We start from the raw sequence: 40,689 nt of genomic DNA on the forward strand, positions 1-40,689 counted from the left end.
CGGCCTCGCAAGCCCTATCAGGGTGGAGAGCGTAGCGACCGTCCGCGTCGTGACTTCGATGGCGACCGGCCTCGCAAGCCCTACCAGGGTGGAGACCGGACCGACCGGACCGAGCGCAGCGACCGTCCTCGGCGTGACTTCGATGGCGACCGACCCCGCAAGCCCTACCAGGGTGGCGAGCGCAGCGACCGTCCGCGCCGTGACTCCGACAACGAACGCGGGCCGCGCGGGCCGCGTCCCGAACGCGCAGGCCGTGACCGCCAAGACGCCGACGACCGGTCCTCGCGGGGCGCCGGCATCCCGCTGACCAAGTCTCAGTACGTGGAGGCTCCCGAGATCCCCGAAGAGATCACGTACGGGGACCTCGACCGCGCCGTCCGTGCGCGACTGCGCACGCTGAGCAAGGACAACGCCGAGGACGTGGGGCGCCACCTCATCATGGCTGGCAACCTGATCGACATCGATCCGGAGCTCGCGTACCGGCACGCCCAGGTGGCCGCTCAGCGCGGTGGGCGCGTCGATGTGGTGCGAGAGGCCGCCGCTCTGACGGCCTACGCCACCGGGCGCTACGCGGAGGCGCTACGAGAGTTCCGCACCGTGCGTCGGCTCGGAGGCGACGTCGCGCACCTGCCGCTGATGGCCGACTGCGAGCGCGGTCTAGGCCGTCCTGAGCGAGCCCTCGCGATCGCCGATGAACCCGATGCGCGATCCCTGCGGGGCGACGTCGCCGTCGAGATGCAGATCGTGATCGCCGGTGCGCGGCTGGACATGGGGGATGCGGAGGCGGCGCACCTGCTGCTCTCGCGCATCGTCCCGCAAGGCGAGGATCTGCAGGCGCGCGTCGACGAGGCGCGCGTAGCGGTGCTCAGAGCGCTTGGGCGCGATGATGAGGCCGACGGCCTCGAGGCCGCTATCCCGGAGGCGGTCGAGGAGGACATCGAGGACGACATCCTCCTGTACGACACAGCCGAGCTCCCCGAGCCCGAGCCGGAGGAGGATGCGGACGACGAGATCGACGACGACGAGATCGACGACGAGGCATCGACGGATGAGGAGCGCGCATGACCGAGGCGGGGCTGCTGGGGACCGACGTTCCGCTGCGCGAGGCCTTCGACGTCGCACTCGTCGACCTCGACGGAGTGGCCTACAAGGGCTCGCACTCCATCCCGACCGCACCGCCCGCCCTCGAGGCAGCGCGGGCCGCGGGGATGCGGCTCCTGTTCGTCACGAACAACGCGTCGCGCGAGCCTGAGACTGTAGCGGGCCACCTCTCGGAACTGGGTATCCCCTGTGCTCCCGGCGAGGTGATGACCGCCGCGCAGGCCGGTGCGGAACTGCTCGCCGAGCAGGTGCGGACGGGACAGAAGGTCCTGGTGGTGGGCGGCGCGGGCCTTCACACGGCCGTGGCGGCGAAGGGCTTCGTGATTGTCGACAGCGCGACGGACCACCCGGTGGCGGTCATTCAGGGCTTCGCGCCGCATCTGGGGTGGAAGGACTTCGCCGAGGCGGTCTACGCGATCAACGCCGGCGCCCGGTTCTTCGCCACCAACCTCGATCTCACGCTCCCGACCGAGCGCGGCATGGCACCCGGCAACGGCTCGCTCGTGGGCGTGGTGCGCACCGCGACCGGCGTAGATCCGGTCTCCGCGGGCAAGCCCGAGCCTGCGATGTTCCATCTCGCTGCCCGCAAGGCGGGCGCCGAGCGTCCGCTCATGATCGGCGACCGCCTCGACACGGATCTGCGCGGCGCGCGCGCGGCTGCGATGCCCGGACTGCTGGTGCTTACCGGCGTGTCCAGCGCGCGCGATGCGGTGCTCGCGGTGCCCGCGGAGCGACCGTCGTTCATCGGCGGCGACCTCTCGACCCTCGAGGAGGCGCACCCTGCGCCCGAGCTCGTCGACCGCTGGTGGCACGTGGGCCAGGCGCGCGCCCGGGTCACGGAGCGCCGGCTGGTCGCGGACGGCGGCGATCCCATGGACCGGCTGCGCGCCGCGTGCGCGGCCGCCTGGGCCGCGGCGGACGCGGGCGAGCAGATCGATGTTGAGACGCTTCCGCACTTCGGAGTAGCCTCCTGACACATGGGTGACATCAACGACGCGCGTGAATCCCTGGGGCATGTCGAGTATCCAGCGGAGGTCCAAGAGGCCCTCAAGGCCGTGACCGAGCTGCCGGAGGACTTGGAGCAGCAGGCCGCGTTCTTCGACAAGGTGCAGGAGGCGCTGTCCAACCGCCTCCGCGACGAGCCTCGCTGACCATGCGGCTGGACCGCGCGCTCGTGGCGCGCGGGCTCGTACAGTCGCGCACCCGCGCCCAGCAGTTGATCGACGCGGGCGACGTCTCGGTCGACGGAGTCGTCGTGTCGAAGTCGGCGATGGACGTCCGGGACGATGCGGAGGTCACCGTCCATACGGCAGGAGAAGACTTCGTCTCACGTGCCGCGCACAAACTTGTGGGCGCGCTCGAGGCCTGCCCCCAGATCGACGTCGTGGGCCGCACCTGTCTCGATGTGGGTGCGTCGACGGGCGGCTTCACCCAGGTGTTGCTGGAGCGCGGGGCGGTGCGGGTCCACGCGATCGACGTGGGCCACGGCCAGCTGTCGCCGGTGGTCGCGAGCGACCCGAGGGTGGTGGCACGGGAGGGCCTCAACGCTCGCGAGCTGACCTCCGAGCACCTGGGCGGCGAGCGCCCGGACCTGGTGGTGGCCGATGTGTCCTTCATCTCGCTGACCTTGCTGGTCGAGCCGCTACTCGCGACGTGCGCGGAGGACGTGGACCTGCTCCTCATGGTGAAGCCTCAGTTCGAGGTGGGCCGTGAACGCCTGGGCAAGGGGGGCGTGGTCACCAACCGTGACGATCGTGCGCGCGCGGTCGCGAGGGTGGTCGACGCGCTGACGACGGCCGGGCTGTCCATCCACAGGATCGCGAGATCCGCGCTGCCCGGCCCGCACGGCAACGTCGAGTTCTTCGTGTGGGCGTCTCGGGCATGGCAGGCTAGGGGCGGCAGCCGTCCACGCCCGGACGCGCTCACGGAAGGCCTGGTGAGGGCCTCGATCGAGGATCAGACGGGAGGCACGCCATGACGCGCCGGATCCTGATCCTTACGAACCCGCACCGTCCCGAGACCCTCGATGCGGCCGAGCTCGCGAGAGCGGCGCTCACGGCAGAGGGCGTCGACGTATGCAGCGACTTCACGCAGGGCGTCGACAAGCCCATCGAGGCGGCGCTGGTACTCGGCGGCGACGGCACGATGCTCCACGCCGCACACCTCACGCACGGCACGGGGATCCCGCTGCTGGGCGTCAACCTGGGCAGGGTGGGCTTCCTCGCGGAACTCGAGCGCGACGACGTGGCGCACGCCGCGCGGCGACTCGCCGAGGGCGACTACGAGATAGAGGAGCGCGGCACCCTCGACGTCACCGTGACGGCGCCCGACGGCTCTGTCACGTCGGGATGGGCGCTCAACGAGGCCACCGTCGAGCGGGCCAACCTCCGCACCACGGTCGAGGTGGGCCTCGACATCGACGGGCGCCCGTTGTCCACCTTCGGCTGCGACGGCGTGGTCATCGCGACGTCCACCGGATCGACGGCCCACGCCTTCAGCGCCGGCGGCCCCGTCTTGTGGCCCGATGTCGATGCTCTGCTGGTGGTGCCACTGGCCGCGCACGCCCTCTTCGCGCGCCCGCTGGTGGTGGGGCGTTCATCGACGATCACGGTGGAGATCCTCGAGCGGTCCGCGAGCGACGCGCAGGTGGTGCTCGACGGCGCTCGCGCGATCGAGGTGGCGAAGGGCGGCCGGGTCGAGGCGCGCCGCGGCGGCGAGACCGTGCATCTGGCCCGCATGTCCGATGCCCCGTTCAGCGAGCGGCTCGTGAAGAAGTTCTCCCTTCCCGTCGACGGCTTCCGCGGCAACCGCGACCTCGACGGGTGGGCCGCGGGGATCTGACCGTGCTGCGCGAGCTTGCGATCGAGAACCTTGGCGTGATCGAGTCCGCCCGCCTGGAGCTCGGGCCCGGGCTCACCTGCGTGACGGGGGAGACCGGGGCAGGCAAGACGATGGTGCTGACCGGGCTGGGACTGATCGTGGGGTCCAAGTCCGTGCCCGCGACGGTCCGCAGCGGCGCCGATGCGGCGCTCGCCGAGGCCGTGGTGGATGTGGTCCCGGGCTCCTGGCCCGCCGAACGCCTGAGCGAGGCGGGCGCGGCGCTCGACGACGACGGGACGGTCATCGTCAGCCGCAGCGTGGGCGCCACCACACGCTCGCGCACCGTCGTGGGCGGGCGGACCGTGCCCCAGGGCGTGCTCGCCGAGGTCGCTACCCACTGGGTCACCGTGCACGGGCAGAGCGACCAGGCGCGGCTGCGCTCGGCCGCCGAACAGCGCGGGATCCTCGACGGCTACGCGGGTCACTCCGACTTGCTGGACGGCTACACCCAGGCCTGGTGGGCGTGGCGTCACGCCCAGGACGAGCTCGAGCGAATGGAATCGGGCGCGCATCTCGCGCGCCTCGAGGCCGCACGCATGCGTGACGACCTGGCCGCGATCGACCAGGTCGCTCCGCAGGCCGGGGAGGACCGGGCGCTCAGATCGCAGGCCGAGGTCCTCGAGAACTCCGAGGCGGTGCGGGCCGGAGTGGCGGGCGCACGCGAGGCCATCGACGGCGAGTCGGAACTCACCGTGGTGGTCGCCGTGGACGCCGCGCGCCGCGCGCTGGCGGACGCCTCACGTCACGACCCCGGCCTCGCCGAACTCGAGACGCGACTCGCGGATGTCGCCTACGGTGCGGCGGACGTCGCCCAGGAACTCGCGTCGTACCTGGATCGCATGGATGCAGACCCCGCTCGACTCCACGAGCTGCAGGCCCGGCGCGCCGATCTCAACGCCCTGATGCGCCGCATCGGCGCGGACCTCGATGGGGTGCTGGCCTACCGCGAGCGCGCGGCGGCGGCCGTCGCCGAGGACGACTCGTGGGACGAGAGCCTCGCCGCGCGCCGTGAGGCGGAACGTGCGGCTGCACTCGAGGTCGAGTCCCGTGCCGCCGCGCTCACCGCCAGCCGCCGCGAGGCCGCCGCCCGCCTCGCCACCGACGTCGCCGCCGAGCTCAGCGGGCTCGCCATGCCCGACGCATCCTTCGCCGTCGAGGTCGAGCGTGCGGAGCTGCGGCATTCGGGCGCCGATGACGTCAGCATGACTCTCGCGTCGCACCCCGGAGCGCCGCACCGGCCCGTGGCCCAGGCGGCGTCGGGCGGCGAGCTGTCACGGATCATGCTCGCGATCGAGGTGTCGCTCGCGCGGCACGCCGCCGCGCCCGGCCACACGTTCGTCTTCGACGAGGTCGACGCCGGTGTGGGCGGACGTGCCGCCATCGCCGTCGGCCGGCGCCTCGCCGAGCTGGCGCGCACCCACCAGGTGCTGGTGGTCACCCATCTCGCCCAGGTGGCGGCGTACGCCGACCGGCATGTGGTGGTCGCCAAGGCCTCGGACGGCGCCGTGACCCGCGCGCAGGTCCACGAGGTCGATGGCGAGGACCGGGTCGAGGAGCTCGCTCGCCTGCTGTCCGGGCGCGAGGACTCGAAGACCGCACTCGCCCACGCGCGTGAGCTGCTGGAGGCGTCGCGCGTGGCACCATAGCGGCCATGACCGCCGCCACGACCACCATCACGGGCCCGGCCCGGGTCGACTCCTCGCCCCTTGAGCTCTCCCGGCGGCTGCAGCCCGGCGACATCGCCATCATCGATGTGCTCGACCTGGACAGGCGCGCGGCGTCCGCGCTCGCCGCGCGACGCCCGGCGGCCGTGGTCAACGTACGGCGGTCGCTGTCCGGCCGCCTGCCCACCACCGGAGCTCTGGTGCTGCTCGAGGCTGCGATCCCCGTGATCGACGCTGCCGGGGAGGCCGTGCTGGGGGTGCGCGACGGCGCGCGGGTCGCGCTCGAGGGCGCGTTGGTGACCGTCGACGGCGACGTCGTCGCCGCGGGCGAACTGCTCACCGTGGAGGACGTCGAGCGCAGGGTGAGGGAGGCGGGTGAAGATCTCCATGTCCACGTCGCCTCGTTCACGGCCAACGCGCTCGACCTGCTCGACCGTGACGCCGGTCTGCTGCTCGACGGGGTGGGCCTGCCCCAGCTCCGTCTGCCCGTCGACGGCCGCCCGGTGGTGGTGGTCACCCCGCGGTTCTCGGGGACGGACCCGGGCCTCGCCCGCTTCGCCCGTGAGCGCCGCCCGGTGGTGATCGCCGTGGGCGAGGGCGCCGATGCGGCGCGCGCCGCGGGGCTGGTGCCGCGCATCGTCGTGGGCGACATCGACGCCGTGAGCGAGGATGCGCTGCGCGGTGCCGGCCAGGTGATCGTCCACGACCCCGAGGGGCGCGACGCCGGCCGCTCCCGGGCGCAGGCGATCGGCCTCTCCCACGACGCCTGCGACGCCGTGATCGGCAGCGAGGACGTGGCCGTGTTGGCCGCCCACGCCTCCGGCGCCTCCGTGGTGGTGGTGGCAGGTGCGCGGGACGGGCTGCTCGACTACGTCGAGGATCGGACTGTGGCCGGGGCCGGAGCGCTGCTCACCCGGCTCGTGGCGACCGGCGTGGTGGTCGACGCGCGCGTGCTCGGCACCGTCTATCGGCACCGGTACAGCGCGTGGATGGCATGGGGCGCGCTCGGCCTCGCCGTGGTGGCCGTCGCGCTGGCCGCCTGGGGCACCCCCGAGGGGCACGATGCGATCGCTGGCGCTTGGGACTGGCTCACGGCGACCCTGGGCGGCGATCGATGAGTGACACCCGGTCACGGCTGCTGGCCGCCGCCGCCGGGCTCGCTGTCCTGGCGATCGGGGTGGTGCTCGGCTCCGGGCCTCTGCGGGCCGCGCTGCTGGGCGATCTGGGCGAACAGATCGACACCCTCCAGACGGACCTCGACGGCGCGCGCGCTCAGACGGACGCGGAGCGCGCCCGCGCCGATGCCGCCGTCGCCTACATCGACGGTGCCGCGCCCGCGATCCTGGCGGGGCTGCTGCCCGGCTCCGCCGTGGTGATCGTGGTCGCGCCCGGCGCGTCGGACGATGCGGTGGCCGCGATCGGCGCACGGATCGGCCTGGCGGGGGGAGACCTCGCGGGCACCGTGCAGCTCGCCGACGGGTGGACCGACCCCGCCACGCGGCCCTTTCGATCCGCCCTCGCCGATCAGGTCGCGCCGTCGCTGGTGGGTGTCGACTCCACCGATCCAGAGGAGATTCTCGCCGAGGCCTTCGTTCAGGGATCAACCGGTGCGGCACCCACCGGGACGGATCTCGCCGAGATCGACGCGGCCGGTGCGGACCGCGGAGCCGTGCTCTGGGACCTGCTCGAGCAGGCCGATCTGGCGACGGGACAGCCCGCCGCCCGCGCCGATGCCGTGATCGTGGTCGCGGGCTCCGACGGTGACGCGACCGCGGGCCTGGTCAACGCTTTCAGCAGGTATGACGCTCCCGTGACGGTGGCCGGCGCCCCCGCGGCGGTGGCCCCCTTCGCGCCCGGAGACGCGGTGGCGACGGTGGCCGCGACCGGCTGGACCGTGGGTTCCGTCACGGTGGCGGCGACCGTCGCCGAGACGGTGGTCGGGGCCCGCCCGGACTACGCGGACGGACAGGTCCCGGGGATCCTCGGCGATTCGGGCGTCCCATCAGGCGCCGACGGCTGATAGGCTCGAAGCCCGTGGAGCGAACGCGATTCTCGTCCGGTACGGACCATGTCACCCGTCACATCTTCGTCACCGGAGGCGTTGTGTCCTCCCTCGGGAAGGGTCTGACGGCGTCGAGCCTCGGGCGGCTGCTGAGGTCTCGCGGCATCCGGGTGACCATGCAGAAGCTCGATCCCTATCTCAACGTGGATCCGGGCACCATGAACCCGTTCCAGCACGGCGAGGTGTTCGTCACCGACGACGGCGCCGAGACGGACCTGGACATCGGGCACTACGAGCGCTTCCTCGACGTCGAGCTGTCCGCCTCGTCAAACGTCACCACCGGCCAGGTGTACTCCCAGGTCATCGCCAAGGAGCGCCGCGGCGAGTACCTGGGCGACACGGTTCAGGTGATCCCGCACATCACGGACGAGATCAAGCGCCGCATGCGCGAGCAGGCCGGGCCGGGCGTGGACGTCATCATCACCGAGATCGGCGGCACGGTGGGCGACATCGAGTCGCAGCCGTTCCTCGAGGCGGCCCGCCAGGTCCGCCACGACGTGGGCCGCGACCACGTGTTCTTCCTCCACGTCTCTCTGGTGCCGTACATCGGACCCTCGGGCGAGCAGAAGACCAAGCCCACGCAGCACTCGGTGGCCGCCCTGCGCAGCATCGGCATCCAGCCGGACGCGCTCGTCTTGCGCTCCGACCGCGAGGTGCCCGCGTCCGTCAAGAACAAGGTCGCGCTGATGTGCGACGTCGACGCCGCGGCCGTGGTCAACGCTGTCGACGCGCCCAGCATCTACGACATCCCCAAGGTCCTGCACTCCGAGGGCCTCGACGCCTACGTGGTGCGTCGCCTCGACCTGGCGTTCCACGACGTCGAGTGGGGCGCCTGGAACGAGGTTCTCAAGCGCGTCCACAAGCCCGCCAAGGAGGTCGAGATCGCGCTGGTCGGCAAGTACGTCGACCTGCCCGACGCGTACCTGTCGGTGAGCGAGGCGCTGCGTGCCGGAGGGTTCCACCACAACGCGCGGGTGCGGCTGCGGTGGGTCGCCTCCGACCGTTGTCAGACGCCCGAGGGCGCGCAGGAGGCGCTCGGCGGCGTCGACGGCGTGCTCGTGCCCGGCGGCTTCGGCATCCGCGGCGTCGACGGCAAGATCGGCGCGCTGCGTTGGGCCCGCGAGAACAAGGTCCCCACGCTCGGTATCTGCCTGGGCCTTCAGACCATGGTGATGGAGTACGCCCGCAACGTGCTGGGCCTTGAGGGCGCCTCCAGCTCGGAGTTCGATCCCGACACCCCGCACCCCGTGGTGGCCACCATGGAGGAGCAGCTCGAGATCGTCGACGGCAAGGGCAACCTGGGAGGAACGATGCGCCTGGGCGAGTACCCCGCCGTCCTCAAGGAGGGCTCGGTGGTCGCCCAGACCTACGGCGTCACCACGGTGGGCGAGCGCCACCGCCACCGCTACGAGGTCAACAACGCCTACCGGGCGCGACTCGAGGAGGCCGGGCTGATCGTGTCCGGCGAGAGTCCCGACCGCTCCCTCGTGGAGTTCGTCGAGCTTCCGCGGGAGACGCATCCGTACTACGTGTCCACTCAGGCTCACCCGGAGTTCCGGTCACGCCCCACGAAGGCGCACCCGCTGTTCGCCGGGCTCATCGGCGCCGCCGTCGCGCGCCGCGCGGCCGCCGTCGAGGCGGCGGCAACGGTTCCGGCGGAGGCCGCCGACGAGGCGGTCGCGAACGTCTGAACGCGTGATCGCCGACGTCCCGGCCGAGCGCCCGGTGCTCGCCACGGAGCTGTCCTTCGCGGGGCGCGTCTGGGACCTCCGGACGGACACGGTGGACCTGGGTGAGTCCGGCGTCGTGACGCGGAACTACGTGCACCACACGGGCGCGGTGGCCGTGATGGCGCTCAACGACCGGGACGAGCTGTTCCTGGTGCGCCAGTACCGGCACCCCGTGCGCACGGAGACCTGGGAGCCCCCGGCGGGTCTGCTCGACCTCGCCGACGAGGACCCTCGGGACGCCGCCGCCCGTGAGCTGTTCGAGGAGGCCGATCTCACCGCCGCGCGTTGGGACGTGCTGATCGACATGTACGCCTCGCCGGGTGGCTCATCCGAGGGCATCCGCATCTACCTCGCGCGCGACATCGCCGAGGTCCCCGAGGCCAAGCGCTTCGCACGCTCCGAGGAGGAGCGAGATATGGAGGGGCGCTGGGTGCCTCTCGACGAGGTCCTCGCATCGATCTGGGCCGGCTCGATCTGCGGGCCCACCCTGCTGGCGGGCGCGATGGCGGTCGATGCCGCCAGGCGCTCACACGGCGCCACCCTCAGGCCGGCTGACGCGGCCTGGCGACGCCCGCCGTCACCCCTGGACTGATCGCCCCCGGCGCATCGTCCTCACCCGGCGTGGGAGGCCAGGATGTCCTGCACGTCGGCCACGAGGAACGGCGCCAGGGTCCGGCTGAACGTCGCCGTGATGTGGGTGCGATCGCGGTACGCGATGACGTGGCCGATCACGGCGGGGCACCACGACTCGTCGCAGTAGAGGTCCGTGTAGTCGACCAGGTAGGCGCCGTCGCCGGCAAGCTCGACGGCCTCGGGCAGGTGGTCGGACGTGCCCAACCCGTCGGACCGTGCCACGCCGCACTCGGACGCGGAGTCGAAGCCGTCGGCACGCGCGATGCAGTCCAAGGACGTGTCCGTCATCACCGGGTTGTCCGCCACGGCCACGATGGGGACGCCCTGCTCGAGAAGCGGCGCCCACGCCTGCGCATGGAGCGCGGCGGCGGGGTTGGGGTCGCCGGCGGGGATGGTGAGCGAACGGCGTTCGGACACGAGGATCAGGTCGTAGCCGCCGCCCTCCATGGCCTGCTGGAGGGCCTGACGGTGCTCGGCGCACTCGGCGTCGTCCGGTCGTGGGGCCTGCCACTCGCACCCGCGTGACAGGTAGGTGTCGAGCGTCCAGTTCGCGGTGTCGAGCTGGTCCATCAGGCCCGGCAGCAACGATGCGGCGTGGGAGTTGCCGATGAGAGCCACCTTGAGCGCGTCGGGCGCCGTCGAGCCGTAGGTGCACGTCTGGACGGACGCGCCGGGGGACTGGTCGTAGCACGCATACGCGTCGCCCGTGTCCTCGAGGATCGCCGCGGGCTCGGGCAGTAGCACGCCGTCCAGCTCGGGGTCCACGCACGGCTGTTCGCCGCCCAGCACCGCGGCGGCCCCGAAGCATCCCTCGGTGCGCCCCACGAGCTCCGTGGTGCGTTCCTCCGAGTCCGTGAGGCTGCCCTGCGCCGCGACGATGCCCCACGCCGCGAATGCGACGGTCACCGCCATCGACACGACCGCGAACGCGTACGTTCGCCCGGTGCGGTTGCGCAGCAGCGCGCCGTCGCGGGCGGGGTCCTCGATGAAGCGCTTGGACAACCCGGCGAGCACGTAGCAGACCACCAGGATCGCGACGTTGCCGAGGAAGGACGGGGGACGATCCAGCGCGTAGGGAACGATGACGATGAACGGCCAGTGCCACAGATAGAGCGAGTAGGACACGTCGCCGGTGTACTGGACGGGGCGCCACCCGGTGACCCGCGCCAGCACGCCGCGCTCGAAGGAGCCGGCCCAGATCACCGCGGCTGTGCCCAGCACCGGCAACAGAGCCGTCCAGCCCGGGAAGGGGGTGCGCGGCGTGTAGAGCACAAAGGTCACCGCGATCGCCGCCCAGCCCGCCCAGGCGGTCGCGGCGCGGCCACGGTCGCCCAGGCGTGCCGTGGCGGCCGGCGCGAACGCGAGCAGGCCGCCCACGGCGAACTCCCACACGCGGGTGGGGGTGACGAAGTAGGCGGCCGCCGGGTTGGTCGCGGTCATCCAGATCGACGTCGTCAGGCCCACGGCCCCCACGAGCGCGAGCATGACCATGAACACGCGCCGGTTGTCGACGCCCAGGCGCCGCGCGAGGATGAGCGCCCCCACCAGCAGCAGCGGCCAGAGCAGGTAGAACTGCTCCTCGACCGAGAGCGACCAGTAGTGCTCGACGGATGACGGGTTGTTCTCCGCCCCGAGGTAGTCGACCGCCTCCGCCGTCAGCCGCCAGTTCTGCCAGTAGGTCGCGGAGGCGATGACCTCCCAGAGGTGCTGGGTCCACAGGCTCCGAGGGACCCAGAGGTACGTGGCGGCGGTGGTGAGCACCAGCACCGACAGCGCCGCGGGCAGGAGCCGGCGGACGCGACGCGCCCAGAAGCGGCTCAGGGCGATCCGTCCCGTGCGGGTCACCTCGCGCGCCAGGTGCGAGGTGATGAGGTAGCCGGAGATCACGAAGAAGACGTCGACACCCGCGTACCCGCCGGTGAGCCGCCCCGGCCACAGGTGGAACAGCACCACGCCCAGCACCGCCAGCGCGCGCAGCGCCTGGATCTCCGGCCGGAAGCCGGCGGTGGGGCCGGCCTTCGAACGGGTGGCGGCGGTGGTCGTCATGCAGAGTTTCCTTCGGGTCCGGGGAGCGGCGGCCCGCCCATTATCGCCGGGAAGGCGATCAGGCGGGGGTCTCGACGCGGAGCAGCCGGAACGCGGCGGAGTGCGCCGCGACCAGCACGGCGGCCCCGAGCAGGTGTGCGCCGACGAGCACGATGGGCAGTCCGGTGAAGTACTGGACGTAGCCGACGAGGCCCTGCGCGAGGGTCACGACGACGAGCACCAGCCACGCCCGCCGCGCCTCGTCGCGATCGCCCGCGGACCGGTCACGACGGATGCGCCAGCCCATCCACGCCAACACGGCGACGAACGCCCACACCGTCATCGCATGAGCCCGGGCCACCAGCGCCGGATCGAGGGCGAGGCGCTCGGTGGCGTTGGCGTCGCCGGAGTGCGGTCCCGCGCCGGTGGTGAGCGCCCCCAGCACCACGAGCACGCCGAGCAGCCCGAGGGACACCCAGCGTTCGAGGGCGAGCGACGTGCCGAGGCGGCCGTGCGCGCCGCGGTAGCGCAGGGCGAAGCGCACCGAGTACCAGACCAGCGCGAGGCTCAACAGCAGGTGCGGAGCCACCACCAGCGGGTGCAGGTCCACCAGCACGGTCACCCCGCCCACGACGGCCTGGGCGACCACGCCGAGCAGCGGCACGAGGCCCCACCAGCGCAGTTCCCGACGCGTGCGCCACACGGCGATCGCCATCGCGGCGGCGACCAGCAGCAGCACGAAGGTGAGCAGGCGGTTGCCGAACTCGACGTAGGGGTGAAAGGTGGTCTCGCCGAACGCCGCGGGCACGAAGCTCCCGGGCTCGCACTGCGGCCAGGTGGAGCAGCCCAGGCCCGATCCCGTGAGGCGCACCGCGCCGCCGGTCACGATGATGCCGCCCTGCGTCGCGATGTTGGCCAACGTGAGCCCGCGCGCGTGGCGGCCGAGGAGGTCCGCCACGGCGGCTCCGGCGGCGCGGACGGGGTTGCGGCGGTCGGTGGTGCTTGTCACCCGCCAATAGTACGGGTGCACCGGGGGCCGTCCGGGCGTTCTCCGGTAAGGCTCGCCTTGCTTGCGAGGAACAGTTTTGACAACGAGAATGTTTGCTTATTCACCGGGCCCGTCCGCGGGCTTCCCCGAGCGCTCTCACGGAGGTCGTATGTCTGCCGACACGACTCGCGACCGCGTCCTCAGCCTGATCGCCACCGCGGGACCCATCACCGCCGCCGCGCTCGCCCGCGAGTTGGGCGTGACGCCCGCCGGCGTGCGCCGCCACCTCGGGTCGCTGCTCGACGCGGGTCACATCGTCGACCACGAGCCGGCGGGCTCGCACGTGCGGGGCCGGGGTCGCCCTGCGCGTTCGTATGTCGCGACCTCCGAGGGCCAGCGCGCCCTGACGTCCGCGTATCGCGACGTCGCCGTCGACGCGCTCGCCTCGCTGCGCGACGCGGGCGCGCTCGAGGCCTTCGTCGAGGGCAAGGCGAAGGAGCTCGAGACCGCGCTGGCGCGCGCCGTCGACCCCGCCGCCCCCATGGAGCGCAAGGTCGCATCGCTGGCAGCAGCGCTCGGCGAGAAGGGATACGCCGCATCGGTGCGTCCCGGACCCGGCGGCATCACCGTCCAGTTGTGCCAGGGGCACTGCCCCGTCCAGTCCATCGCGGAGAAGACCCCCGAGTGGTGCGAGGCCGAGGCCCGCGCCTTCTCGAGGGTCCTCGACGTGCACGTGCAGCGGCTGTCGACCCTTGCGGGCGGCGCACACGTCTGCACCACCACCATCCCGCTCACCACCCCCACCCGGAAGGAAGGATGAGCATGAGTGCTCCCACCGAGCCCATGACGCAGGACGAGGCCATCGCCTCGATCGGCAACTACCAGTTCGGATGGCACGACTCCGACAGCGCCGGCGCGCTCGCCAAGCGCGGCCTGAACGAGGACGTCGTCCGCGAGATCTCGGCGCTGAAGAACGAGCCCGAGTGGATGCTCGAACTCCGCCTCAAGGGCCTCAAGCTCTTCGGCAAGAAGCCCCTGCCCCACTGGGGCTCGGACCTCACCGGTATCGACTTCGACAACATCAAGTACTTCGTGCGGTCGACGGAGAAGCAGGCCACCAGCTGGGAAGACCTGCCCGACGACATCAAGAACACCTACGACAGGCTGGGCATCCCGGAGGCGGAGAAGCAGCGGCTGGTCGCTGGCGTGGCCGCCCAGTACGAGTCCGAGGTGGTCTACCACCAGATCCGCGAGGACCTGGAGGCGCAGGGCGTGCTGTTCCTCGACACCGACACGGCGCTGCGCGAGCACCCCGAGATGTTCGAGCAGTACTTCGGCACCGTGATTCCGGTGGGCGACAACAAGTTCGCGGCGCTGAACACGGCGGTGTGGTCGGGTGGCTCGTTCGTCTACGTCCCGCCGGGCGTCCACGTCGAGATCCCGCTCCAGGCCTACTTCCGCATCAACACCGAGAACATGGGCCAGTTCGAGCGCACGCTGATCATCGCCGACGAGGGCTCATACGTGCACTACGTCGAGGGCTGCACCGCGCCCATCTACAGCTCGGACTCGCTGCACTCCGCGGTGGTCGAGATCATCGTGAAGAAGAACGCGCGCGTCCGCTACACGACCATCCAGAACTGGTCCAACAACGTGTACAACCTGGTGACCAAGCGCGCCACGGCCGCCGAGGGCGCGACGATGGAGTGGGTCGACGGAAACATCGGCTCCAAGGTCACCATGAAGTACCCGGCGATCTTCCTGCTGGGCGAGCACGCCCGCGGCGAGACCCTGTCGATCGCCTTCGCCGGCGAGGGCCAGCACCAGGACGCGGGCTCCAAGATGGTCCACGCCGCCCCGAACACGTCGTCATCGATCGTGTCCAAGTCCGTCGCGCGCGGCGGTGGCCGTACGTCCTACCGCGGGCTGGTGCAGATCCTCGAGGGCGCCAAGAACTCGAAGTCGAACGTGTTGTGCGACGCGCTGCTGGTCGACCAGATCTCACGCTCCGACACGTACCCGTACGTCGACGTCCGCGAGGACGACGTCCACATGGCTCACGAGGCGACCGTGTCGCGCGTGAGCGAGGACCAGTTGTTCTACCTCATGTCGCGAGGAATGAACGAGTTCGAGGCGATGGCGATGATCGTGCGCGGGTTCGTCGAGCCCATCGCGCGCGAGCTGCCCATGGAGTACGCGCTCGAGCTCAACCGCCTCATCGAGCTTCAGATGGAAGGATCCGTCGGTTGACCGTCACCGATCACAGCCAGGCCACCGTCGACGCCGCGCACACGCACGGCGTGGGCGCCACCGTTCCCGACAGCTCCCGCGCGGACCGTCGCACGTCCTTCGACGTCGACGCGTTCCCCATGCCCACCGGGCGTGAGGAGAACTGGCGCTTCAGCGCGATGCGCGACCTCGCGCCGCTGTTCAAGGACGAGGCGGTCGACGGCAGGCTCGAGTGGACCACCAGCGACCTGCCCGCCGGCGTCACCCTCACGCAGGTGGACCCCGACGCGGCGCGTGAACGCACGGTGCGCGGCCCCGGCGACCGCGCCTCGGCCGTGGCCGTCAAGCACGCCGGCGGCGCCATGGCGCTCACCGTGGCGCCCAACACCGTGGTCGACGAGCCCATCACCGTCGACCTGCATGGCACCGGCGGCGACGTGCGCGGCCACCTGCTGCTCGAGCTCGGGCAGAGCTCCGAGGCGACCGTGGTCATCAACCGCACCGGCACAGCGCGGTACTCCGAGCTGGTGTCGATCGACCTGCGAGACAACGCCGGCCTCAACCTGGTGCTGCTGCAGCAGTGGGACGCCGACGCCGTGCACGCCGGCGAGGTGGTCGCGCGCCTCGGGCGGGACGCGCGGCTGCACGGATCCGTGGTCACGCTGGGCGGCAAGGTGGTGCGCCTCAACACGTCGGCCGCTTTCGCGGGCGAGGGTGCGCGCGTCGACCTGTACGGGCTCTACTTCGCGGACTCCGGTCAGCACCAGGAGCACCAGCTCTTCGTCGATCACGCCGTGCCGCGTTGCACGTCTCGCGTGACCTACAAGGGCGCGCTCGCGGGCGCCACCGCGCGGACCGTGTGGGTGGGCGACGTGCTCATCCGCGCCGCAGCCGAGGGCACGGACACCTACGAGCTCAATCGCAACCTGGTGCTCACCGACGGTGCGCGGGCGGACTCGGTCCCCAACCTGGAGATCGAGACCGGCGAGATCGAGGGCGCGGGTCACGCCTCCGCGACCGGCCGCTTCGACGAGGAGCAGATGTTCTACCTGCGCTCGCGCGGCATCTCCGAGGAGGAGGCTCGCAAGCTGGTGGTACGCGGCTTCTTCGCGGACCTGATCCGCGAGATCGGCGTGCCCGCAGTCGAGGCCGGCCTGATGCGTCAGATCGAGCTCGAGCTCGAACACGTGGAGGAGGAGCTCGAGAATGAGTGAGCAGTTCGCCTGCCTGGTGAGCGACCTTGAGCCCAACTCGGCGATGTTGGCCGAGTTGACGCTCGAGAACGGCTCCGACATCCCGGTCGCGATCGTGCGCTCGGGCGACGGCGACTTCTACGCCATCGACGACCTCTGCACCCACGGCGAGGTGTCCCTGTCGGAAGGTGAGGTCGAGGGCTGCCACGTGGAGTGCTGGGCCCACGGCTCCCGCTTCGACGTCCGCACCGGCGTGCCGGACGAGTTCCCGGCGATGGTCCCCGTCGCGACCTACCCCACCCGTATCGACGGCGAGCGCGTGCTCGTCGACATCGACACCCCGCACCTTTCCAAGGAGAACGCATGAGCACCCTCGAGATCCGCAACCTCCACGTCAGCGTGGACACCCCCGAAGGCACCAAGGAGATCCTCAAGGGCGTCGACCTGACCATCGCGTCGGGTGAGACCCACGCGATCATGGGCCCCAACGGCTCCGGCAAGTCCACCCTCGCGTACTCCATCGCGGGACACCCCAAGTACGAGATCACCGAGGGCACCGTCACTCTCGACGGCGAGGACGTGCTCGCGATGACCGTCGACGAGCGTGCCAAGGCGGGCCTGTTCCTCGCGATGCAGTACCCCGTCGAGGTGCCCGGCGTCTCGGTGTCCAACTTCCTGCGCACGGCGAAGACCGCGATCGACGGCGAGGCCCCCAAGCTCCGTACCTGGGTCAAGGACGTCAAGGGCGCGATGGAGAACCTGCGCATGGATCCGGCGTTCGGCGAGCGCGGCGTCAACGAGGGCTTCTCCGGCGGTGAGAAGAAGCGCCACGAGATCCTCCAGATGGAGCTGCTCGCGCCCAAGGTCGCGATCCTCGACGAGACGGACTCCGGCCTCGACGTGGACGCCCTGCGCGTGGTCTCCGAGGGCGTCAACCGCGCCAAGGATGCGACCGGCCTGGGCATCATGCTGATCACGCACTACACGCGCATCCTGCGCTACATCCAGCCCGACTTCGTGCACGTGTTCGTCAACGGCCGCGTGGCCGAGGAGGGCGGCCCGGAGCTCGCCGAGCGCCTCGAGGCCGAGGGCTACGACCGGTACCTGGCGAGCGCCTGATCCATGCTGCGCGACCTGCACGACGACTTCCCGATCCTCTCCCGCACGGTGAGGAACGGGAAGCCGCTCGTGTACCTGGACTCCGCGGCCACCTCGCAGAAGCCGAGCGCGGTCCTGGAGGCGGAGTCGGCGTTCTACCGTGAGCACAACGGCGCGGTCGCCCGCGGCGCGCACCTGCTCGCCGAGGAGGCGACCGAGGCGTTCGAGTCCGCACGCTCCGACGTCGCGCGGCTGGTGGGCGCGTCCCCCGAGGAGATCGTCTGGACCTCGGGCGCGACGGCCTCGATCAACCTGGTCGCGAACGGCATCGGCGACGCGTCGCTGGGCGCGGGCGGCGAGGAGGCGGCGCGATTCCGGATCGGACCCGGCGACCGCATCGTCGTGACCGAGGCCGAGCATCACGCCAACCTCATCCCGTGGCAGCAGCTCGCGGCCCGCACCGGCGCCGAGCTGGCCTGGATCCCGGTGGACGACGACGGCCGCTTCGACCTCGACAACCTCGACACCATCGTCAACGGCTCCACCACGGTGCTCGCGTTCTCCCACGCCGGCAACGTCACCGGCATCGTCGCGGACGTCGCGCCCCTCGTGGCGCGCGCCCGCGAGGTGGGCGCGCTCACGGTGCTGGATGCCTGCCAGTCGGTGCCGCACCTGCCCGTCGACGTCGCCCAACTGGGCGTCGACTTCATGGCGTTCTCGGGGCACAAGATGTTGGGCCCGACCGGCATCGGCGCGCTCTGGGGCCGCAAGGAGCTGCTCGACGCGCTGCCGCCGTCGGTCTTCGGCGGGGGCGCCATCGCCATCGTCACCATGGAGCGCACCACCTGGCTGGAGGCGCCGATGCGCTTCGAGCCCGGGACGCAGCCCGTGGCTCAGGCCGTGGGGATGGGGGCCGCCGCACGCTACCTGATGGACCTCGGCATGGACCAGGTCGCGCGTCACGAGGCGCGGCTGGCGCAGATCATGCGCGAGGGCGTCGCGGAGCTCCCGGGGGTGCGCCTGCTCGGTCCCGTCGGCGACCCGGACCGCATCGACGTCCTGGGCCTCGCGGCCGTCGCGGTGGACGGCGTCCACGCGCACGACGTCGGACAGGTGCTCGACGATCTGGGCGTGCTGGCCCGCGTGGGTCATCACTGCGCCCAGCCGCTCCACCGCCGATTCGGGCTCACGGGGTCCACCCGCGCCTCGGCCCACGTCTATACCCGCGAGGACGACGCTCGCGCCTTCGTCGAGGCGCTGGCGACCGTCCGCTCGTTCTTCGGAGTCCACGCATGAGCACCCTCGAGCAGATGTACCAGCAGGTCATCATGGATCACGCCCGCGAGGCGCACGGCCGGGGCCTGGTCGAGGTGACGCTGCCCGCGCACGGCGAGTCCCACCAGGTCAACACCACCTGCGGGGACGAGGTCACGCTGCGCGTCGGCCTGGAGGGCGACCGCATCGCCTCCCTGTCGTGGGAGGGCCAGGGGTGCTCGATCTCGCAGGCCTCCGTCTCCGCGCTCAGCGAGCTGCTCGACGGCGAGTCGATCGCGACCGCCGATGACACCGTGGAGGCGTTCCGCGCGCTCATGCAGTCGAAAGGCGAGCACCTCGACGAGGAGCGCGAGGATCTGCTCGGCGACGCCACGGCCTTCGTGGGCGTGGGCAAGTACCCCGCACGTATCAAGTGCGCCCTGCTGGGCTGGATGGCCTTCAGGGACGCGCTCATCCAGGCGCGATCCGCGTCAGAGGGAGGACAGCAATGACCGAGACGAAGTCACCCGCGAACGCAGCGGACGTCGAGGAGGCCCTCCGCGACGTCATCGACCCCGAGCTGGGCATCAACGTGGTGGACCTGGGCCTCGTCTACGGCGTGATGCTCGATGAGAACCGCCACGCCGTGATCGACATGACGCTCACGTCCGCCGCGTGCCCGCTCACCGACGTCATCGAGGATCAGACCTCCCAGGCGCTCGACGGGCTGGTCGACGGCTTCCGCATCAACTGGGTGTGGATGCCGCCGTGGGGCCCGGACAAGATCACGGACGACGGCCGCGAGCAGCTGCGCGCGCTCGGCTTCAACGTCTGACGATCCCGGCCTCACCGCCGAGCCCGCACCGTGCCCGCCACCCACGCGGTCCTGATCCGCGGCATCAACGTCGGCGGACGCAACCCCGTGCCCATGGCCGCCTTGCGAACGCGACTGGAGGAGGCCGGCCTCGGTGAGGTGCGCACGTACATCCAGTCCGGCAATGTGCTGGCCGACGGCGCGGGACGCTCGACGTCCGAGGTGGGGGACACGGTGGTCGGCGTGCTCGCGGAGGCGTTCGGCGTCGACACCGTGGTGGTCACGGTCGACGCCCACGCGCTGAGATCTGCCGTGGACGATGCTCCGGACGGCTTCGGCTCTGAGCCGGCGGTGTACCACTACGACGCGGCGTTCCTGCGGCCGGGCGTGGATGCCGGCGACGCCGCGGCGGCGTTCGGAATCCGGGACGGCGTCGACACCGTCTGGGCGGGCGAGTCCGTGGTGTACTTCCGCCGCCTCAGCGCGCAGCGGACCCGCAGTCGCATGTCGACCGTCATGGCGTCGCCCGTCTACCAGGACATGACCATCCGCAACTGGCGCACCACCACCACGCTCGTCGGGATGCTCGACCACGACTGACGGACCGCCGGGCCCGCGCATCGTCCGGCCGCGCCGCTACCGCCGGGTGACGCCGAACGCGTCGCACGCGGCCAACGTGCCCCGCTCATAGCCGACGATGAAGGCCTCTCGGCGCTGCTCCGACGTGCCGTGTGTGAAGGAGTGAGGGTTGACCTCGCCCTGGACGGCCTCCTGGATCCGATCGTCGCCCACGGATTCCGCGGCGGACACAGCGTCCGCGACATCCTGGTCCGTGAGCGGCTGCAGGAACGGCGTCCCCGACTCGTCGGGCACGGTCGCCGCGTGGCCGGCCCACACACCCGCCAGGCAGTCCGCCATGAGCTCGACCTTCACCGAGTCGGAGTCCGCCCCGGAAGCGGTGCGATCGGCGACGTCGAAGACGCCGATGAGGTTCTCGATGTGGTGTCCGTACTCGTGCGCCATCACGTACATCTGTGCGAGCGGCCCGCCCGAGGAGCCGAACTGCTGCTCGAGCACGTCGAAGAACGCCACGTCGAGATAGATGGTCGAATCGGGCGGGCAGTAGAACGGGCCCGTCGAGGACGAGGCCGTGCCGCAGCCCGACTGCGCCGAGCCGTCGAAGAGGGTGATGCCCGGGTAGTCGAAGGCGAACCCGGCGGCGGGCAGTGCGTCGACCCAGTAGGCGTCGAGGGAGTTGACCGCGCCCACCATCCGGCAGTCGGTGTACTGGTTCGCGTCCGCCCCGGTCTGGCAGCGCTCGTCGAGGTCGCCCTGGGACGTCTGATCCACCGGTGCCACGCCGCTGCCGCCCATGAGGCCGCCCAGGTCATTCGGATTGCCGCCGAGGAACATGTAGAGGAGGACGATGGCAAGGCCGCCTATGCCGCCACCGATCGCGATGCCGCCGGTGGCCCCACGGCGCCCGGAGCGCACGCGGCCCGGGTCCAGCCGCGATCCCTCGTTGAACGCCATCGACACCTCCCCCTCGGTGGCCTCAGGCTAGCGCGCCCCAGACTCGGAGTCGGGAGGCGTGGCGTCGCGGACGGGCGGCTCCCCGAGGCGGGCGGCCGGGGAGCCCTCGCCCTCGACAGCGCCCACGGGTTCCGGCACGTGCGCCCCGCGCCCCGATTCAGCGATGCCGCGCGCGTGCAGCGCCTGGCCCAGCTGGAGGGCGAATCCGACGGTGCGGGACGCCGAGGGGATCAGGATGGCCCTCACGCTGCGGTCCAGGCCGCGCGCCCGGGCCGCGACCCTCGCCTCGACCAGGATGCGAGCGGCCTCCGGGATCGCCCGCAGGGTGAGCGCCACCATGACGCCGATGGTCTCCGGGGGCAGGATCCATCGCAAGGGTCTCGCGAGAGCGGTGACGAAGTCGAGCATCTCGCCCATGGAGGTCGAGCAGCTCACCGCGAGCGCCAACGCGGCGATCGAGATCAGGTCGCCCGCGAGGTCGAGGGCGCGGATGTACTCGCCGCGCCACACCTGGAAGACGGTGGTGAGCGCGGCGATCAGGACGATGAAGCCCATCCCCCTGAGCGTCGCCTTCGCGGGCGGCAGCGTGGAGGCGAGGAGCAGCAGGCAGGCGAGGGTGATGCCGATGCTGGTGACCGGGTCCGAGACCACGAGGCACGTGATGGACATGCCCAGCAGCAGCAGCATCTTGAACCACGCCGGCGCCCGGTGGAGGGGCGTGTTCCGCGGCCGGTAGAGGCCCAGCAGCGAGATCAAGCGTTCGCCCCCTGGCTGGCGCGACCGAACATGAGGTCGCGATAGACCTGGACGGCCTCCTTGGGCGAGCCGTCGTAGACGACCCGGCCGAGGTCGATCACGAGAGTGCGCTGCGCCTTCGCCGCGGAGTCGAGGTCGTGGGTGACCTCGATGACCTGGAGCGGCAGCGAGCGCAGCAGCGCGCCCACATGCGCGCGCCAGCGCAGGTCGAGCAGCGTGGTGGGCTCGTCGGCCACCACGATGGACGGGGTGCAGGCCAGCACGCCCGCGAGGGCGAGCAGCTGGCGCTGGCCGCCCGACAAGGCGTTGACGGAGACGTCCGCCTTGGTGGCGAGCCCGATCTCCTTCAGCGCGGACATCGCCGCGTCGTCACGTTCCTTGCGGTTCTTGATGACGCGTCGCAGGGACAGCGCCACGTCCTCGACCCCGGTGGGCATGATCAGCTGCGCCGAGGGATCGGTGAAGAGATAGCCCACCCTGCGACGCACCTGCGCGCCGTGCTTGGCGGTGTCGAGGCCGTCGACCTCGACGGATCCGCTGACCGGCAGCACCAGGCCGTTGATGAGGCGCGCAAGCGTCGACTTCCCCGAGCCGTTGGCGCCGATGATGCTGATGCGATCCTCGGCCAGCGTCAGGGTGGTCGGCTCGAGGATCGGCACTCCGGAATCGGGCGCGACGACGGCCGCTTCCTTGAACTCGATCATGCGTCAAGGTTAAGCGGTGGCGGCGGCCTGTTCGTCCTCGGGCGCGTCGGAGGCGGCCTGCGCACGGGTGCGGGTGGTGCCTAGCAGGCCCGGGTAGGCGCGGTGGATGGTGGCCGCGACGATGCCTGCGAGGACCACCTTCACGATGTCGCCGGGGATGAAGGGCACCACGCCCACGGTGACGGCGGAGACGCAGTCCGGGTCGGTGAGCCCTGTGCACCCGACGGGCATGATCGGCATGCCGGTGCGCCACGCCAGCCACGGCACGCCGAAGGCGTAGACCACCGGGATCGACACGAGCCCGGCGGCGATGAGCGCACCGGCGGCGACGCCGCGCCGCGCCAGCACGCCGCGGTGGGCCAGGGCCTGGGCGATGAAGCCGAGCACGACCGCGGCGGCGACGAAGCCGATGAGGTAGCCGCCCGTCGGGCCCGTCAGGACCGCGAGGCCAGCGGCGCCGTTGGCGAAGATGGGTGCGCCGGCGAGGCCGAGCACCAGGTACAGGGAGACGGCGGCGAGCGCGCGCCACGGGCCCAGCACCAGGCCGGTCAGCACGATCGCGAAGGTCTGCAGCGTGATCGGCACGCCGCCGATCAGCGCGATCTCGGGCACGAGCGTCGACGCGGCGATGAGGCCTGCGAAGACGGCGACGAGTGCGATGGACTGGGCGGTGAAGCCGCGGTTCTTTGCCATGGGGACCCCCTGGGATAATGGACGCGGTCACCCTATCCGCGCCCCGCGTCCCCGGGGTCGGGTTCCACCCCGGGTGCAGAAACGTTGTGGGGACGCCACAAGAACCGCCGTACCGGCAGCAGGGAGACCGTGTGATCATCGCCAAGGATCTGGAGATCCGGATCGGCGCCCGCGTGCTCCTGCAACCCGCCACCTTCCAGATCGGACCCGGCGACCGCATCGGCCTGGTGGGGCGAAACGGCGCCGGCAAGACCACGATGACGCGCATCCTCGCGGGCGAGGCGCAGCCCACGGGAGGCTCCGTCACGCACCGGGGGCGCATCGGGTACCTCCCGCAGGATCCCCGCTCCGGCGACCTCGAACAGCCCGCGCTGGACCGGATCCTCGCGGTGCGAGACCTCGCCGGGCTCATGTCGAAGATGCGCGCCGCCGAGGAGGCGATGGCGGGCGACGACGAGCGCGCCCGGGACAAGGCCATGGACCAGTACCCTGGCATCGAGGAGCGCTTCCGGGCGGCGGGCGGCTACGCGGCCGAATCCGAGGCGCATCGCATCGCGGCCAACCTGGGCCTCGACCAGCGCGTGCTCGGCCAGCCCATCGGGACGCTGTCCGGCGGTCAGCGTCGCCGAGTCGAACTCGCGCGCATCCTGTTCTCCGATGCGGAGACCCTGCTGCTCGACGAGCCCACCAACCACCTCGACGCGGACTCCATCGTGTGGCTGCGCGGGTTCCTGGCGTCCTTCCCCGGCGGGCTGGTGGTGATCTCCCACGACGTCGAGCTGCTGCGCGCCTCCGTCACTCGCGTGTTCCACCTCGATGCGAATCGCGGCGAGCTCGACCAGTACGCGTTGGGCTGGGACCTGTACCTCCGTCAGCGCGAGACCGACGAGAAGCGTCGGCACCGCGAGCGGGACAACGCGGAGAAGAAGGCCGCGGCGTTGCTCGCCCAGGCCGACAAGATGCGCGCGAAGGCCACCAAGGCGGTGGCGGCCCAGAACATGGCGAAGCGTGCGGAGAAGATGCTGGCGGGTGTCGAGGGCGAGCGGGTTCAGGACCGCGTCGCCGCGTTGCGGTTCCCTACCCCCGCGGCCTGCGGGAAGACGCCGCTCCGGGCGGCCGAGCTGTCGAAGTCGTACGGCTCGCTCGAAATCTTCACGGACGTCGAGCTGGCCATCGACCGCGGGTCTCGGGTGGTGGTGCTGGGGCTCAACGGCGCGGGCAAGACCACGCTGCTGCGCCTGCTCAGCGGCGTCGAGGACCCGGACACCGGCGAGGTCCAGTCGGGTCACGGACTCAAGCTCGGCTACTACGCCCAGGAGCACGACACGCTCGACCTGAGCGCGACCGTCTTGGAGAACCTCCGTCACGCCGCCCCCGACCTCACCGATACCGAGGTGCGTAACGTGCTCGGATCCTTCCTGTTCCAGGGGGACGATGCGCTCAAGCCCGCTGGTGTCCTGTCGGGTGGTGAGAAGACGCGGTTGGCGCTCGCGACGCTGGTGGTGAGTCAGGCGAACGTGCTGCTGCTCGACGAGCCCACGAACAACCTCGACCCGGCGTCTCGCGCCGAGATCCTGCGGGCGCTGCGCACCTATGAGGGCGCGGTGGTGCTGGTGACGCACGACGAGGGCGCCGTCGACGCGCTCGAGCCCGAGCGCGTCCTGCTGCTGCCCGACGCGGTCGAGGATCTCTGGAACGACACCTACCGGGAGCTCGTCGAACTCGCCTGAGGACGTTCGTGGGGGCTAGAGCGCGTCCTCGATCTCCTCGTCGCTGAGGCCGCCCCGGCCGGCGCGCCGGGCCCGGGGCGGGCGCGGCGCGGGAGCCCGCGGCGCATCGTCCCGGGGCGCTCCGGTGAACTCCCACTCGCGTCGCGCGAGCAGCACCCCAGCGACGGGCGCGATCACGGCGAGTGCGAACCACTGCCACGTGTATGCCAGGTGCGGGCCCAGGCTCAGCGTCGGCAGCGGCACCTGGGCGCCGAACGCGTCGACGCAGCCGTCCTGCGCGCACGCCTCGCGGAGGGCGCCGTAACCGTCGACCGCCGGATGGGCGGGTGCAGGCATCTGTGCGGGGGTGATACGCGTGGCGCCGTCGTCGCGGCGCCCGTCATCCGGCTCCACCCGACGCAGGACCGCCGTCACCGTGACGTCGCCGACGGGCCACTCGGGCGTCGCCAGGTCCTCCTCCGGACCCGGAACCCGGACCCAGCCGATGTTGAGGAGCAGGGAACGGCCGTCGTCGGTGTCGAACCAGACCAGCTGTTGATAAGCGCGCTCGCGGTCGACGGGCCGGTTCCGTAGCAGCGTCAGCGACGTCTCGTCGAAGCGACCTTTCGCCGTCACCGTGCGCCACTCGGCGTCGCCCACCGCTTGGCCCGGCGCCACGACCTCCGCGAGCGAGGTGGGGGCGAGATCCGCGTTGGCCTCGTAGAGCGCGATGGCCGCCGCCCTCGTCTCGTGCCGGTCGAGCTGCCAGAGGCCGGCCCTCACCGCCACGGCGGACACCGCGAGCGCGAGCAGGACCACTCCGACCACGCGTGCGATGCGCGCTGCGCGCGAGGGGAGTGCCACCCGCACGATGCTAGTAGGCGCGCTTCCGGCGGCGAGCCGCGACCTCCGCTACCGTGGCGTCCATGACCCGTCATGTGCTTGTCACCGGCGCGGCGCGCGGAATCGGCCGTGCCATCGCCGAGGCCTTCGTCGCCGAGGGCGACACCGTGTCCACGATCTATCGCGGAGGAGACCTGCCCGAGGGCGTCACCGGCGCGGTCGCGGACATCACCGACACCGCGGCCGTCAACGCCGCGTTCGACGAGCTCGAGGCTCAGCACGGTCGCGTGCGCGTGCTGGTCGCCAATGCCGGCATCACCCGGGACGGGCTGCTGATGCGCATGACCGACGAGGACTTCGCCGACGTGATCGACGTCAACCTCACCGGCACGTTCCGCTGCGTGCGCCGCGCCGTCAACTCGATGATGCGCGAACGCTTCGGACGCATCGTCCTCATCGGCTCGGTGGTGGGGCTCATGGGCAACCCCGGTCAGGTGAACTACTCGTCCTCGAAGTCGGCTCTGGTGGGGATGGCGCGTTCCGTCACCCGCGAGGTCGGCTCGCGCGGCATCACCGCGAACGTCATCGCGCCCGGGTTCATCACCACGGACATGACCGCCGAGCTCGGCGAAGACGTCGTCAAGCAGTACGAGTCCACCATCCCCGCCAAGCGGTTCGGCGCCACGGCCGAGGTCGCGGCCGCGGCCGTCTACCTCGGCTCGGACGCCGCCGGCTACGTGTCGGGCGCCGTGCTGCCGGTCGACGGCGGACTCGGCATGGGTCACTGACCCCGCCACCGCATCGTCCACATCCCCCGTCGACCCCCGAACCCAGGAGCAGCAATGGGCATTCTCGAAGGCAAGAACATCCTCGTCACCGGCGTCCTCACCGAGGGCTCGATCGCGTTCGAGGTGGCGCGACTGTGCCAGGAGCAGGGCGCGACCGTGATCCTCACCGGGCTCGGGCGCACCTTCAAGATCACGCAGTCGATGGGCCGCCGGCTCCCCGCGCCGGCCGAGGTGGTCGAGCTGGACGTGACCGACCCCGAGCACCTCGCCGCGCTGCCCGACGCGGTCCGCCAGCACGTGCCGCACCTGGACGGCGTGGTGCACTCGATCGGCTTCGCCCCGCAGTCGGTCATGGGCGGCAACTTCATGGCCGCTGAATGGGACGACGTCGCCACCGCGGTGCACATCTCGGCCTACTCGCTCAAGGCTCTCGCCCAGGCGACGGCCCCGTTGCTCACCCACGGCGGCTCGATCGTGGGCCTGACGTTCGACGGGCGTTTCGCCTGGCCGGTGTACGACTGGATGGGCGTGGCGAAGGCGGCCTTCGAGGCGGTCAACCGCTACGTCGCGCGCGACCTGGGCCCGCAGGGAATCCGCTGCAACGTGATCTCCGCCGGCCCCATCAAGACCACCGCGGCGCGGCACATCCCCGGCTTCGACCAGATGGAGAGCAAGTGGTCCGAGCGGGCGCCGCTGGGCTGGGACTCGGACGCCACCGAGCCGACGGCGCGTGCGGTGACGGCCCTGCTCAGCGACTGGTTCCCGGCCACCACAGGCGAGATGATCCACGTCGACGGTGGCGTGCACGCCATGGGACAATAACCGCGTGCCTACCCTCATCCTGGCCCGTCACGCGAAGGCCGAGGCCCCGGCGGTCGGTCTGGACGACATGGCCCGCTCGCTCGCGCTCATCGGCCGCAAGGCCTCCACGCTGCTCGGCAGGGTGATCGCCGACGCCGGGCTGCAGCCGTCGCTGGCGCTCGTCTCGCCCGCCGTGCGCACGCAGCAGACCTGGAAGCTGATGTCCCCGGCTCTCGAGCCCTGCACGCTCGTCACAGTCGACGAGCTCTACGAGACCCACGTCGCCGGCCTCGAGGGCGTGGTGCGCGAACTGGCCGACGTCGACACGGTCATCATGGTGGGTCACGAGCCCACGTGGTCCGCCGCGGCCGCGCACCTTGCGGGACCCGGCTCCGAGCGCTCCGCGCTCCAGCGTGTCGCGCTCGGGCTTCCCACGGGGACGGCCGCCGTGCTCGAGTTCGACTGCCCCTGGCCCGAGATCGGGCCGCGCTGCGGCCGGCTGGTCTCCGTGCTGTCGGGCCGCGACGTCGGGGAGTGAGCCCGGCCCCCGCGCCGAGTCAAGCGCTGTGGCGCGCGCTGCTGTCGATGCAGCGCCTGGCGCGGGAGCAGGGGGTGGCGTCGCACGCGGCGCTCGATGACGGGGACACGACACTCGCGATGTTGCTGGCCCGCGACGCGGTGCTGCACGCCGATCCCGACGGCTGGCTGGGCGGCAGGGGGGATGCCGGGCTGGTGAACTCCGGCGCCCTGCTCGAGGCCGTGCTCGCGCTCGGCGACGCGGGCGACGAGGCCGCGTCGCGGGCCGCCCAGCACCAGCGCTGGTGGCTGCTGCGCCATGCCCCCCGCGACGATTGGGGCGTGCTGCATCACCTGCGCGGCTCCCAGGAGGTGTGGGCGGACTCGGTGTACATGGTGGTGCCGGCGTTGGTCGCGGCGGGCGACCTCGCGCCCGCGGACATGCAGTACCGGATGCACCGCGAGCAGCTCTGGCACGAGGCCACCGGGCTGTTTGGGCACCGGTTCGACATGGCGTCGCGCGCGTGGGTGCGTGCCGAGCCCAGCGCGTCCGGCAACGGCTGGGTCGCCGCGGGGCTGGCGCGGGCCCTGCACCACGGCGTCGCCGCGCAGGAGGTGCGGCTGCGCTGGCAGCGTGAGACGCGGGCGCTGCTCGAGGCGTGCACGGCCCATGAGCGCCCGGACGGGCGATTCCACGACGTCCTCGACGATCCGGCGACGTTCGTCGACGGCTGCGCCGGGCTGATGTTCGCCTATGCCGCGTTCACCGGCGTCGCGGATGGTTGGCTGCCGGCAGACTACGCCGACCGCGCACGGCGCTGGACGGATGCGGCGCTCGCCCGCGTCGACGGGTCCGGCCTGGTGAGGGAGGTGTGCGGTGCCCCCGAGTTCGACCGGCAGGGCACCAGCGCCGAGGCGCAGGCCTTCGCGATCATGGCACTCGCCGCTCGGCGGCGCCTGGCCTGACGCGCTCGTCGCCGGACGTCAGGAGCGCGCGCGGATGATGTCGAGCGCGGCGTCCAGCCGCGGCGCGTTGAGCGCCACGTCTGCCTGGGCCTGGACCACCGGCTTCGCGTTGAAGGCGATGCCCAGACCGGCCGTCGCCATCATGTCCAGGTCGTTGGCGCCGTCGCCGATCGCCACCGCATCCTCGAGCGGGCAGCCCACCTCCCCGGCGAAGGCGCGCAGGGTGGCGGCCTTCGCCGCGCGATCGATGATGGGCCCCACGGTGCGGCCCGTGAGCCGGCAGTCGGCAACCTCGAGCGCGTTGGCCCGGTAGCGGGTGATGCCGAGTCGCTTCGCGAGCGGACCCACCACCTCGATGAAGCCTCCGGATACGAGGCCCACCTCCCAGCCCTCGGCCTGCAGGGTGTGGACCAGCTCCTCCGCGCCGGGCGTCAGCTCGACCTCGGCGAGGACCTCGGCGAACACGGTGTCGTGGACCCCGGCGAGGGTAGCGACACGCTCGTTGAGGGACTCCGAGAAGTCGAGGTCGCCGCGCATCGCGCGCTCGGTGATGTCCGCGACCAGCTCGCGGGTGCCGGCGCGCTCGGCGATGAGTTCGATGACCTCGGCGGTGATCAGGGTGGAGTCGACGTCGAGGACGCAGAGCCTCATGGGGTGACGACGGTGCCCTTGGCCACGACCGTGATGCCGGACTCCGTGACGGTGAAGCCGCGAGCGAGGTCGGCGTCGCGGTCGATGCCGACCCGAGCGCCGTCCTGCACGTGCACATTCTTGTCGAGGATCGCCCGGTGGACCTGCGCGTGCCGGTGGACCTGGACGTTGTCGAGCAGCACCGAGTCCGACACCGTCGACCACGAGTGCAGGCGGACTCCCGGTGACAGCACCGAGCCCGTCACGGTCGCGCCCGACACGATCACGCCGGGCGAGACCACCGAGTCGGCGGCGTGGCCCAGGCGGCCCTCCTCCGAGTGGATGAACTTGGCCGGGGGGTGGGTGATCAGCCCCTGGTGGAGCGGCCACTCGTCGTTGTACACGTTGAACACCGGCATGACCGCGATGAGGTCCATGTGGGCGTCGTAGTACATGTCGAGCGTTCCGACGTCGCGCCAGTATTGGCGGTCGCGGTCGGTCGAGCCGGGGACGTCGTTGCGGATGAAGTCGTACAGGCCGCAGGTGCCCTTGTTGACGAAGTAGGGGACGATGTCGCCACCCATGTCGTGCTTCGACTTCGGGTTCTCCGCGTCCGCGGTGAGCGCGGCCAGCAGCGCGTCGGCGTTGGCGACGTAGTTGCCCATCGATGCCAGGATCTCGCCGGGGCTGTCCGCCAGTCCCTCGGGGTTCTTGGGCTTCTCCAGGAACGCCCGGATGCGGTCCGGGTTGTCCGGGTCCGCGTCGATGACGCCGAACTGGTCCGCGAGCTCGATGGGCTGACGGATGCCGGCGACGGTGAACTCGGCGCCCGAGGCGATGTGATCGTCCACCATTTGCGAGAAGTCCATGCGGTAGACGTGGTCTGCGCCCACGATCACCACGATGTCGGGCTGCTCGTCCTCGATGATGTTGACGGTCTGATAGATCGCATCCGCGCTGCCCAGGTACCAGTGCGGTCCGCGGCGCTGCTGGGCCGGGACCGGCGCTACGTAGTTGCCGAGCAGCGGCGACATGCGCCACGTTCTCGCGATGTGGCGGTCGAGGGAATGCGACTTGTACTGCGTCAGCACCACGATCTGCAGATAGTGCGAATTGACCAGGTTGCTGAGCGCGAAGTCGATGAGTCGGTAGGTGCCTCCGAAGGGCACGGCCGGCTTCGCGCGAGCGGCGGTGAGGGGCATCAGGCGCTTGCCCTCACCCCCTGCAAGGACAATGGCAAGAATCTTCGGCGCTGACATATGGCCAGCATAGGGGGCATCGCCTCACGACCGCAGGCTTTCGAGCGGTCGAACCGCTAGCGTGGGAGCCATGCGCGTCGACATCCTCACCCGTGAATACCCGCCCCACGTCTATGGAGGCGCCGGAGTGCACGTCACCGAGCTCGCGGCGGTGCTGCGCGCTCACCTCGACGTGCGCGTCCGAGCGTTCGACGGTCCGCGCGATGAACCCGGGGTCACCGGGTACGAGGCGCTGGGCGGAGGAGTGGGTGACGCCTCCCTCGACGTGCTGGCGCACAACCTGCCCATGGCCAAGGATTGCGGGGGTGCCGACCTGGTGCACTCGCACACCTGGTACGCCAACATGGCGGGCCATCTCGCATCCCGCCTTCACGGGATCCCTCACGTGCTGTCCGCCCACTCGCTGGAGCCTTTGCGCCCTTGGAAGGCCGAGCAGCTGGGTGGCGGCTACCGCGTCTCGAGTTGGATCGAGAAGACCGCCTATGAGGGCGCGGACGGCATCATCGCGGTGTCGGACGGCATGCGCAAGGACGTGCTCCGGTGTTACCCCGACGTCGACCCCGACAAGGTCTACGTGGTCCACAACGGCATCGACGTCTCGTCGTGGGCGGCGCCCTCCACCGATGATCAGCGGGCGCGCGCCGCTCAGGTGGTCGCCGAGCACGGCATCGACCCTGACCGCCCGGCGATCGTGTTCGTGGGCCGGATCACGCGCCAGAAGGGACTGCCCTACTTCCTCAAGGCCGTCGAGCAGCTGCCCAAGGAGATCCAGGTGGTGCTGTGCGCCGGCGCGCCGGACACCAAGGAGATCGCCGCCGAGGTCTCCGGCGCCGTCGAGCGGCTTCAACAGGAGCGCGACGGCGTGATCTGGATCGAGAAGATGCTGCCGCGGCCCGAGCTGGTCGCCGTCCTCGACGCCTGCACCGCGTTTGTGTGCCCGTCCGTCTACGAGCCCCTCGGCATCGTCAACCTCGAGGCGATGGCCGTGGGGCTGCCCGTGGTGGCGACCGCCACCGGCGGGATCCCCGAGGTGGTCATGCACGGGGAGACCGGCACGCTCGTGCCGATCGAGCAGGTGCAGGACGGTACCGGGACGCCGCTCGACCCCGAGGGCTACGCCGCCGATCTGGCCGCCGCGCTGACGGACATGGTGTCGGACGCGGACCGTGCTCGACGCATGGGCGCGGCAGGCCGCGCGCGGGCGGCGGAGAGCTTCTCGTGGGGAGCCATCGGGGAGCGGACGCTGGGCGTCTACCGTTCCATTCTTGGATAGGCTCAGCCTTCATGACCGAGGTGCTTTCTCTTCAGGGCGTGTCCGTGCGCCGTGGCGGCCACGACATCCTCCACAACGTCTCGTGGAGCGTGTCCGACCGAGACCGCTGGGTGGTCCTGGGCCCGAACGGCGCCGGCAAGACCACCCTGATGTCGATCGTCGCCGCGCGGCTGCACCCGACTCGGGGCACCGCTACGGTGCTCGACGAGACCATCGGCGAGGCCGACGTGCGCGAGCTGCGCGTCCGTGTAGGGCTCTCGAGCGCGGCGCTCGCGGACCGTATCCCGCCTCACGAGAAGGTCAGGAACGTCGTGATGACGGCCGCCCACGGCGTGACCGGGCGCTGGAACGAGGACTACGAGGGTCTCGACGAAGAGCGCGCGGACGCACTGCTCGAGGCCTTCGGGATGTCCGGCTTCGCGGACCGGGAGTTCCGCACGCTGAGCGAGGGAGAGCGCAAGCGGGTCCAGGTGGCGCGCGCGCTCATGCCGGATCCCGAACTGCTGCTTCTCGACGAGCCGGCGGCGGGCCTCGATCTGGGCGGTCGCGAGGAACTGCTGAGCGCCTTGACCGAGCTCGCCGGCGACAACCGGTCCCCGGCGATCGTCATGGTCACGCACCACGTCGAGGAGATCCCGGTGGGATTCACTCATGTGCTGCTCATGCGAGACGGCGGGATCGTCGCCGCCGGCGAGATCGGATCGACCCTCACCGCGGAGGCGCTTTCGGACACCTACGGGATGCCCGTGACGCTGACCGCCGACGCCGGGCGCTTCTCCGCGCGTCGGGCCTCGTAATCCGCGATTCACCCCGGGGGATGAGGGGCATCGTCCGTGGGGACGATGTGCCTGCTTCGTGCCCCTGATAGCGTGCCAATGAAGGAGGGACGCCATGCAGTTCCTAGGGTGGTTCATCGGCGCGATGGTGCTCGGCATTGCCGAGGTCTTCACGCTCGATCTGACGTTCGCGATGTTGGCGGCCGGCGCTCTCGCCGGCGGCGTCGCCGCGCTGCTCGGCGCGCCCTGGTGGCTCGCCGTCATCGTCTTCTGCGCGGTGTCCGCGACCATGCTGCTCGGCCTGCGGCCGTTCCTGCTGCGCCGCATGCGTGCGCACGGCCCGCTGATCGAGACCAACACCGCCGCGCTTGTGGGCCGCTCGGCGCGCAGCCTCGACGAGGTGACCGAGACGGCCGGTCGCGTCAAGCTCAACGGCGAAGTATGGACGGCGCGAACCGAGGACGATGCCCCGCCCATCCGCGAGGGCATCGACGTGACGGTCGTCAGAATCAAAGGCGCGACGGCCATCGTCGCCCCAGAGGAGGAGTGATGGACACCAACGACATCGTTCAGATCGTGGTGTGGGTCGCAGTCGCGGTCCTCGTGATCTTCGTCATCAGCGCGATCGCGCGGGCGATCGTGGTGGTGAATCAGACCCAGGCCTACCTTGTCGAGCGCCTCGGTCGCTACGCGCGCACGATGGACGCCGGCCTACATCTGCTGGTGCCGTTCATCGACAAGGTGCGCGCCAAGGTCGACCTGCGCGAGATGGTCTATTCGTTCCCGCCCCAGTCCGTGATCACGTCCGACAACCTCGTGGTCGACATCGACTCGGTCATCTACTTCCAGGTCACGGACCCCAAGGCCGCGGTCTACGAGATCGCGAACTACATCACGGGCGTCGAGCAGCTCACCACCACCACCCTGCGCAACATCGTGGGCACCATGGACCTCGAGCAGACCCTGACCAGCCGCGACCAGATCAACGGCCAGCTGCGCGGAGTGCTCGACGACGCCACCGGCAAGTGGGGCATCCGCGTCAACCGTGTCGAGCTGAAGGCCATCGAGCCGCCCATGTCGATCAAGGACTCGATGGAGAAGCAGATGCGCGCCGAGCGCGACCGCCGCGCCGCGATCCTCACCGCGGAGGGGGTCAAGCAGTCGAAGATCCTCACTGCCGAAGGTGAGAAGCAGTCCGCGATCCTCACGGCCGAGGGCGAGGCGCAGTCGAAGATCCTGCGTGCCGAGGGTGAGGCTCGGGCCATCCTCCAGGTGTTCGACGCCATCCACGAGGGCGACGCGGACAGCAAGTTGCTCGCCTACCAGTACCTACAGGTGCTGCCCGAGATCGCGAAGAACGAGTCGAACAAGGTGTGGTTCGTGCCCACCGAGTTCACGGGCGCGCTCAAGGCGATCTCCGCTGGCTTCGGCATGGACGAGTCTCCCGAACCGCTCGAACGGGACCCCGAGCGTGCGAAGTCGCGTGCGTCGAGGATCACCTCGGCGCTCGCCGACCCGCGCGCCGCGCTCGAGGAGGCGCGTCGCCAGGCTGGCGAGTTCGCAGCGGAGGCGGAGTCCGCAGGCAGCCGGTCGGGCAAGCCGTTCGACCCGGACGCGGAGAAGGGCCAATAGCGGCACACTCGCAGGCGCGGACGACGGGCCCCGGAGATCTCTCCGGGGCCCTCGTCATCCCCGCCGCGGGTGACGGATCGCCGCGGAGGGACAGTTAGACGTGGCGCGGTCGCGGCGGGCGGTGCTGACGCTCGCGGACCAGCCACACCGCGATGCCCACGAGCGCGAGCCCGGCGACCAGCATCGCGAGCCAGGTCGCGAGGGTGTCGGAGACCAGCTCCTGGATCAGCTGCGGGAGGTTGGACAGCAGGCCGATCGCTCCTGGAACGATGAGCGCCATGAGATCGCGGCGTCGGATCGCGACGGCGAGCATGGCGACGGAGAGCGCCACGGCGACGCCGAGCACCACGGCCCGCTGGTCGTCGGTCGCGGACAGCAGCATGCCGAACACGGCCAGGAATCCTCCGGCCACCAGGCCGGGAGCGGGCGGGACCAGCAGCCGCGTCGCGGCGAGCACCACCCACGCGACGCCCAGCACGGCCCACAGCACGCCCACCCAGGTCCCACCTGTGCCCTCGTCCCACGGCCGCATCGCCGCGGCCAGCACCGCAACCAACCCGGCGAGCAACGCGAGTTGGGCGAGGGCGCGACGCCGCACCGCGTAGATGGCGCCCGCGGTGACCGCGATCGCCCCGGTGACCCACAGCGCCGCCGAGTCGTCGGACACCTCCACGCCGTCGTGGACGACGGTCCAGGTGAGCCAACCCGTGAGGGCGACCGTCGCGACCAGCAGCACGGACGCGAGGCGTTGTGCGGGAGGCTGGGTGGCGCGCGCGGTGAGCGCTCCGGCGCCGGCGACGATCACGGTCAGCCCGGCGACAAGTCCGATCCTCCCGACGTCCGAGAGGTCGCTCCACGTGCGGCTGAGCAGGAAGGCGACGGCGGACACGATGAGCAGCGCGCCCAGGTAGCCCACCACCTCGCCCACGATCACGAGGGCGCGGGGCGCGCCGACGGGTTCGGCGGCGGGCGCCGACGGGGCGGCGGGCGTGGCGACGACGGCGCCGGTGGGGGACTCGGGGGCGACCTCGAAGGCGAGGTCTGCCGCGTGCTCCGACTCATAAAGGCGCAGATCGGACGCTGTGTCGGGGCTGATGAGCCCCGCCTCGACCCACTGGTCGAGCCTCGTGTCGAGCCCGTTCATGGCCGCTTCCCTTCGCCGCCATCGGCGTCACCGTCGACAACTTCAGAATACTCTCCGGGCACCGTCGTCGCGGGGTGGGACGGCGGGCCGCGGGAGCGTCGTGACCCCCGACGCTGGGATGATGGCGGCATGACCGTGATCCGAGTCGAGGACCCCGCCGACCCGAGGCTGGCCGACTACCGCGGCCTCACCGACGTCGCGCTGCGCCGCGCCCTCGAACCCGAGCGAGGGCTCTACATGGCGGAGGGCGCGAAGGTGATCGGGCGCGCGGTGGCCGCCGGGCATCGTCCTCGGTCGGTCCTCGTCAGCGAGCGCTGGCTCGACTCGGTGGCGGCGGCGGTCGACCCGGACGTCGAGGTGTACCTCGCGCCCGCTCCGCTGCTCGAGGAGGTCACCGGGTATCAGGTCCACCGCGGCGCGCTGGCGGCGATGGAGCGTCCCGGGCTGCCCTCGCTCACAGATCTGGTGCGCGATGCCCGCCGGGTGGTGGTGCTCGAGGGGATCGTCGACCACACCAACGTGGGGGCGATATTCCGGTCCGCGGCGGGAATCGGCGCGGACGCCGTGGTGGTGTCGCCCACGTGCGCGGACCCGCTGTACCGGCGGTCCGTCAAGGTCTCGATGGGCACGGTGTTCCAGGTGCCGTGGACGCGAGCGGAGTCCTGGCCGGGCGCGCTCGATCAGTTGCGCGAGCTGGGCTTCGAGGTGGCCGGGCTGGCGCTCACGGACGATGCGGTGGGCCTCGACGAGTTCGCGGCGCGCGCTGGTGAGCGGGTGGCTCTGGTGATGGGCACGGAGGGCGACGGCCTCACCCGGCAGGCCCTGGCCCATGTCGACGAGGCCGTGGTGATCCCCATGCACGGGGGAGTGGACTCGCTCAACGTGGCGGCCGCCTCGGCAGTCGCGATGTGGGCGCTGAGGCGCCGGCCGTGACCGAGATCGATCCGTGGCGCGTGCTCGCCGCGGTCGCCGTGCTCGCGGTGATCGCGATCGTCGCGCTGTGGACCGCGCGCGCCCGTGTGGGTCGCGACGCCGCGATCGCGATCCTGCGCGCCGCAGCGCAGCTGGTCGCCGTCGCCCTCGTCATCGGGTGGGTGTTCCGCACCCCGGGAGCGGCGTGGCTGTACGTGGCGGTCATGCTGGCCGCGGCGACCTGGACCTCGGTCTCCCGCATCAAGCTCGGGGCGGGTGCAACCTGGGCGATCGCTGCCGGGATCGCGGCGGGCGCCGCGGTCGCGGTCGTTCCCGTTGTGATCTCGGGCGTGCTGCCGCGAGAGGCCCAGTCGCTGCTGCCGTTCGCGGCGCAGATCCTCGGCGGATCGATGATGGCGGTGTCGCTCACCGGACTTCGCATGCGCGACGAGGCCGGTGCCTCGTGGGCCGAGGTCGAGGGCTGGCTCGCGCTGGGCGCTCGGCCGCGGCAGGCAGCCGAGCAGCTGGCGCGTACCTCTGTCGCGCGCGCCCTGGTCCCCGCGATCGACCAGACCCGCAACGCCGGCGTCGTGGTGCTGCCGGGCGCGTTCGTGGGCCTGCTGCTCGCCGGCGCATCGCCCCTCGAGGCCGCGCAGGTCCAACTGCTGGTCCTCGTGGGTCTGCTGGCGGCCGAGTCGGTCGCGGCCGTCACGGTCGCCCAGCTGCTGCGCGCCCGCGTCGGCGCGAGTCGCCCCCAGGGAGTGACGGAGCTGCCGCGGCGCCTGTCACGGGGGTGAGCGGGTCGTAGGTGGCGGTGGCGGGAGCGTCGCGTTCCAGCGACATGTGGGGTCCGTCGCTGACTTCCCCGGCGCCGGGGCGTCGTAGCGCGCCCCTGCGAGCGCCTGCGAGCGCCTGCATCGTCGACGCGAGAAGCAATGGCAGGCCCTTCTGCCGCGGAGTGGAAGCGCTGCGCCTCGATCCGCGAGACCGCCTTGCCAGTGTCGGAGGGTGGGGTCATAATCGAACATACGTTCGAACGGATGATCGGGCGTGAGGACGATGCTACGGCCGGGAGGGGGCGCGATGGAGACGGTGGAGGCGAGGCTTGCCCGGGCGCGCGCCGCGCTCGCGGGGGTCCAGTACCGCGTGGGCACCACCCGCGACCGCTGGGAGGCGCCCACCCTGCCGCTCGCGCCCGTGCTGGACCGGGTGCTGCCGCAGGGGCTGCGGCGCGGGCAGGTGGTGTCCGTCATCGGATCGACGTCGCTCATGCTCGCGCTCGCCTCCGCGGCCTCCGCGGAGGGTTCGTGGACCGCGGTGGTGGGCATGCCGTCCCTCGGGGTGGTCGCGGCCGCGCGCCGCGGTCTCGACCTGACGCGGCTCGCGCTCGTTCCACACCCCGGGGCGCAGGCCGCGGCCGCGGCGGGTGCGTGCATCGACGGCATGGACGTGGTGATCCTGGGGCCGCGGCTCGCCCTGTCGGACGCCGATCGCCGCCGCCTCGCCTCCCGGGCGCGGGAGCGAGGCACCGTGATCGTCGCGGAGGGTCCCTGGAGCGGCGCCCACGCGACCCTCACGGCGGTCGCCTCCCGCTGGCACGGGCTCGGGGCGGGGGACGGCCGGCTGCGCGGCCGCGACCTCGAGGTGCGGGTCGAGGGACGCGCCTCCGGCCCGGCGAGGCTCGTGTCCCTGAGGCTCGACGCCGAGGCGTCGGTGCGCCGGGAGGCGGGGGTTCCGGAGCCGCTCCGCGCGCTCGGGGGTGCGGCATGAGCGTCGTGACCGTGGTGCGCCGTGCCGTCCTGTGGGTGCCCGACTGGCCCGTGGTGGCGGCCATGTCGGACGCGGGCCTGGGGGACGATGCCCCGGCGGCCGTCCTGCATGGGCGCGGCCTGGTCGCGGTGTCGGCCGCCGCGCGGGCGGCGGGCGTGCGGCGGGGGAGCACGCGGCGGCTCGCCCAGCGCGCGTGCCCGGAGCTCGCGATCCTGCCGTACGACGAAGGCCGGGACTCCCGTCTGTTCGAGGCGGTGGCGGCGGCGGCCGAGCAGGTGGTCGCCGGGGTCGAGATCTCGCGCCCGGGGCTGCTCATGATCCCCGCGGACGGTGCCGCGCGCTTCCACGGTTCGGAGGAGGCGCTCGCCGAGGCGCTGGCGACCGCCGTGGCCGAGCAGGCCGGTGTCGAATGCGCCGTGGGGGCCGCGGACGGGCTGCTCGCGGCGGTGCTCGCGGCCCGCGACTCCGCGCTGGTGCCGCAGGGACAGTCCCGCCCGTATCTCGCCCCGGCACCGGTGGAGTCGCTGGGGCTGGCCGCGATGGAGCGCGCCCAGCGGGAGGAGGTCGAGAGGCTCGCGAGCGTGCTGGCGAGGCTCGGCATCGTCACGCTCGGCGACCTCGCGGCGCTGCCCTTCGCGGACGTCATCGCACGCTTCGGGCCGGTGGGGGCGTGGGCGCATCGGCTCGCGTCCGGGGAGGATCTGGCCCCGCCCGTGCTGCGGCGCAGCGAGGAGGACATCGCCGTCGAGCACGTCTTCGAGGACCCGGCGGAGCGGGTCGAGCAGCTGACCCTGGTGGCGGCGATCGCGGCGGAGCGGCTGGATCGCGCGCTGCTGGACGCCGGTGCGCGCTGCGGGCGGGTGCGGATCACCGCGCGCACGGAAAGGGGCCACGAGCTCGAGCGGGTGTGGCGCACCGATGTCGGCACGCGTGCGGGCGCCTTCGCCCGCCACATGACGGACCGCGTGCGCTGGCAGCTCGAGGGCTGGCTGTCCGGCACCGCCGGAGGGCCGGAGCCGGCGCCGCTCGTCGCGCTCGGGCTCGTCGCCGAGGACGTGGTGCCGCTCGGATCCGAGCAGGCCTATCTGTGGGGCGGGGTGTCGGGCGCGGATTCGCGCGCGCATCGTGCCCTCGAGCGCGTCCAGGGCCTGCTCGGGCTCGAGGGCGTGCTGGCGGTCGCCGAGCAGGGTGGACGCTCTCCCCGCGACAGGGCGCACCTGGCGCCCTGGGGCCAGGAGGCGCCACCCGCCCGAGCGGTCGCCCACCCATGGCCCGGGCGCATCCCGGACCCGGCCCCGGCGACGGTGCCGCCGGCGCCCCGTCCGGTGCAGGTGCTCGATGCCGGAGGGAGCCCCGTGACCATCACCCGGCGACTCGCCGTGAGCGCGTCCCCCACGTGGGTGCGGCTCGAGGCGGATCCCGCGGACGAGCGCGCCCGCGCCGCCAACAGGCACCCGTCCGCGGGGCATGTGGGTCGCATCGAGGGACCCGTGTGGGACAGGCCGCGACCGGTGGAGTCCTGGGCGGGCCCCTGGCCGGTCGCCGAGCGGTGGTGGTCCGAGGATGCGTCGCGTCGCGCCTACCTCCAGATCACCCTGCAGGACGGCGAGGGCGCATCGCTCGCGGTGCTCGTCGCCTACGGCGAGGCGCGCTGGGAGCTCGAGGCCGTCTATGACTGAGATCGCCGACTACGCCGAGCTCCACGCCCACAGCGCCTTCAGCTTCCTCGACGGCGCGAGCCAGCCCGAGGAGATGGCCGCGGAGGCGGGCAGGCTGGGCCTCAGCGCGCTCGCCCTCACCGACCACGACGGCCTCTACGGCGCGGTGCGCTTCGCCGGGGCGGCGCGCGCCGTGGGGCTGCCCACGGTGTTCGGGGCGGAGCTCAGCCTCGCCGTGGACGGCCCCGGCGGCCGGCCCGTGCTCGACCCGCCCACGGGCATCCCGGACCCTCGCGCCAGCCACCTCGTGGTGCTCGCCCGCGGCGCCGAGGGATATTCGCGGCTCAGCCACGCCATCGGCATGGCGCACCTGGCGACCGGCGAGAAGGGCCTCGCCCGCTACACGCTCGAGACGCTCGCGGACGCGGCCGCCGGGCGGCTGCTGGTCCTCACCGGCTGTCGCAAGGGGCCGGTCCGCGCCGCGCTCACGGGCATGGGGGGCGCGGGGCTCGCCGGCGGCCGCGCCGCGAGCCCTGCGGCGCTCGCCGGCGGGGTGTCCCGCGAGGGCTATGCGGCGGCGCGGGGCGAGCTCGACCGGCTCGTGGCGCTGTTCGGGCGCGAGGGTGTAGCGGTGGAGATCACCGATACGGGCTCC

43 protein-coding genes are annotated in these 40,689 nt (G+C 71.8%); 33 read left to right on the top strand and 10 right to left on the bottom strand.

Annotated features, from left to right (window positions below; genetic code table 11):
- Nucleotides 1-321 precede the first annotated feature (321 nt).
- From Q0L54_RS01160 to Q0L54_RS01205, 10 genes are read left to right on the top strand one after another with little or no spacing between them, the layout of a single operon-like run.
- The gene (locus Q0L54_RS01160) at nt 322-1,065 is read left to right on the top strand and encodes a hypothetical protein (protein WP_296664739.1); all 744 of its coding nucleotides are present in this window, start codon (nt 322-324) and stop codon (nt 1,063-1,065) included.
- Nucleotides 1,062-2,075: an HAD-IIA family hydrolase gene (locus Q0L54_RS01165; RefSeq protein ID WP_296664741.1), complete on the top strand. Its 1,014-nt coding sequence runs from the start codon at nt 1,062-1,064 to the stop codon at nt 2,073-2,075. Before Q0L54_RS01160 ends, Q0L54_RS01165 begins: the two co-directional genes overlap by 4 nt.
- Before the next feature lie 3 nt (nt 2,076-2,078).
- Nucleotides 2,079-2,252: a hypothetical protein gene (locus tag Q0L54_RS01170; protein ID WP_296664743.1), complete on the top strand. Its 174-nt coding sequence runs from the start codon at nt 2,079-2,081 to the stop codon at nt 2,250-2,252.
- A 2-nt stretch (nt 2,253-2,254) separates the two neighbouring features.
- Nucleotides 2,255-3,079, top strand: coding sequence for a TlyA family RNA methyltransferase (locus tag Q0L54_RS01175; RefSeq protein ID WP_296664745.1), 825 nt, complete (start codon nt 2,255-2,257; stop codon nt 3,077-3,079).
- A complete protein-coding gene (locus tag Q0L54_RS01180) occupies nt 3,076-3,942 on the top strand; it encodes an NAD kinase (protein ID WP_296664747.1) in 867 nt (288 codons plus the stop codon). Before Q0L54_RS01175 ends, Q0L54_RS01180 begins: the two co-directional genes overlap by 4 nt.
- Nucleotides 3,943-3,944: 2 nt before the next feature.
- Nucleotides 3,945-5,627 carry a DNA repair protein RecN gene (gene recN, locus Q0L54_RS01185; protein ID WP_296664750.1) on the top strand — a complete coding sequence of 561 codons (1,683 nt, stop codon included), beginning with the start codon at nt 3,945-3,947 and terminating at the stop codon, nt 5,625-5,627.
- 5 nt (nt 5,628-5,632) lie between these two features.
- Nucleotides 5,633-6,763 carry a putative cytokinetic ring protein SteA gene (gene steA / locus Q0L54_RS01190; protein WP_296664751.1) on the top strand — a complete coding sequence of 377 codons (1,131 nt, stop codon included), beginning with the start codon at nt 5,633-5,635 and terminating at the stop codon, nt 6,761-6,763.
- A complete protein-coding gene (locus Q0L54_RS01195; protein WP_296664753.1) occupies nt 6,760-7,665 on the top strand; it encodes a copper transporter in 906 nt (301 codons plus the stop codon). The genes steA and Q0L54_RS01195 overlap by 4 nt, the downstream gene beginning before the upstream one ends.
- A gap of 14 nt (nt 7,666-7,679) precedes the next feature.
- Nucleotides 7,680-9,398 (top strand): CTP synthase, encoded by a 1,719-nt coding sequence (locus tag Q0L54_RS01200; RefSeq protein ID WP_296664755.1) that lies wholly within the window; start codon nt 7,680-7,682, stop codon nt 9,396-9,398.
- Nucleotides 9,399-9,402: 4 nt separating this feature from the next.
- A complete protein-coding gene (locus Q0L54_RS01205; RefSeq protein ID WP_296664757.1) occupies nt 9,403-10,029 on the top strand; it encodes an NUDIX hydrolase in 627 nt (208 codons plus the stop codon).
- Nucleotides 10,030-10,049: 20 nt separating this feature from the next.
- On the opposite strand, the gene Q0L54_RS01210 is transcribed toward Q0L54_RS01205, so the two are convergent.
- Nucleotides 10,050-12,116 carry an acyltransferase family protein gene (locus Q0L54_RS01210; RefSeq protein WP_296664759.1) on the bottom strand — a complete coding sequence of 689 codons (2,067 nt, stop codon included), beginning with the start codon at nt 12,114-12,116 and terminating at the stop codon, nt 10,050-10,052.
- A 58-nt stretch (nt 12,117-12,174) separates the two neighbouring features.
- Complete coding sequence (locus Q0L54_RS01215) at nt 12,175-13,104, bottom strand: COX15/CtaA family protein (RefSeq protein WP_296664761.1); 930 nt, start codon at nt 13,102-13,104, stop codon at nt 12,175-12,177.
- A 148-nt stretch (nt 13,105-13,252) separates the two neighbouring features.
- Between Q0L54_RS01215 and Q0L54_RS01220 the strand changes: the two genes are divergently transcribed.
- Genes Q0L54_RS01220 through Q0L54_RS01260 form a run of 9 tightly spaced genes read left to right on the top strand, consistent with a single transcriptional unit; the run spans nt 13,253 to nt 20,271 of the window.
- The gene (locus Q0L54_RS01220; RefSeq protein ID WP_296664763.1) at nt 13,253-13,903 is read left to right on the top strand and encodes a helix-turn-helix domain-containing protein; all 651 of its coding nucleotides are present in this window, start codon (nt 13,253-13,255) and stop codon (nt 13,901-13,903) included.
- Nucleotides 13,904-13,905: 2 nt separating this feature from the next.
- Nucleotides 13,906-15,333 carry a Fe-S cluster assembly protein SufB gene (sufB, locus tag Q0L54_RS01225; protein ID WP_296664765.1) on the top strand — a complete coding sequence of 476 codons (1,428 nt, stop codon included), beginning with the start codon at nt 13,906-13,908 and terminating at the stop codon, nt 15,331-15,333.
- On the top strand, nt 15,330-16,526 hold the full coding sequence (gene sufD, locus Q0L54_RS01230; protein WP_296664766.1) for a Fe-S cluster assembly protein SufD: 1,197 nt from the start codon (nt 15,330-15,332) through the stop codon (nt 16,524-16,526). Before sufB ends, sufD begins: the two co-directional genes overlap by 4 nt.
- A complete protein-coding gene (locus Q0L54_RS01235; protein WP_296664768.1) occupies nt 16,519-16,872 on the top strand; it encodes a non-heme iron oxygenase ferredoxin subunit in 354 nt (117 codons plus the stop codon). Before sufD ends, Q0L54_RS01235 begins: the two co-directional genes overlap by 8 nt.
- The gene (gene sufC, locus Q0L54_RS01240) at nt 16,869-17,624 is read left to right on the top strand and encodes a Fe-S cluster assembly ATPase SufC (protein WP_296664769.1); all 756 of its coding nucleotides are present in this window, start codon (nt 16,869-16,871) and stop codon (nt 17,622-17,624) included. The genes Q0L54_RS01235 and sufC overlap by 4 nt, the downstream gene beginning before the upstream one ends.
- Nucleotides 17,625-17,627: 3 nt before the next feature.
- The gene (locus Q0L54_RS01245; protein WP_296664771.1) at nt 17,628-18,899 is read left to right on the top strand and encodes a SufS family cysteine desulfurase; all 1,272 of its coding nucleotides are present in this window, start codon (nt 17,628-17,630) and stop codon (nt 18,897-18,899) included.
- Nucleotides 18,896-19,369, top strand: a complete 474-nt coding sequence (gene sufU / locus Q0L54_RS01250) for a Fe-S cluster assembly sulfur transfer protein SufU (RefSeq protein ID WP_296664773.1) — start codon at nt 18,896-18,898, stop codon at nt 19,367-19,369. The genes Q0L54_RS01245 and sufU overlap by 4 nt, the downstream gene beginning before the upstream one ends.
- Nucleotides 19,366-19,692 (top strand): metal-sulfur cluster assembly factor, encoded by a 327-nt coding sequence (locus tag Q0L54_RS01255; RefSeq protein ID WP_296664774.1) that lies wholly within the window; start codon nt 19,366-19,368, stop codon nt 19,690-19,692. The genes sufU and Q0L54_RS01255 overlap by 4 nt, the downstream gene beginning before the upstream one ends.
- Before the next feature lie 30 nt (nt 19,693-19,722).
- A complete protein-coding gene (locus Q0L54_RS01260) occupies nt 19,723-20,271 on the top strand; it encodes a DUF1697 domain-containing protein (RefSeq protein WP_296664776.1) in 549 nt (182 codons plus the stop codon).
- A gap of 36 nt (nt 20,272-20,307) precedes the next feature.
- On the opposite strand, the gene Q0L54_RS01265 is transcribed toward Q0L54_RS01260, so the two are convergent.
- From Q0L54_RS01265 to Q0L54_RS01280, 4 genes are read right to left on the bottom strand one after another with little or no spacing between them, the layout of a single operon-like run.
- Complete coding sequence (locus tag Q0L54_RS01265; RefSeq protein ID WP_296664778.1) at nt 20,308-21,204, bottom strand: neutral zinc metallopeptidase; 897 nt, start codon at nt 21,202-21,204, stop codon at nt 20,308-20,310.
- A 27-nt stretch (nt 21,205-21,231) separates the two neighbouring features.
- Nucleotides 21,232-21,960: an energy-coupling factor transporter transmembrane protein EcfT gene (locus Q0L54_RS01270; RefSeq protein WP_296664780.1), complete on the bottom strand. Its 729-nt coding sequence runs from the start codon at nt 21,958-21,960 to the stop codon at nt 21,232-21,234.
- Nucleotides 21,957-22,664: an energy-coupling factor ABC transporter ATP-binding protein gene (locus tag Q0L54_RS01275; protein WP_296664782.1), complete on the bottom strand. Its 708-nt coding sequence runs from the start codon at nt 22,662-22,664 to the stop codon at nt 21,957-21,959. Before Q0L54_RS01275 ends, Q0L54_RS01270 begins: the two co-directional genes overlap by 4 nt.
- 9 nt (nt 22,665-22,673) lie before the next feature.
- Nucleotides 22,674-23,357: a biotin transporter BioY gene (locus Q0L54_RS01280; RefSeq protein WP_296664784.1), complete on the bottom strand. Its 684-nt coding sequence runs from the start codon at nt 23,355-23,357 to the stop codon at nt 22,674-22,676.
- 131 nt (nt 23,358-23,488) lie between these two features.
- Between Q0L54_RS01280 and Q0L54_RS01285 the strand changes: the two genes are divergently transcribed.
- Entirely contained in the window at nt 23,489-25,087 is a 1,599-nt protein-coding gene (locus Q0L54_RS01285; RefSeq protein WP_296664786.1) for an ABC-F family ATP-binding cassette domain-containing protein, read from the top strand.
- 15 nt (nt 25,088-25,102) lie between these two features.
- On the opposite strand, the gene Q0L54_RS01290 is transcribed toward Q0L54_RS01285, so the two are convergent.
- A complete protein-coding gene (locus tag Q0L54_RS01290) occupies nt 25,103-25,930 on the bottom strand; it encodes an SURF1 family protein (RefSeq protein ID WP_296664788.1) in 828 nt (275 codons plus the stop codon).
- 62 nt (nt 25,931-25,992) lie between these two features.
- Between Q0L54_RS01290 and fabG the strand changes: the two genes are divergently transcribed.
- Genes fabG through Q0L54_RS01310 form a run of 4 tightly spaced genes read left to right on the top strand, consistent with a single transcriptional unit; the run spans nt 25,993 to nt 28,980 of the window.
- Nucleotides 25,993-26,697, top strand: a complete 705-nt coding sequence (gene fabG, locus Q0L54_RS01295) for a 3-oxoacyl-ACP reductase FabG (protein ID WP_296664790.1) — start codon at nt 25,993-25,995, stop codon at nt 26,695-26,697.
- Between the two features lie 54 nt (nt 26,698-26,751).
- Nucleotides 26,752-27,519: an enoyl-ACP reductase FabI gene (fabI, locus tag Q0L54_RS01300; protein ID WP_296664792.1), complete on the top strand. Its 768-nt coding sequence runs from the start codon at nt 26,752-26,754 to the stop codon at nt 27,517-27,519.
- Between the two features lie 4 nt (nt 27,520-27,523).
- A complete protein-coding gene (locus tag Q0L54_RS01305) occupies nt 27,524-28,036 on the top strand; it encodes a histidine phosphatase family protein (protein ID WP_296664794.1) in 513 nt (170 codons plus the stop codon).
- Nucleotides 28,033-28,980, top strand: a complete 948-nt coding sequence (locus tag Q0L54_RS01310; RefSeq protein ID WP_296664795.1) for a glycoside hydrolase family 88 protein — start codon at nt 28,033-28,035, stop codon at nt 28,978-28,980. Before Q0L54_RS01305 ends, Q0L54_RS01310 begins: the two co-directional genes overlap by 4 nt.
- An 18-nt stretch (nt 28,981-28,998) precedes the next feature.
- Here Q0L54_RS01310 and serB read toward each other — a convergent pair whose 3' ends face one another.
- Both serB and glgC read right to left on the bottom strand, forming a co-directional pair.
- Complete coding sequence (serB, locus tag Q0L54_RS01315) at nt 28,999-29,631, bottom strand: phosphoserine phosphatase SerB (RefSeq protein WP_296664797.1); 633 nt, start codon at nt 29,629-29,631, stop codon at nt 28,999-29,001.
- The gene (gene glgC / locus Q0L54_RS01320; protein WP_296664798.1) at nt 29,628-30,869 is read right to left on the bottom strand and encodes a glucose-1-phosphate adenylyltransferase; all 1,242 of its coding nucleotides are present in this window, start codon (nt 30,867-30,869) and stop codon (nt 29,628-29,630) included. The genes serB and glgC overlap by 4 nt, the downstream gene beginning before the upstream one ends.
- Before the next feature lie 70 nt (nt 30,870-30,939).
- Between glgC and glgA the strand changes: the two genes are divergently transcribed.
- The 4 genes from glgA (at nt 30,940) to Q0L54_RS01340 (ending at nt 34,550) form a co-directional block, all read left to right on the top strand.
- Nucleotides 30,940-32,142, top strand: coding sequence for a glycogen synthase (glgA, locus tag Q0L54_RS01325; RefSeq protein WP_296664801.1), 1,203 nt, complete (start codon nt 30,940-30,942; stop codon nt 32,140-32,142).
- Nucleotides 32,143-32,153: 11 nt separating this feature from the next.
- The gene (locus Q0L54_RS01330) at nt 32,154-32,939 is read left to right on the top strand and encodes an ABC transporter ATP-binding protein (protein WP_296664802.1); all 786 of its coding nucleotides are present in this window, start codon (nt 32,154-32,156) and stop codon (nt 32,937-32,939) included.
- A gap of 94 nt (nt 32,940-33,033) precedes the next feature.
- Nucleotides 33,034-33,468 carry an NfeD family protein gene (locus Q0L54_RS01335; protein ID WP_296664804.1) on the top strand — a complete coding sequence of 145 codons (435 nt, stop codon included), beginning with the start codon at nt 33,034-33,036 and terminating at the stop codon, nt 33,466-33,468.
- Nucleotides 33,468-34,550 (top strand): SPFH domain-containing protein, encoded by a 1,083-nt coding sequence (locus Q0L54_RS01340; protein ID WP_296664806.1) that lies wholly within the window; start codon nt 33,468-33,470, stop codon nt 34,548-34,550. Before Q0L54_RS01335 ends, Q0L54_RS01340 begins: the two co-directional genes overlap by 1 nt.
- 94 nt (nt 34,551-34,644) lie before the next feature.
- On the opposite strand, the gene Q0L54_RS01345 is transcribed toward Q0L54_RS01340, so the two are convergent.
- Nucleotides 34,645-35,694 (bottom strand): DUF2157 domain-containing protein, encoded by a 1,050-nt coding sequence (locus Q0L54_RS01345; protein ID WP_296664808.1) that lies wholly within the window; start codon nt 35,692-35,694, stop codon nt 34,645-34,647.
- 129 nt (nt 35,695-35,823) lie between these two features.
- Here Q0L54_RS01345 and Q0L54_RS01350 point away from each other — a divergent pair, with 129 nt between their 5' ends.
- The 5 genes from Q0L54_RS01350 to Q0L54_RS01370 form a co-directional block, all read left to right on the top strand.
- Nucleotides 35,824-36,627 carry an RNA methyltransferase gene (locus Q0L54_RS01350; RefSeq protein WP_296664810.1) on the top strand — a complete coding sequence of 268 codons (804 nt, stop codon included), beginning with the start codon at nt 35,824-35,826 and terminating at the stop codon, nt 36,625-36,627.
- Nucleotides 36,624-37,403, top strand: coding sequence for an ABC transporter permease (locus Q0L54_RS01355; protein WP_296664813.1), 780 nt, complete (start codon nt 36,624-36,626; stop codon nt 37,401-37,403). Before Q0L54_RS01350 ends, Q0L54_RS01355 begins: the two co-directional genes overlap by 4 nt.
- 286 nt (nt 37,404-37,689) lie before the next feature.
- Nucleotides 37,690-38,376 (top strand): hypothetical protein, encoded by a 687-nt coding sequence (locus Q0L54_RS01360; RefSeq protein WP_296664815.1) that lies wholly within the window; start codon nt 37,690-37,692, stop codon nt 38,374-38,376.
- Nucleotides 38,373-40,055, top strand: coding sequence for a DNA polymerase Y family protein (locus Q0L54_RS01365; protein ID WP_296664817.1), 1,683 nt, complete (start codon nt 38,373-38,375; stop codon nt 40,053-40,055). Before Q0L54_RS01360 ends, Q0L54_RS01365 begins: the two co-directional genes overlap by 4 nt.
- On the top strand, nt 40,048-40,689 hold a 642-nt coding region (locus tag Q0L54_RS01370; protein ID WP_296664819.1), incomplete at its 3' end, for a PHP domain-containing protein. The genes Q0L54_RS01365 and Q0L54_RS01370, both read left to right, overlap by 8 nt.

This window comes from Demequina sp. (genome assembly GCF_024642165.1).
In the GTDB taxonomy this organism is placed as follows: Bacteria; Actinomycetota; Actinomycetes; order Actinomycetales; family Demequinaceae; genus Demequina.

Excerpts from the sequence above, each read along its gene's own strand:
- Q0L54_RS01245 (WP_296664771.1), top strand. The coding sequence starts at position 17,628 with ATGCTGCGCGACCTGCACGACGACTTCCCGATCCTCTCCCGCACGGTG.
- Q0L54_RS01330 (WP_296664802.1), top strand. The coding sequence starts at position 32,154 with ATGACCGAGGTGCTTTCTCTTCAGGGCGTGTCCGTGCGCCGTGGCGGC.
- Q0L54_RS01340 (WP_296664806.1), top strand. The coding sequence starts at position 33,468 with ATGGACACCAACGACATCGTTCAGATCGTGGTGTGGGTCGCAGTCGCG.
- Q0L54_RS01180 (WP_296664747.1), top strand. The coding sequence starts at position 3,076 with ATGACGCGCCGGATCCTGATCCTTACGAACCCGCACCGTCCCGAGACC.
- Q0L54_RS01255 (WP_296664774.1), top strand. The coding sequence starts at position 19,366 with ATGACCGAGACGAAGTCACCCGCGAACGCAGCGGACGTCGAGGAGGCC.
- Q0L54_RS01265 (WP_296664778.1), bottom strand. The coding sequence starts at position 21,204 with ATGGCGTTCAACGAGGGATCGCGGCTGGACCCGGGCCGCGTGCGCTCC.
- Q0L54_RS01220 (WP_296664763.1), top strand. The coding sequence starts at position 13,253 with ATGTCTGCCGACACGACTCGCGACCGCGTCCTCAGCCTGATCGCCACC.
- Q0L54_RS01350 (WP_296664810.1), top strand. The coding sequence starts at position 35,824 with ATGACCGTGATCCGAGTCGAGGACCCCGCCGACCCGAGGCTGGCCGAC.
- Q0L54_RS01360 (WP_296664815.1), top strand. The coding sequence starts at position 37,690 with ATGGAGACGGTGGAGGCGAGGCTTGCCCGGGCGCGCGCCGCGCTCGCG.
- glgC (WP_296664798.1), bottom strand. The coding sequence starts at position 30,869 with ATGTCAGCGCCGAAGATTCTTGCCATTGTCCTTGCAGGGGGTGAGGGC.
- Q0L54_RS01170 (WP_296664743.1), top strand. The coding sequence starts at position 2,079 with ATGGGTGACATCAACGACGCGCGTGAATCCCTGGGGCATGTCGAGTAT.
- Q0L54_RS01280 (WP_296664784.1), bottom strand. The coding sequence starts at position 23,357 with ATGGCAAAGAACCGCGGCTTCACCGCCCAGTCCATCGCACTCGTCGCC.
- Q0L54_RS01335 (WP_296664804.1), top strand. The coding sequence starts at position 33,034 with ATGCAGTTCCTAGGGTGGTTCATCGGCGCGATGGTGCTCGGCATTGCC.
- Q0L54_RS01210 (WP_296664759.1), bottom strand. The coding sequence starts at position 12,116 with ATGACGACCACCGCCGCCACCCGTTCGAAGGCCGGCCCCACCGCCGGC.
- Q0L54_RS01165 (WP_296664741.1), top strand. The coding sequence starts at position 1,062 with ATGACCGAGGCGGGGCTGCTGGGGACCGACGTTCCGCTGCGCGAGGCC.
- sufB (WP_296664765.1), top strand. The coding sequence starts at position 13,906 with ATGAGTGCTCCCACCGAGCCCATGACGCAGGACGAGGCCATCGCCTCG.
- serB (WP_296664797.1), bottom strand. The coding sequence starts at position 29,631 with ATGAGGCTCTGCGTCCTCGACGTCGACTCCACCCTGATCACCGCCGAG.
- Q0L54_RS01235 (WP_296664768.1), top strand. The coding sequence starts at position 16,519 with ATGAGTGAGCAGTTCGCCTGCCTGGTGAGCGACCTTGAGCCCAACTCG.
- fabI (WP_296664792.1), top strand. The coding sequence starts at position 26,752 with ATGGGCATTCTCGAAGGCAAGAACATCCTCGTCACCGGCGTCCTCACC.
- steA (WP_296664751.1), top strand. The coding sequence starts at position 5,633 with ATGACCGCCGCCACGACCACCATCACGGGCCCGGCCCGGGTCGACTCC.
- glgA (WP_296664801.1), top strand. The coding sequence starts at position 30,940 with ATGCGCGTCGACATCCTCACCCGTGAATACCCGCCCCACGTCTATGGA.
- Q0L54_RS01195 (WP_296664753.1), top strand. The coding sequence starts at position 6,760 with ATGAGTGACACCCGGTCACGGCTGCTGGCCGCCGCCGCCGGGCTCGCT.
- Q0L54_RS01345 (WP_296664808.1), bottom strand. The coding sequence starts at position 35,694 with ATGAACGGGCTCGACACGAGGCTCGACCAGTGGGTCGAGGCGGGGCTC.
- sufU (WP_296664773.1), top strand. The coding sequence starts at position 18,896 with ATGAGCACCCTCGAGCAGATGTACCAGCAGGTCATCATGGATCACGCC.
- Q0L54_RS01365 (WP_296664817.1), top strand. The coding sequence starts at position 38,373 with ATGAGCGTCGTGACCGTGGTGCGCCGTGCCGTCCTGTGGGTGCCCGAC.
- Q0L54_RS01275 (WP_296664782.1), bottom strand. The coding sequence starts at position 22,664 with ATGATCGAGTTCAAGGAAGCGGCCGTCGTCGCGCCCGATTCCGGAGTG.
- fabG (WP_296664790.1), top strand. The coding sequence starts at position 25,993 with ATGACCCGTCATGTGCTTGTCACCGGCGCGGCGCGCGGAATCGGCCGT.
- sufC (WP_296664769.1), top strand. The coding sequence starts at position 16,869 with ATGAGCACCCTCGAGATCCGCAACCTCCACGTCAGCGTGGACACCCCC.
- Q0L54_RS01175 (WP_296664745.1), top strand. The coding sequence starts at position 2,255 with ATGCGGCTGGACCGCGCGCTCGTGGCGCGCGGGCTCGTACAGTCGCGC.